General features: G+C 63.3%; 42 protein-coding genes and 1 pseudogene (1 of these 43 running past the window's edge). 34 read left to right on the top strand and 9 right to left on the bottom strand.

Annotation, left to right across the window (positions count from 1 at the left end):
* Window positions 1–646, bottom strand: partial view of a pirin family protein gene (locus IEV38_RS12430; protein WP_188396552.1) — the 5' portion only. Its footprint begins 53 nt before the window's first position; only the first 646 of its 699 coding nucleotides appear in the window; its start codon is at window positions 644–646; its stop codon lies off the left edge, out of view.
* A gap of 122 nt (window positions 647–768) precedes the next feature.
* On the opposite strand from IEV38_RS12430, the gene IEV38_RS12425 reads away from it, so the two are divergent.
* The 15 genes from IEV38_RS12425 (at window position 769) to IEV38_RS12355 (ending at window position 17276) form a co-directional block, all read left to right on the top strand.
* Complete coding sequence (locus IEV38_RS12425; protein ID WP_188396550.1) at window positions 769–1683, top strand: LysR family transcriptional regulator; 915 nt, start codon at window positions 769–771, stop codon at window positions 1681–1683.
* Between the two features lie 6 nt (window positions 1684–1689).
* Window positions 1690–2580 (top strand): tRNA glutamyl-Q(34) synthetase GluQRS, encoded by an 891-nt coding sequence (gene gluQRS / locus IEV38_RS12420; RefSeq protein WP_188396548.1) that lies wholly within the window; start codon window positions 1690–1692, stop codon window positions 2578–2580.
* Between the two features lie 324 nt (window positions 2581–2904).
* On the top strand, window positions 2905–4083 hold the full coding sequence (locus IEV38_RS12415; RefSeq protein WP_188396546.1) for a DegT/DnrJ/EryC1/StrS family aminotransferase: 1179 nt from the start codon (window positions 2905–2907) through the stop codon (window positions 4081–4083).
* Window positions 4076–4300: an acyl carrier protein gene (locus IEV38_RS12410; RefSeq protein WP_188396544.1), complete on the top strand. Its 225-nt coding sequence runs from the start codon at window positions 4076–4078 to the stop codon at window positions 4298–4300. The genes IEV38_RS12415 and IEV38_RS12410 overlap by 8 nt, the downstream gene beginning before the upstream one ends.
* A 7-nt stretch (window positions 4301–4307) precedes the next feature.
* Window positions 4308–5348 (top strand): ketoacyl-ACP synthase III, encoded by a 1041-nt coding sequence (locus IEV38_RS12405; protein WP_188396542.1) that lies wholly within the window; start codon window positions 4308–4310, stop codon window positions 5346–5348.
* Window positions 5349–5375: 27 nt separating this feature from the next.
* Window positions 5376–6149, top strand: a complete 774-nt coding sequence (locus IEV38_RS12400; protein WP_188396540.1) for an SDR family NAD(P)-dependent oxidoreductase — start codon at window positions 5376–5378, stop codon at window positions 6147–6149.
* 18 nt (window positions 6150–6167) lie between these two features.
* Complete coding sequence (locus IEV38_RS12395) at window positions 6168–6800, top strand: acetyltransferase (protein ID WP_188396539.1); 633 nt, start codon at window positions 6168–6170, stop codon at window positions 6798–6800.
* Window positions 6801–6831: 31 nt separating this feature from the next.
* Complete coding sequence (locus IEV38_RS12390; RefSeq protein WP_188396538.1) at window positions 6832–7965, top strand: aromatic ring-hydroxylating oxygenase subunit alpha; 1134 nt, start codon at window positions 6832–6834, stop codon at window positions 7963–7965.
* Window positions 7962–8579, top strand: coding sequence for an LbetaH domain-containing protein (locus IEV38_RS12385; RefSeq protein ID WP_188396537.1), 618 nt, complete (start codon window positions 7962–7964; stop codon window positions 8577–8579). The genes IEV38_RS12390 and IEV38_RS12385 overlap by 4 nt, the downstream gene beginning before the upstream one ends.
* A gap of 48 nt (window positions 8580–8627) precedes the next feature.
* A complete protein-coding gene (locus IEV38_RS12380; RefSeq protein ID WP_188396536.1) occupies window positions 8628–9899 on the top strand; it encodes a hypothetical protein in 1272 nt (423 codons plus the stop codon).
* 37 nt (window positions 9900–9936) lie between these two features.
* Window positions 9937–10623, top strand: coding sequence for an acylneuraminate cytidylyltransferase family protein (locus IEV38_RS12375; RefSeq protein ID WP_188396535.1), 687 nt, complete (start codon window positions 9937–9939; stop codon window positions 10621–10623).
* A complete protein-coding gene (locus IEV38_RS15445; RefSeq protein ID WP_188396533.1) occupies window positions 10620–11486 on the top strand; it encodes a CatB-related O-acetyltransferase in 867 nt (288 codons plus the stop codon). Before IEV38_RS12375 ends, IEV38_RS15445 begins: the two co-directional genes overlap by 4 nt.
* A gap of 2 nt (window positions 11487–11488) precedes the next feature.
* On the top strand, window positions 11489–12187 hold the full coding sequence (locus IEV38_RS12365) for an inositol monophosphatase family protein (protein WP_229729035.1): 699 nt from the start codon (window positions 11489–11491) through the stop codon (window positions 12185–12187).
* Window positions 12187–13743, top strand: coding sequence for an N-acetylneuraminate synthase family protein (locus IEV38_RS12360; protein WP_188397021.1), 1557 nt, complete (start codon window positions 12187–12189; stop codon window positions 13741–13743). The genes IEV38_RS12365 and IEV38_RS12360 overlap by 1 nt, the downstream gene beginning before the upstream one ends.
* Before the next feature lie 14 nt (window positions 13744–13757).
* Window positions 13758–17276: a glycosyltransferase gene (locus IEV38_RS12355; RefSeq protein ID WP_229729034.1), complete on the top strand. Its 3519-nt coding sequence runs from the start codon at window positions 13758–13760 to the stop codon at window positions 17274–17276.
* Between the two features lie 56 nt (window positions 17277–17332).
* On the opposite strand, the gene IEV38_RS12350 is transcribed toward IEV38_RS12355, so the two are convergent.
* The 4 genes from IEV38_RS12350 to IEV38_RS12335 all read right to left on the bottom strand — a co-directional run bounded on the left by IEV38_RS12350 (window position 17333) and on the right by IEV38_RS12335 (window position 22045).
* The gene (locus IEV38_RS12350) at window positions 17333–18820 is read right to left on the bottom strand and encodes a DEAD/DEAH box helicase (RefSeq protein ID WP_188396530.1); all 1488 of its coding nucleotides are present in this window, start codon (window positions 18818–18820) and stop codon (window positions 17333–17335) included.
* 264 nt (window positions 18821–19084) lie between these two features.
* The gene (locus tag IEV38_RS12345) at window positions 19085–19369 is read right to left on the bottom strand and encodes a hypothetical protein (protein ID WP_188396528.1); all 285 of its coding nucleotides are present in this window, start codon (window positions 19367–19369) and stop codon (window positions 19085–19087) included.
* 194 nt (window positions 19370–19563) lie between these two features.
* Window positions 19564–19734 (bottom strand): CsbD family protein, encoded by a 171-nt coding sequence (locus IEV38_RS12340; protein WP_188396526.1) that lies wholly within the window; start codon window positions 19732–19734, stop codon window positions 19564–19566.
* 172 nt (window positions 19735–19906) lie between these two features.
* On the bottom strand, window positions 19907–22045 hold the full coding sequence (locus IEV38_RS12335; RefSeq protein ID WP_229729033.1) for a TonB-dependent receptor family protein: 2139 nt from the start codon (window positions 22043–22045) through the stop codon (window positions 19907–19909).
* A 238-nt stretch (window positions 22046–22283) separates the two neighbouring features.
* On the opposite strand from IEV38_RS12335, the gene IEV38_RS15400 reads away from it, so the two are divergent.
* The 11 genes from IEV38_RS15400 (at window position 22284) to IEV38_RS12285 (ending at window position 44237) form a co-directional block, all read left to right on the top strand.
* A complete protein-coding gene (locus tag IEV38_RS15400) occupies window positions 22284–22412 on the top strand; it encodes a hypothetical protein (RefSeq protein ID WP_268234728.1) in 129 nt (42 codons plus the stop codon).
* A 337-nt stretch (window positions 22413–22749) separates the two neighbouring features.
* Window positions 22750–24291: a glycogen synthase GlgA gene (glgA, locus tag IEV38_RS12330; protein ID WP_188396525.1), complete on the top strand. Its 1542-nt coding sequence runs from the start codon at window positions 22750–22752 to the stop codon at window positions 24289–24291.
* A gap of 166 nt (window positions 24292–24457) precedes the next feature.
* Window positions 24458–27718: a maltotransferase domain-containing protein gene (locus IEV38_RS12325; RefSeq protein ID WP_188396524.1), complete on the top strand. Its 3261-nt coding sequence runs from the start codon at window positions 24458–24460 to the stop codon at window positions 27716–27718.
* A 23-nt stretch (window positions 27719–27741) separates the two neighbouring features.
* A complete protein-coding gene (treS, locus tag IEV38_RS12320; protein WP_188396523.1) occupies window positions 27742–31083 on the top strand; it encodes a maltose alpha-D-glucosyltransferase in 3342 nt (1113 codons plus the stop codon).
* 2 nt (window positions 31084–31085) lie between these two features.
* Window positions 31086–33320 carry a 1,4-alpha-glucan branching protein GlgB gene (glgB, locus tag IEV38_RS12315; protein WP_188396522.1) on the top strand — a complete coding sequence of 745 codons (2235 nt, stop codon included), beginning with the start codon at window positions 31086–31088 and terminating at the stop codon, window positions 33318–33320.
* Window position 33321: 1 nt separating this feature from the next.
* Window positions 33322–35454: a glycogen debranching protein GlgX gene (gene glgX, locus IEV38_RS12310; protein WP_188396521.1), complete on the top strand. Its 2133-nt coding sequence runs from the start codon at window positions 33322–33324 to the stop codon at window positions 35452–35454.
* A complete protein-coding gene (treZ, locus tag IEV38_RS12305) occupies window positions 35438–37249 on the top strand; it encodes a malto-oligosyltrehalose trehalohydrolase (RefSeq protein ID WP_371869880.1) in 1812 nt (603 codons plus the stop codon). The genes glgX and treZ overlap by 17 nt, the downstream gene beginning before the upstream one ends.
* Window positions 37246–39420: a 4-alpha-glucanotransferase gene (gene malQ / locus IEV38_RS12300; protein WP_188396520.1), complete on the top strand. Its 2175-nt coding sequence runs from the start codon at window positions 37246–37248 to the stop codon at window positions 39418–39420. Before treZ ends, malQ begins: the two co-directional genes overlap by 4 nt.
* Complete coding sequence (treY, locus tag IEV38_RS12295; protein ID WP_188396519.1) at window positions 39417–42233, top strand: malto-oligosyltrehalose synthase; 2817 nt, start codon at window positions 39417–39419, stop codon at window positions 42231–42233. The genes malQ and treY overlap by 4 nt, the downstream gene beginning before the upstream one ends.
* A 228-nt stretch (window positions 42234–42461) precedes the next feature.
* On the top strand, window positions 42462–43097 hold the full coding sequence (locus IEV38_RS12290) for a response regulator (protein WP_188396518.1): 636 nt from the start codon (window positions 42462–42464) through the stop codon (window positions 43095–43097).
* Window positions 43098–43247: 150 nt separating this feature from the next.
* Window positions 43248–44237, top strand: coding sequence for an ROK family protein (locus tag IEV38_RS12285; RefSeq protein ID WP_188396517.1), 990 nt, complete (start codon window positions 43248–43250; stop codon window positions 44235–44237).
* A gap of 74 nt (window positions 44238–44311) precedes the next feature.
* Here IEV38_RS12285 and IEV38_RS12280 read toward each other — a convergent pair whose 3' ends face one another.
* Window positions 44312–45979, bottom strand: coding sequence for a methyl-accepting chemotaxis protein (locus tag IEV38_RS12280; protein WP_188396516.1), 1668 nt, complete (start codon window positions 45977–45979; stop codon window positions 44312–44314).
* A gap of 249 nt (window positions 45980–46228) precedes the next feature.
* Entirely contained in the window at window positions 46229–46801 is a 573-nt protein-coding gene (locus IEV38_RS12275) for a cysteine dioxygenase family protein (protein WP_188396515.1), read from the bottom strand.
* Between the two features lie 158 nt (window positions 46802–46959).
* Here IEV38_RS12275 and IEV38_RS12270 point away from each other — a divergent pair, with 158 nt between their 5' ends.
* Entirely contained in the window at window positions 46960–47781 is an 822-nt protein-coding gene (locus IEV38_RS12270; protein ID WP_188396514.1) for a sterol desaturase family protein, read from the top strand.
* Window positions 47782–47825: 44 nt separating this feature from the next.
* Here the strand turns inward: IEV38_RS12270 and IEV38_RS12265 are convergent, their stop codons facing one another.
* A complete protein-coding gene (locus tag IEV38_RS12265; RefSeq protein WP_188396513.1) occupies window positions 47826–48575 on the bottom strand; it encodes a GntR family transcriptional regulator in 750 nt (249 codons plus the stop codon).
* A 136-nt stretch (window positions 48576–48711) separates the two neighbouring features.
* On the opposite strand from IEV38_RS12265, the gene IEV38_RS12260 reads away from it, so the two are divergent.
* The 3 genes from IEV38_RS12260 (at window position 48712) to IEV38_RS12250 (ending at window position 52245) form a co-directional block, all read left to right on the top strand.
* Window positions 48712–49452 (top strand): alpha/beta fold hydrolase, encoded by a 741-nt coding sequence (locus IEV38_RS12260; protein ID WP_229729032.1) that lies wholly within the window; start codon window positions 48712–48714, stop codon window positions 49450–49452.
* Window positions 49449–50759, top strand: a complete 1311-nt coding sequence (locus IEV38_RS12255; RefSeq protein ID WP_188396512.1) for an iron-containing alcohol dehydrogenase — start codon at window positions 49449–49451, stop codon at window positions 50757–50759. The genes IEV38_RS12260 and IEV38_RS12255 overlap by 4 nt, the downstream gene beginning before the upstream one ends.
* 106 nt (window positions 50760–50865) lie before the next feature.
* Window positions 50866–52245 carry an MFS transporter gene (locus tag IEV38_RS12250; protein ID WP_229729031.1) on the top strand — a complete coding sequence of 460 codons (1380 nt, stop codon included), beginning with the start codon at window positions 50866–50868 and terminating at the stop codon, window positions 52243–52245.
* Between the two features lie 50 nt (window positions 52246–52295).
* Here IEV38_RS12250 and IEV38_RS12245 read toward each other — a convergent pair.
* Window positions 52296–53128: pseudogene (locus tag IEV38_RS12245) on the bottom strand (heterodisulfide reductase-related iron-sulfur binding cluster); the annotation flags it as partial.
* Between the two features lie 98 nt (window positions 53129–53226).
* Between IEV38_RS12245 and IEV38_RS12240 the strand changes: the two are divergent.
* The 4 genes from IEV38_RS12240 (at window position 53227) to IEV38_RS12225 (ending at window position 56719) form a co-directional block, all read left to right on the top strand.
* On the top strand, window positions 53227–54090 hold the full coding sequence (locus IEV38_RS12240; RefSeq protein ID WP_188396511.1) for a mechanosensitive ion channel family protein: 864 nt from the start codon (window positions 53227–53229) through the stop codon (window positions 54088–54090).
* Between the two features lie 103 nt (window positions 54091–54193).
* Window positions 54194–54574, top strand: coding sequence for a hypothetical protein (locus IEV38_RS12235; RefSeq protein WP_188396510.1), 381 nt, complete (start codon window positions 54194–54196; stop codon window positions 54572–54574).
* Between the two features lie 74 nt (window positions 54575–54648).
* On the top strand, window positions 54649–56214 hold the full coding sequence (locus IEV38_RS12230; RefSeq protein ID WP_188396509.1) for a TerC family protein: 1566 nt from the start codon (window positions 54649–54651) through the stop codon (window positions 56212–56214).
* 97 nt (window positions 56215–56311) lie between these two features.
* Window positions 56312–56719 (top strand): hypothetical protein, encoded by a 408-nt coding sequence (locus tag IEV38_RS12225; RefSeq protein WP_188396508.1) that lies wholly within the window; start codon window positions 56312–56314, stop codon window positions 56717–56719.
* The last annotated feature ends 952 nt before the right edge of the window (window positions 56720–57671 follow it).

Genomic DNA, 57671 nt, shown 5'->3' with positions numbered 1-57671 from the left:
TGGCATCCACCTCGGCGATCTTCAGCGCATCGCCTGCCTTGAGCGCCACGCCGTTGACTTCGACCGCGCCGCGCGCGACGTACACGTAGGCGCGCCGGCCCGCTGCCAGCGGCAGGGTTGCGTGTTCCTCGCCGTCGAACAGACCAACGTGGACGCGCGCATCCTGGTGGATCAGCACCGAGCCGTCGGAACCGTCCGCGCTCGCGATCAGGCGCAGACGGCCACGTTTTTCCGCCTCGGAAAAGTTCTTTTCCTCGTAGCCGGGTGGAATGCCAGTCACGTTCGGCTGAATCCAGATTTGCAGAAAATGCGTCTGCCCGCTTTTCGAATGATTGAACTCCGAATGCCGCACGCCGCTGCCGGCGCTCATGCGCTGCACGTCACCGGGGCGGATCACGCTGCCGTTGCCCATGCTGTCCTGGTGCGCGAGTTCGCCTTCCAGCACGTAACTGATGATCTCCATGTCGCGGTGTCCGTGCGTGCCGAAACCGGCACCGGCGGCAACGCGGTCTTCGTTGATCACGCGCAAGGGGCCGAATCCCATGTGGGCCGGATCGTAGTAGTCGGCGAACGAGAACGAGTGATGGGAATCGAGCCAGCCGTGATTGGCGTGGCCGCGGTCTTCGGCTTTGCGGATTTCCAGCATGATGTGCTCCTTTCGAATGCGTTGGGTGCTGCAATGGATCTCACTATAGACGGTCGCTGCAGCCGGAATAAGGGCATAATCCCGTACAAGTCATTCAAATATTTTGAATATCCAGAACCGCGATGAACCTGACGCTGGAAGCCATCCGCATCCTCGACACCATAGACCGCAAGGGCGGCTTCGGCGCCGCCGCGGTGGCGCTCGACCGCGTGCCTTCGGCGCTGACCTACAGCGTGCGCAAGCTGGAGGACGATCTCGACGTGCTGCTGTTTGACCGTCGCGGCCATCGTGCCAAGTTGACCGCGGCCGGACGCGAACTGCTCGAGGAAGGCCGCCACCTGCTGCGCGCCGCCGACGAACTCGAACAACGCGTCAAGCGCACCGCCACCGGCTGGGAAGTCGAATTGCGCATCGTGCTCGACGCGCTGATTCCGTTCGAGCGCATGCTGCCGCTGATCGCGGAATACGATGCGCAGGCGGCGGGCACGCAGCTGCGCTTTGCGACCGAAGTGCTGTCAGGCACCTGGGACCGGCTCGTCAGCGGCGAAGCCGATCTGGCGATCGGCGTGGCCTACGACGGTCCCGACCTGGTGCGCGGCTCGGGCGGCTTCCGCGTCAGGCCACTGGGCGAGATCGACTGGGTGTTCGCGGTCGCGCCCGGCCATCCGCTGGCCGCGCTCGACGAACCGCTGCCGGCCGCCGTGGTACGACAGCACCGCGCCATCGCCACCGGCGACACCGGCCGCATGCTGCCAACCGTCACCTCGGGCCTGCTGACCGGACAACCGACGCTGACCGTGCCCGGCATGCACGACAAGCTGCAGGCGCAGCTCGCGGGACTCGGCTGCGGCCACCTGCCGCGCAGCTGGGTGCAACCGTATCTGGATGACGGCACGCTGATCGAGAAGCGTACCGACGAGACCAAGCCTGACGGCACGCTGCGTTATGCCTGGCGCAACGATGCACGCGGCAAGTGCCTCAAATGGTTTCTCAACAAGCTCGCCGATCCCGGCGTACAGCACAGCCTGCTGGGTTGATCGACGATGCATCAGACCCCGCCCTATATCGGAAGATTCGCACCCTCTCCCAGCGGGCCGCTGCATGCCGGCTCGCTGGTGGCCGCGCTCGCCAGTTATCTCGACGCGCGCGTGCATGGCGGGCAATGGCTGGTGCGCATCGAGGACATCGACGAAACGCGCACCGTGCCCGGCGCCGCGGAGGCCATCCTGCATGCGCTGCAGGCATTCGGCATGCAGCACGACGGCGAGATCGTCGTGCAAAGCCGGCGCAAACCCTTGTACGAAGCCGCCGCCGTGCGGCTCGGCGCGCTGCTCTACCCATGCGGCTGCACGCGCAAGGAAATCGCCGACTCGCGCCTCGGCATCGCGGCCGATGGCGCGGCGATCTATCCGGGCACCTGCCGCCACGGTCTGGCACCCGGCAAGCAGGCGCGTACGCTGCGCCTGCGCGTGCCGGATGCCGGCGCGCCCGACGAGGCCATCACCTTCAACGACCGCTGGCTGGGACCGCTGACGCAGCATCTGGCGAGCGAGGTCGGCGACTTCGTGCTCAAACGCGCTGATGGTTTCTGGGCCTATCAGCTGGCGGTGGTGGTGGACGACGCCGACCAGGACGTGACCCACGTCGTGCGCGGTACCGACCTGCTGGAATCGACGCAGCGCCAGATCTATCTGCAGCGGCTGCTCGGCTATCCGACGCCGTCGTACATGCATGTGCCGGTGGTGCGCAATGCGCAGGGCGAGAAGTTATCGAAACAGACCGGCGCGCAGGCGCTGGACCTGGCGCGGCCGCTCGATGAACTGCTGCGCGCCGCGCGCTTCCTCGAATTGTCAATTGAATCGGCATCTTCCATGACGCAATTCTGGGAACAGGCGATGGCCGCGTGGCAGGCAAGATTCACCCTCGACCGGTGATCCGGATTGGTGCACCACCCTTCACTTTCCGCATTTGCGTCCGATAGCAAGAACAGGGGGCAAGAAGTGCCCCTCCTCTCGCTTGACGCGTCCGGGGCCGCATATTAGGCTTGTTCGAACAAAAAGCGGCGATATTACGAGACAAAACAGGGCAGCGAACGTGGCAGAGACATACGCAGATTCCGGAGCATCATTCGACGCCTGTCCTGCCGGCAGGCAAGCGTGCAATCCGGCCAATGCGCTGAAGGCCCGCACACGTTCGCGCAAGGCAGAGAAGACGGCCGGGTCCGACCACGCATCAATCCCCGCCACTTCCTGCGCACCATGACCGATCCGCGTCCGATTCCCCTGCTGGTACCCCACTTGCCCGACCGGCATGCGCTGGCGCCCTATCTCGAACAGATCGACCGCAACCGCCACTATTCCAACTTCGGCCCGCTCAACCACGCGCTTGAAGCAAGACTGACAAGCCTGTTCGCAGAACATGCCGCGCATCCGGTCCACGTCGCCACCACCAGCAGCGCCACCCTGGGACTGGAACTCACGCTGCACAGCCTGGGCCTGCCGCCCGGCAGCGGCGTGGTGGTGCCGGCGCTAACCTTCGTCGCCTCGCTGACCGCCATCCTGCGCGCGGGCCATGTGCCCGTGATCGCCGACATCGACGCCGACAGCTGGCTCATCACGCCGGAGATCGCCGCCGAAGCCGCAGCCAGGACCGGCGCCCGGGCGGTGCTCACGGTCGCCGCCTTCGGGCAGCCGCAGGATACGCAGCGCTGGAGCGCCTTCCGGCAGCAGACCGGACTGGCCGTGGTGATCGATGCCGCCGGCGCATTCGGCAGCCAGTGGGCAGAAGCGGCCGATGTGCCGGTGGTCTATAGCATGCATGCAACCAAGTCGCTGGCGGCCGGCGAAGGCGGCTTCGTCGCCAGCGGCGACCGCGATCTCGTGGCCGAGGTGCGCCAGCTCAGTAATTTCGGCATCAACCTCGACACGCATGCGGGACTCCCGGTCGGCCACCTGTCGCAGGTCGGCAGCAATGCCAAGCTTTCCGAATACCATGCCGCCGTCGCGCATGCGAGCCTCGACCACTGGCCGGCGCAGGCCGCGCTGCGGCAACAGATCCATCGCGCCTACCGGCAGACGCTGGATGCCAGCTGCGGCGAACACCTGCAATGGCAGGCCGGCGTCACACTCGCCGCGCCGACCATCTTCTGCGTGCGCATGGCGCAGGAGGCGCGCGCGCAGCTGGAACAACTTTGCCATGCCAGTAACATCGCCACGCGCCGCTGGTATCAGCCCCTGCTGCATCAGCACGCGGCCAAGGTGGCGCCAACGATCAAGATGCCCGTGCCCGTGGCGGAATCGGTGGCGTCCGGCATGATCGGCCTGCCGTTTTCGAGCTTCATGACGCAGGACGACATCAACCGTGTCGCAGAGGCCGTCGGCCTGGCGACCGCACACAGCAATCAACCATCACTCACCCTGGATAGCCATCATGGATAACGTAGAAACATTCATCGAGAAATTCAACGAAGCAGTAGACTTCCAGGAGCCGGTCGCCGTGACGGCCGAAACCAGGCTCGAGAGCCTGCCGGAATGGGATTCGCTGGCAGCGCTTGGCGTCATCGTCATGTTCGACATGGAATACGGCAAGACCATCACCGGCGAACACCTGGCGAAGGCCGAGACCATCCAGGACCTCTATCAACTGCTGGGCTGAACCCGACATGGCCACTTCCACGCTGAAAAACGTGCGCTTCGCCGGCATGGCGAGCTGCGTTCCCAAACGCATCGTCTCCAACCTGACCGACTGCAAGCCGCAGATTCGTGCCGAACGCGAACGGCTGGTACGCAACATCGGCATCGAAACGCGGCGCATGGCACCGGAGTGGCAATGCTTTTCCGATCTCGCCCTCGAGGCGACGGAAAAACTGCTCGACAGCCTGCAATGGCAAAAGGACGAGATCGACGCGCTGATCGTCGTCACGCAGTCGCCCGACTATCCGATTCCGGCCACCGCCATCATCCTGCAGGACCGGCTCGGTCTGTCCCATGCCACGGTCGCCTTCGACGTCAACCTCGGTTGCTCGGCCTATCCGTTCGGCATCCACCTGCTGGGTTCGATGATTTCGGCCGGTGGCATCAAAAAAGGACTACTGCTCGTTGGTGATCGCAGCGCCTCATTGGACAATCCGATTTTCTCGGATGCAGGCACGGCAACAGCCCTGGAATTCGACGAGAACGCGCCACCGATGTACTTCGATCTCAACAGTGACGGCAGCGGCTACAAGGCCATCATGTTGCCGGTCGGCGGTCATCGCGAACCTGTCGGCATGCAGCATCTGGTGCCGTTCCGCGAAGATGAGAACGATCACTGGCACCGTGGCACCGACCTCGTGCTCGACGGCCCGGCCGTGTTGAGCTTTTCGACACAGCGTGTGCCACCTGCCGTTGAAAAATTGCTTGCCTATGCCAACATCGGCAAGGATGAAGTCGATTACTTCATCTTCCATCAGGCCAACCGCATGATCAACGAAACAATCCGCAAAAAACTTGCCCTGCCGGTAGAGAAGGTACCTTCGACATTGCGTGACTTCGGCAATACCAGTGGTGCCTCCCTGCCTATCACCATCACGGCACGTATCAACAAGGAACTGGAATCGAACAGAAAACGCGTGCTGCTGTCCGGCTTTGGTATCGGCCTGTCGTGGGGTACCCTGCTGATCGACATTGAGGGCGCTGTTTTTCCCGACCTGATCGAATCCTGACACCGCCTTTCGAAAACACCAGATTCAATGAACGATCAATCGTCTTTCAACCCTTTTAGCCTGTCCGGAAAACGTATTCTGGTTACCGGTGCGACGTCAGGACTGGGGCTGGAAATCGCGCAGAGTTGCGCGAAGATGGGCGCTGAACTCATCATTACCGGCCGTGACACAGAGCGCCTGGCAGGCAGTCTGGATGCATTGCGCACGATCTCCGATCTGCCGCACACCGCATTTCAGGCAGATTTGACCGACAGCGCACAACGCGCTGCGCTGGTGGCATCTCTCGATCAACAAATGCATGGGCTGGTACACAGCGCTGGCATTTCCCGGCTGTGCCCGGTACGGATGATGAGCGAAGCGCACCTGCGCGAAGTGCAATCCATCAACGTGGACAGCCCGATGCTGCTGACCCAGGCATTGCTCAAGCGCAATCTGATTGCCGCCGATGGCTCGATTTTGTTCATTGCCTCCATCGCCGCACATATCGGCGTAGCCGGTGTCGGTGCCTATTCCGGCACCAAGGCGGCGCTGCTTGCCATTGCACGCTGCCTAGCGGTGGAAGTGGCAAAACGGGGCATCCGGGTCAATTGTCTGTCACCCTCGTTGGTACAGACGCCGCTATTCGATGCGGCAATGCTTGCAGCCGGTTCGGATTCAATGGAAGCGCAACGCGCCAATCATCCTCTGGGCTTCGGCACCCCTGCCGACGTAGCCAATGCAGCGATATTCATGCTTTCCGGCGCCAGCCGATGGATCACCGGTACCACGCTGGTGATGGACGGCGGCTTAACCATCAATTGAAGCAAGGAACACGAGCCAATGAAAAAAATTGTGATCGTGGGAGCCGGCGGACTGGGACGTCAGGCGCTGGCTCAGTTGCAGATAGACTTTTCTCATGGCGTGGACTGGGTGATAGACGGCTTTCTCGACGAACGAGGCGCCGATGTCGTCCCCGAATCCTTGTATTACCCATGGTTAGGGTATCCGGAAACGTTCGTCCCGGAATCCAATCAGTTATTCGTAGCTGCAATCGGCGATCCTGCCAGTCGCCAAAAGCAGCTTGCTCCTTTGCTTGCAAAGAATGCCGAGTTCATTTCTGTGCGCACCCGCTGCATCCTGGGAGCGCGCACCCAGTACGGCCCTACTTTTTTTGGCTATAACGTCAGTTGCGGCGTGGATTGCCGGATCGGCGCATACAGCTTTATCGACCAGGAAGCACTGCTCGGCCACGATGTCGTAATCGGTGATTTCGTCCACATTGGCCCGCGCTGTACCTTGGCCGGGCATGTCCATGTTGAAGACGGCGCGCAGATCCACAGCGGTGCATTGATTGCGCGAGGAGTGCGCATCGGTGCCGGAGCCGTGGTCGGCATGGGCGCGGTGGTGTTCAAGGATGTTGCTGCCGGTGCCACCGTGGCCGGGAACCCCGCCCGCGTGGTGTTCCAGAAGTGAGCCCGGCCTGTTTCTTACATGATGGATGTCCATGTCACGTCACGCCCTGAATATCGAGCATTACACTAGCCCCGCCACACTGGAGCTGGAGCGGCAGAACCTGTTCGGCAAATTGTGGACATTCGTTGGCTTCGCCTCGATGGTGGCTGAGAAAAACCGCTTCTTTACCCGCAACGTGGCAGGGGTTCCGGTATTGGTGCAGCGTACCGATGCCGGCATTCGTGCCTTCGTGAATCAATGCCCGCATCGACTCTCGGCCATTCAATTGGACAGCCACGGCAAGCGTCCGATGGTCTGCCCCTATCACGCCTGGTCATTTGGCCCGGAGGGGGAATTGCATGGCTTGCCCAACCCCGGCCTGTATCAGTTCACCGCCGCCGAACGCGAACATATCTGTCTGAAAAAGCTGCATCTGCATGAATTGGGTACGCTGTTGTTCGTCAACCTGTCCGATACGCCGCTGCCGCTGGAGGAACAGTTCTCCCCGGAAATGCTGCGCGAGTTGGAACAGGTGTCGGCGCACCTTGATAGCCAGGTAATCTACAGCTGTCATCGTGCGCATTACAACTGGAAGCTCAACATGGAGAACGTCAAGGACTACAATCATGTCCCGTTCGTTCATCCGCGCAGCTTTTCCCCGGAAATGGCAACGCCAATTCGGGCCCTTGCCGGGGAGCCCGATACGCCTTCACAGGTCAAGCCGATGATCCGCGGGGAAACTCCCCTGCCATCTCTGGCATCACTCAGTTACGCGACGCGAGCAGCCCTCAAGCCACATCAAAGCTGGTTCCGGCCGCTGTGTGACCTGTACCGGGACGAGCACGTTTATTACAACTGGTTCCTTTACCCGAACGTCAACTTCTGCAGCGTGCGTGGCGAGCATTTTCTGTTGCAGCAGTACGATCCAGTAGCACCGGGGATCACCGACTACCATCTGTGGATGATGACGGCACGGCGCAAGGATGCGCGCACCGATTTCGTGCCCTTGCTGTCGGCGTTGATTCGGGCAGAGCGCAGCGTGATTGCCGAGGACACCGTGATACTCGAGCGCTTGCAAGAGAACATGGGGAGCCACTCGCCCCGCTTCACTCATGGGGAATACGAGATGCCATTGGTGCACCAGCATATGTGGTACCGCTCGCAGGTGCTGGGGGATGCGGCATGAAACGGCCACTTATCGTCGGGCAGGGCCTTGTCTTTGAGCGAGCGATGCTGACTGCCAAGGATGCCGGCATGGATTTCCTGCATGTCGAGTTGGTCACAAGCGATGGCTTCAATTTTGACCTTGATGAAATTTTCCAGAATTACCCTTGCACCGATTTTGATGTGTTCGTCGCCCTGGATGAACGAGCAGTCAATCAGACCCGACATAAATTGATTGCGGATGTGCGACTTGCCGGCTATGCATTGCTGAATATTGTCTCGCCATACGCAATCGTTGCTTCCGACATCAAGTTGCTGGGTAATGTGCATGTTGGCGCCGGCTGCAATCTGGGACTTGGCTGTCGCTTGGGAACAGGTACTTGGCTGGACCCGCAGGTTCTCATTAGCGCAAATACAAAAGTCGGGAGCTGCGCGACCTTACAGGCGGGTGCGCAATTAGGAGTTGGTGTCGAAATTGGAAGAGGCACTACGCTCGGCCCGGCCAGCATTATCCCGAATCATGCAAGGATCGGACGTCACTGTGAATGGCTACTGCCTGGGACTCTTCCAGCAGCCCTTCCTGACTACTCTTTCCATGACTCACTGATGCCCGAAGGCGCCAGGATTCTGAACTGATTCAAATTTTTCGAGTAACAACCTATTTCAATTGGAGTGTATTCACCAATGGCAATCGTTACAGGCTCCATCGAGCGCGCACGGCTCAAGTACCCAGACCTGGATACATCAAACCTACGCGTCATCGGATGGGGGGCTGGACAGCATTTTCGTGATTATTACCCTCTGCTTGGCCAGAGCCTCAAACTCGAATATACAATCTGTCCCAACCCGGAAAACCAGGGGAAGCATCTGTATGGAGTAGAGGTAAAACCCCCGGATTCTTTACTGAAGGAATCCCCAGAGAATGTACTGATAGTCATATTCTCCAATCACCACTCTGAGGTCATCCATCAAATCGTTGACCAATACAGCGATTTTCGCGCCGTAGTGGCAATGGACTTCAATTACGACAACGCTACTGTTATCCGTGAATACCAATCCGTGGCGGAGATGGTCCCTCGAATGTCATTTCAACGGAAACTCGGCCACACTCCCAAATTCGGTATTTTTGTTCAAGGATTGGCATTTCCATGTACTCCTGCCGTTCTGGCCTGGAACCGGTTGCGTTTCCCCGATGCCTATCAATGCATGACGACCTGGGATCATTTGCCTGACGAATTACTTGATCGCTGCCGCCCCTGGTTGGATGAGTTGATTCTAGTTCCGCAGCCCGAGCATCGAGGGCCGAAGGATCATCGCAACTATGTATTTCGCTCGGCACGCATCAGTCTGGAACATCTTGCCGAGAAAAATATAGAATTTGCCATACGCTGTCGTAGCGACAACTTTTTGACGGGATCCATTCAATCCGTCGTCGACAAGTTCTTTGTGAAAGGAAGAAATAAGGGGAAAATAGCTCTCTCTCTGAGAGGGGCTTGGCAATACATTCCTTTTCATTTTAGCGAAAAGGCCATGGTCGCCAGAACCAAGGACATGCTGGATCTGTGGTCTGTCCCTGAGGACCCTAGGCACCGTATCGAAGTGGATACTCCACGTCTGACCCAGTCGGGTAAAAACCATTTCCAGGAACTCCGCCATCATGCAGGTGAGTGTTACCTGTGGTCGCACTATGCTCATCAGCTCGGCTTCCCTGCTGATACGCTGCAAGATTCCTATCGATTTGCCCAGTCGCGCTTGCTTGCATTGGAGCCACAGATGGGGTGGTACTCTTTGCGCGATGTTCCGTTATTCAATGTTCAGCGTGACACAAGCTATGGATGGTCATCGCAAAACTGGAACAGGCTATTTTCTGATGGCGAGGATGCATTATCGCGAGCCTCCGAAATTAGCAGTATGGATGTGAGCATTGATGATTTCTGGCAACGTAAGGTCGGGTGACACGCTTAGATTACATTTTAAAAAAAATCAAAGTCACATGAGAACCATTGCCATCATCCCCACAAAAGGTAACTCCAGACGTGTTCCGGAAAAGAATTTTCGTCTCTTTGAGGGAGGAATGTCTTTGCTGGAAATCAAGGTTCGACAGTGTCTTGCATCAAACGTGTTTGATGCAGTCTACGTTTCAAGCGACTCTGAAAAAGGCCGCCTTATCGCGGAAAAATTCGGTGCCAACTTCCTGCATCGCCCTACCCGCCTATGCTTGGATGAGACGCCATGGAGTGAGGTTCTAACCGGCGTTTTGCAGCAACTTCCCGAAGATGATGAGACGCTGGTGGCATGGTGCCCGCCCACATCTCCGTTGTTCAGTCGTTATGATGAGGCAGTGCAGCAACTTTCCGATCAGAGTGAACATGATTCGCTGATGACCGTAACCCGGTTCCAGCACTATTTTCTCGGGCCCGACATGCTGCCATTGAATTTTCAATTTGGGGTATGGGCAAGCTTTTCGCAGAAGCTGCGACCGCTGTACCAGATGAATTGTGCATTGTGGTTGGCCAGCAAGAAGTCGATGCTGATCAATCGGTTTCAAACAGGTGACAATCCGTATTTCATGGAAACTTCGATGATCGAAGGTACCGATATCGATACCATGGAGGAGTTCGAATTGGCACAGTTGCTGTATACCGCACGAAACTCCCCCGTTGCGAAAAAAGGCATATGAAGCCCGCAGTAATCGCATCTTCGAAATTGCCATTTCCGCTGACTGTTGCGGTTACTCCGGCTTGGCTTGAAAAGCTGCGAGAGGTGGGCATCTCCACCGATAGCTCGATAGAAAACCATGATGGAAATGGCGGTTGGCTTTCCAAGCTTAGTGAATATACCTTTGGTCGCCGAATCGTAGTTGAGGGTCCCTGTGCATTCCATGGGGGGCTGTATGGTCCCAACCCATGGACTGCGGAGGGGGGCTTCTGCACGATGGGGGCTGCATCCTATTCACATTCGTCGTTACCGGAGGGCTTGAGCGTTGGGCGTTATTGTTCTATCGGCAAAGGCCTGCGCTTCCTCGACTTTGCTCACCCGACTGATTGGGTGTCTACCTCAGTTGCATTCTTCCAGCCAAGTGGGGTCAAGGCAACCACAAGCATTCATTCACTCATCGAGAGGGAGCTTGCGGCCAACGCTGCACCATCTCGCCGTGTGTTCGATCCCCGTTTGGGAAAAACATATCCAACAATAGGTCATGACGTGTGGATTGGTGAAAATGTAGTGTTAAGTATGGGCATTTCAGTGGGAACCGGGGCAATACTTGCTTCCAATGCAGTGGTTACTCGCGATGTACCACCATACACAATCGTCGCAGGAGTGCCTGCCAAGGTACAGCGCATGCGCTTCAGTGAAAAGGTGATACAGCGCTTGTTGAAGAGTCATTGGTGGGAATATTCATTCGCTGATTTGCAAGCGATGAACATGCAGGCCCCAATCGAATTTTTGGGCCAGTTGGAGGCCACCATTGCCAACCATGAAATTGACGTATGGCAGCCTCGCACCCTGACTTTCCCTGATGATCTGATTGGAAAAGATTGAAAATGAGAACCCACATTCTCGCCATGTTTGCCAAGATCGAGAACATGCTGGCTTCAATACTGGCATTACGTGACCAGTTCGAACAAAAAGAAGACGAAAGCCCGGTCAGTAAAGGCGACTTGCTGGTGCAGGAGCTTGTTCTTGGTTATCTTCAGCAAAATTTGCCGGGATTCTTATTACTCTCCGAAGAATTGGCCCCGTTTAATGCGGATATGCTTGATCCGTTGGGTAGTTATGTAATTCTTGATCCGATAGACGGAACCGAGAACTTCGTTTCCGGGTTGAAGGAATGGGGAGTGGGAGTATCCATTTTCCAAAAAGGGCAGCATTTGGCTTCCGGCATCTATCTGCCTGAATTGAATGACCGGCTTGTAACCGGTGATTCATTGCGGACCTTTCGTTCACGCATCATGGGGTTGTCGTCTTCCTTGAGCAAGGATGATCTGGCACGCCAGCCGGGTGGTTATGAATATCGGGTAATAGGCTGCTCCATGTACAACATGCTGGCTGCCGTACGCGGTAGTTTCTCTCGTTTCGAAAACATTCGGGGTGCCAACGCCTGGGATGTTTTGCCGGGCCTGAATCTGGCACTTGAACACGGATGCTCTGCACAAGTGGACGGACAGCCTTACCGTGGCCAGTTGCTTTTACCTGTGCGTAAATACCATGTCTGTCTCTCACGTCACGGGAAGATCTCTTGATGAACTGGAAAAAAGCTCTGGCCGACTCTTTGCATGACAAGCAAGAGCAGGACATCGTTATCCTCGGCAAGGGACCCAGTGCCGACTTGATGGACCTGTCAGTGCTGGATGATTTCATTGTCATTAATGTCAACGATTCGGAGATCATCCATGCGGGTGACGTAGCGGTTTTCCACCATGGTTGGGTGCTGGATTCGCTTGAGCAGTATGGACCACAGTGCCGGCTATACGTGACTGATCGTCTCATTGCCAAGGCTCGGGCCAGCATCCATGCCGAGTATGTGCCATATACGCCACATACTGCCGACTTTCTGTTGGATCGTTTCTTTTCCGAAGATTTCCACATAGAGCATGCAATCGTCATTAGTGCACTCAAGCTTGCTGATCAGATCGGTCGGCAGGCTGGCCGACGCAAAAAAGTGTTTTTGGTTGGTTTCGACTTCACTACCCGTCACGGTTGGTCGCAACACATCACCAATATTTCACGGCGTGAAGAGCCAGAACTGCTAGAACATGCTGTCAGAGCCCAGGAAGAGCTTCTTGAGCACATTCTTCAGGAACGAGAACGACTAGCAGTGGATGTAATCCACGTTGGCGAGAAGTCTTACAGCTTTTATTCCGTTGAGGCTTTCAACCATCTGCTGCGCGAAAAGGTGACAGGAAGCAAACAATCGATTTTGCAGTCGGACGAGGATCAAAAATATAAAGTACAGATCGTCGCCGAATTGACCACTAATCACTTCGGCGACATGGAACGACTTGAGTCAATGATCCTTGCGGCTAAGCATGCCGGCGCAAATTGCATCAAGTTGCAAAAGCGCGATGTTGAAACTTTTTATTCTGCGGAGGAGTTGGAAAAGCCATACGCCTCACCTTTCGGAAAGACTTTTCGCGATTACAGACTGGGACTGGAGCTCACCAAAGAGCAATTTCAATGGGTAGATTCTTTCTGCAAACGCATAGGAATACGTTGGTTCGCATCAGTTCTGGATTATCAATCATTCAGGTACATGCTGGATTTGGGAGCCGACATGATCAAGCTGCCGTCAACCATATCCGAGCATCGTCATTTTTTGGACGCGGTTAGTCGCGAATTCTCCGGTGATCTTGTGATTTCAACCGGATATACAGACGAGTCCTATGAAGCATACATCCTGAGCCAGTTTTCAAAGGCCCGGCGCATCTATCTTCTGCAGTGCACGTCAACTTATCCATCGCGTAGAGAAGACACCCAAATCGGTGTGGTTCGCCACTATTACAATGCTAGCCGGCGCGACTCCCGCATAATTCCAGGATTTTCCAGTCATGATATAGGCAGCTTGTGTTCGCAAATGGCTGTGGCTGCAGGCGCACAAATGATTGAAAAGCATGTCAAATATGGGACAGTATCATGGGCGCACTTTGACGAAGTAGCTATGGATTTGGTTAATGATGATTTCGCCAATTTCGTCAAGGATATTCGCCTTGCCGAGCGAATCGTTGGAGATGAGCAGAAACGCATAAAGCCAAGCGAACATCATAAATATCGTGTTGCAGCAAGAGGCTTGAGTTCATGACCTGCATGCCGTTGGTGAGCATTGTCATCCCAGCGTACAAGTTCCGCTATCTGGAACAGGCGTTGGACAGCGCGCTCGCACAGACCTATCCGAACCTGGAACTGGTCATCAGCGATGACAGCCCGGATGATCGGATAGCCACTCTGGTGGAGAGCAAGCAGGCAGCCACTTCCACGCCGATCCGCTACGCCAGAAACGAGAGTCCGTTGCGCGAGCGCCGGAATACGATTCGTGCCATCAGCCTGGCCCAAGGCAAATACGTCAAGTTTCTGCATGACGATGACGTGCTGGAACCAAGTTGCGTTGCTGCCTTGGTCGCTGCGATGGAAGGCAATATCAACGTGCGCCTGGCCTCTGCCCGGCGGCAGCGGATTGATGAAGATGGGCAGGCATTGCCGGATATCCTGGCGACCTGTTCCCCGTTCAGCGGGGATGTACTCGTCAACGGCCCCGAGCTGGTGTCGCTGCTCGCCGACTACACGCTCAACTTCATTGGTGAGCCCAGTTGTGTATTGTGTCGGCGAGATGACCTGCTCGCTATTGGCGAGCAATTGATGTTCCTCAACGGGAAGCCGATTTCATGGGTTGGGGACTTGGCCATATATGTGAAGTTACTGCAACTCGGGGACTTGGCTTTTCTTTCCGATCGTCTTACCCGTTTTCGGGTATCACGCGAACAGTTCAGCCAAGCCGGCCGCGACAAGCCGGGCATTGGCGAAAAAGGACATGCTGATTTCTGTCAGGCGATCCGCGATCTCGGCTGGTACCGCACGAGCGGCGACAACCGGTTGGTCCAGGTCGCGCCGATCACGCGGCTCAAGGCGCGCCTGTTCAAGCCGGTGGACCTGCTGGCCGCGCTGCATCGCGCGTCCGGCCTCGGCAGCGTGCCGCTGTTCAGCTGGCTAGGCGCACGCTATCCGATTCCGGCCCAGCAACAACTGATCGAGCAGCGGCTTGCCGCCTTGAATGGCGGACCGCGCATTGCCGTAGCGGTGCTCGACCGCAGCGGCGCAGCGGAGGCGATCACACGTACGCTAGACAACCTGGAGCAGGTCAATCTCTATCGCAACGTGGAAGCATGGGTATGCTCGCCGTCCGCGCTGCCAGCGCTCGAAGGACGTGCGAAGATCGTTCGCCTCAACGCGGACCATGCGTGCGCGGAGACCGTCAACCGCATCGTTGCCGAAACGGCGGCGGACTGGGTATTGCTGGCGCAGGCCGGCAGCGAGTTCCTGCCGAGCGGCCTGCTGATGGCGGCGCTCGATCTGCCCACCCTGCCCGATACCTGTCACGCCGCATATGCGGACGAACTGGCCCGCCATCGCGACGATGAACTCGGCGTGCTGCTGCGGCCGGACATGAATCTCGACCTGCTGTTGAGTTCCCCGGCCGGGATGTCGGCGCACTGGCTGTTCCGCCGCGCGACGCTGCACGAACAGGGCGGCTTCGCGGCCGACTGCGGACAGGCCTTCGAACTCGACTGGCAGTTGCGCCTGATCGAACAGTTCGGGCTGGGCAGCGTCGCGCACATCGCCGAACCGCTGTTGACGGCGAGCCCGGCAGAGGCAGCCGGCGAACCGCAACATTCCGAACACCGACAGGCCGTCATCCAGCGTCACCTGCAGCGGCGCGGCTACGAACATGCGGTCGTCGGCAGTCACCTGTCCGGCTGCCACCAGATCGACTACGGCCATGACGTAGAGCCCGCGGTCAGCATCCTGATCGCGGTGCGCGACCGGCTGCCGCAAATCCAGCGTTGCCTGGAGACGCTGCTGGAAAACACCGGTCACGCCAACTACGAAGTGCTGCTGCTCGATCACGGCAATCAGGAGTCTTCCATCCGCAACTGGCTCGATGGCATCGCGGCGCTCAACAGCGAACAGCTGCGCGTGCTGCGCTTCGATGCGAACCGCTCACGCTCCGGCATCCGCAACGAGGCGGCACAGCAGGCGCGCGGCGATTTCCTGCTGTGGCTGGAAGACGGCGCCGGCGTACTGCACAAAGACTGGCTGCAGCAGCTTCTCAATCATGCGCTGCGGCCCGAGGTCGGCGCGGTCGGCGCCAAGCTGCTATCGGCCGACGGCAAGATCCGCCATGCCGGACTGCTGCTCGGCCTCCACGGCCCGATAGGCCGCGCCTTCGAGGGCCTGGCGCACGACGACCACGGCTACATGCATCGCCTGCAGCTGGACCAGAACTACGCGGCACTCAGCGGCGAATGCCTGATGCTGCGGCGCGAACTGTTCCTGCAGGCCGGCGGTTTCGACGAAGACGCGCTGCTGGCGCGCTGGGCCGACGCCGACCTGTGCCTGAAGCTGCAGCAGGCCGGTTATCTGAACGTCTGGACGCCGCGCGCCACGCTGCTGATGGACATGCCGCTCGACACCGCCGCCGGCACGGCAGAGGAAGACGCGATGTACGCGCGCTGGCTGCCCGTGCTGGCGCGCGATCCGTCCTATCATCCGGGCTTCTCGCTGCAGGAGGAACAGGCATTCCGGCTGGCCGAACCGCAACTGGCGTGGCGGCCGCTGCAGAGCTGGCATCCGCTGCCGACCGTGCTCGCGCATCATGCCGACGTGTATGGCTGCGGCCATTACCGCGTCATCCAGCCGGCGCTGGCAATGGGCGAAGCCGGCCTGATCGACGTCGCCATCACCGCCAACCTGCTGCTGCCGGCCGCGCTCGAACGTCATGCGCCCGATGCCATCGTGCTGCAACGGCAAACCGCGCCGGAACGCATCGAGGCCATGCGCCGGATCAAGGCCTTCTCGCAAGCGTTCAAGGTCTATGAGCTCGACGATTACCTGCCCAACCTGCCGATGAAGAACAGGTACCGGCAGGACATGTCGCGTGACGTTCTCAAGCTGCTGCGTCAGGGTCTGGCAACGGTGGACCGCTTCGTGGTCTCGACCGAAGCGTTGAAGGAAGCCTTCGCCGGCCTGCATCCGGACATCCGCGTGATCGAGAACCACCTGCCCGTAAACTGGTGGGGCGACCTGCAGAGCCGCCGCCGCACGTCCGCCAAGCCGCGCGTCGGCTGGGCCGGCAGCGCCAGCCATGGCGGCGACCTGGAGATGATCGCCGACGTGGTGCGGGAACTGGCAAACGAGGTTGACTGGGTGTTCTTCGGCATGTGCCCGCCCAAACTGCGGCCCTATGTCCATGAATACCATGCGGGCGTGCCGATCGCGCAGTACCCGCAGAAACTTGCCAGCCTCGACCTCGATCTCGCGCTGGCGCCGGTGGAAGACAATCTCTTCAACCAGTGCAAGAGCAATCTGCGCCTGCTCGAATACGGCGCCTGCGGCTTCCCCGTCGTCTGCAGCGACGTGCGCTGCTACCACGACGCCAGCCTGCCGGCGACGCGCGTGAAGAATCGCTTCCACGACTGGGTGGAGGCGATCCGCATGCATCTTGCCGATCTCGATGCGACGGCGCGTATGGGGGACGACTTACGGCGCGTGGTCAGGCAGGACTGGATGCTGGAAGGCGAGCACCTGATCGCCTGGCGCAAGGCCTGGCTGCCGGACTGACGAAAATGAAAAGGGCGCCGACGGCGCCCTTTCTTCATGGATTGCGCAGACGAAGATCAGCGCTTCGGCGTGCCGCCCAGCAGGGCCGCGACCTTGGTCTTCTGCGGCTTGATGGACGACTTGCCATCGGCCGGCGTTTCCTGCGCAGCAGGCGATTGCGACGGTTCGTAAGGCTGGGTGAAGAAAGGGTCAACCGCCTGCTTGCGCGGCGCTGCATACGGGCTGCGCGCGCCCGGCGTGTAGCTGTGACCGGCATGCGCATCGCGCGCACTGCCGTTGCGCTCGCTGCGGCCGCGGCCTTCGTCGCGGCGACCGCGATCCGACGAGAAACGCTCGCGCGAACCGCGCACCACCATGCCCTGCAGCTCGGCCGGCACGAACTTCTGCTTGGTCAGCTTTTCGATGTCCTGCAGCAGGCGCGCATCCTTCTCGGCATAGAACGAGATCGCATCGCCCTTGGCGCCGGCGCGGCCGGTGCGGCCGATGCGGTGCACGTAGTCCTCGGCGTTGTACGGCAGGTCGTAGTTGATGACGCACGGCAGTTCGGCGATGTCGAGGCCGCGCGCGGCGACGTCGGTCGCGACCAGCACTTCCACCTCGCCGTTCTTGAACTGTTCGAGCGCCTGCATGCGCTCGCCCTGCGACTTGTCGCCATGGATCGCGGATGCCTTGACGCCTTCGCTGATCAGCTGGCGCGCCACGCGCGAAGCGCCGATCTTGGTGTTGGAGAAGACGATGACCTGCTTCAGGCCACGCTCGCGGATGATGTGCGAGACCGCATCGCTCTTGGCGTTTTCCTCGACCTTGTAGATGATCTGCGTGACGTTCTCGTTGGTGGCGTTGCTGCGCGCGACTTCGATGGTGACCGGGTTCTTGAGGAAGCTGCCGGCGAGTTTCTTGATCTCCGGCGAAAAGGTGGCCGAGAACATCAGGTTCTGACGCTGCTTGGGCAGCAGGTTGATGATGCGCTGCAGGTCCGGCAGGAAGCCCATGTCAAGCATGCGGTCGGCTTCGTCCATGACCAGCATCTGCACTTGGCCGAGGTTGATGTTTTTCTGTTCCACGTGGTCCAGCAGGCGGCCTGGCGTGGCGATGACGATTTCAACGCCACCTTTCAGGATCACAGTCTGCGGCTTCATGTCCATGCCGCCAAACACCACCGTCGAACGCAGCGGCGTATGCTGGGCATAGGCCTTCACGTTCTCGGCCACCTGGTCGGCCAGCTCGCGCGTGGGCGTCAGGATCAGCGCGCGCACCGGATGGCGCGCCGGCGACATGCTGGTGTTGGCGTGCGCCAGCAGCAACTGGATGATGGGCAGCGAAAAGCCGGCCGTCTTGCCGGTGCCGGTCTGCGCCGCACCCATCACGTCGCGTCCCTTGAGGACGACGGGAATCGCCTCGGCCTGGATCGGCGTCGGGTGCACGTAACCCTGGTCGCCGAGCGCCCGCAGGATCTGCGGCGCCAGGCCGAAATCCTCGAAGCGGATGGCGGCAGGCGCAGCCTCGGACGCGGTGGAGGGAGTGGCAGTCTGGATATCGGACATGTTTGCTGGCAGGTCGGGATACGGCCATGGAAGCACGCGCATGTGTCGGCTTCATGACGAATCCCGCAAAACCTGACTCTTTCGACAATGGTGAATGAGCTGGAAAATCGGACGGATGCGACGAGGCGGATGTGCGGACGGCCGCCGCATGGGAGGGGAGATTTCTCGGCCGCGCTGTCACACAAAACTACGCACTCGACAGAACAGCCGACATTATACGCCGGACGCCAATATCACGTGAAATATCAATGGCTTGGCGGAATTTCAATGACGCGCCAGAAACTCCAGCGCGGATGGCGTGGCGGACCGCAGGTGACGGCTTTCGGCATCGATGATGGACTTGGCGATGCGCAGCGTCTTGCGGCGCGCGTCGTCCGGGTGCGGCTCGGGGCGGCTGATGGTGCCCGTGAACGGTTCCGAGCCGTCGTCCTTCCAGAAACCGAAGCGGCCGCGCCAGCCGCGCGTGGCGACGCCCGGCGCGTGCTCTCTGGTCTCCCTGACCACGGTGACGACAACCTTGAATCCGTTGTATTCGATGGGCGCGGACACTGCCTGACTCCTCTGCTGGTGAAGCCGCACAGGGCGGCCGATGAACGAGAAGGGCGCAGTGTAAAACCGGCTGGCTGCCTTGGAAAGGCAGGCGTTTCTATCGATTGATAAACCACATTTATCATCGGCAACAACGATGCAGCAAACACAAAAAAGGCCCTCCGATGGAGGGCCTTCTGCCGTCATGGAACAGCTTATTTCTTCATCTGTTCCTTGGCATTGCCAAAGGACTTCTGCGCCTTGCCTTCGGCCTGGCGGGCAGCGCCCTTGACTTGCTGCTCCTTGCTGCCGGTGATCTTGCCGGCTTCGCGCTGCACCTTGCCGGCCGCGTCCTTGATGGAACCTTTGACTTGATCCTTGTTCATGTCGCTTCTCCTTTCAGAATGCGGGCATCGTCGATGCCGGCGGCCGCGTCTCGAATGATCGCGATGCGGCCTTTACGCTCGTCCACTATCGCCGCGCAGGCGTCATGCATCGGTGCGCTAGCCCACATTCCATGCGAATCCGCGCGGTTCGGCACGATTCCGGGGCAGCGTCTCAGAACGCCGTGCGCAGGCCGACGAACAGCCGCCGTCCCGGCGCCGGTTCGTAGAAGCGCCCGTTGCCGTCGTTGACGATGACCGAGCCCGCGTATGCGCGGTCGAAGACGTTGTCGATGCGACCGAACAGCATCATCTTCGCCGGCCCGGCATCGAAGCGGTAGCCACCGCGCAGGTTGACGACCGCATAGCCGGGCGCCGCCTCGCTGTTGACGTCGTTGACCCAGGTCCGGCTGCTGGCGCTCATCTCGAGCGCGCTCGACAGCTTCTCGTTCCAGCGGTATTGCAGCTCGCCGTACAGGCTGTGTTCGGCCGCGCCCGGCAGGCGGTTGCCGGCCGCCACCGTGCCGCCGGCATTGCCGAAGGCGCGGCGGAACTGTGCGTCGAGCCAGGTATAGGAAAGCTGCGACGACCAGCGCGCATCCCACTCGGCGCGCCATGCCGCTTCCACGCCGCGCCGGCGCACGCCATCGACGTTCTGGAAGATCGAGCGGCCGCCCACGGTCTGCTGCGGCACGATCTCGTTCTTGCTGCGCGACTGGAACAGCGCCAGGTCGAGCGCATGCCGCTCGCCCTTGATGCGCGCGCCGATCTCGCCCTGCACGCTGGTCGAAGCTTCCAGGTCGAGGTTGGGTCCGGTGCCGCCGGCGCGGTAGGCGGCCTCGGCCAGCGTCGGCGTCTCGAAGCCCTTGCCGACGTTGGCGTACAGGTTCACGCGCTCGCTCACGTTCCACAGCAGGCCGGCGACCGGGCTGGTGGCGCGGTATTTGACGCGGCCGCTGTCGTCGGGATTGCCGGGCGCGATGAAGTCGTCATCGACTTCCAGCCGCACCTCGCTGCTGCGCACGCCGCCGATCAGGCGCCACTGTGGCGCGAAGGTCCAGTCAACCTGCGCATAGAGATCGCGGTTGCGCGCGCGGCCGCGCTCGTCGCGGCGCAGCGTGGTCGGCGTGCCGAAGGCATTGTCAAAACCCTGGCGCCGCTCGCTCTGGGTATCGAAGTCGGCGCCCAGCGTCCATTGCAGCGGCAAGCCGTTGACCGTCTGCCGGTGCGTCCAGCTCGCGCCGGCGCCGCCGTAGCCGCGGTCGAGATCGATCACGCCACCGGCCGAGGTCGGCCCGCCGGCGAAGCCCAGCGTCTGGAACACCTGCCGCTCGCCGCCATAGATGCGCGCGTTCAGCGTGTCCTGCGCACCGAGCCGATGCTCGACCACCACGCCGAGTTGCGACTGGCTGATGGTCTTGCGCGTATCGAAGGTCAGCGCATTCGGCGCCACGCCGCGCGGGTCGTTCATGAAGGCCGCACGCGTCAGGCCCAGCGGGTCCTGCGACAGCGGCTGGTCGAAGCTGCTGAAGATGCCGGTGATGGTGGTGTCGGCGGACGGCCGCGCCACCACCTTGCCGTTGACGGTGGTGCGGCGCGCCGCGCTGTGGTCGCGGTAGCCGTCGGTCGCATACTGCGAGACGTCGAGCACCGCGCCCAGCGTCTCGCTGCCGCCACCCAGCGAAAACCCGTACTGACGCTGACCATCGGAACCGGCGCCCAGCGACAGCTCGCCCTGCGGCTGCAACGGCGGGTCCTTGCTGAACACCTGCACCACGCCGCCGGCGGCATTGCCGTAGAGCTGCGCCAGCGGACCGCGCAGCACCTCGATGCGGCTGGCCGAGGCGAGGCTGGCGGTGGCCGCCTGCCCCTGCCCGTCGGGCATGGTGGCCGGGATGCCGTCGATCAGGATGCGCACGCCGCGCACGCCGAAGGTCGAGCGCGTGCCGAAGCCGCGCACCGAAATCTGCAGGTCCTGCGCGTAGTTCTGGCGCTCGCGCACCTGCAGCCCCGGCACGCCCGACAGCAGTTCCGACATGTTCACCAGCGGCGACTGCTGCGCGAACGGGTCAACCTGCACCACATCGACCGCGGCCGGCGCATCGAAGCGTTCCTGCTCGGCGCGGCTGGCGCTGACCACCACCTCCTGCAACTGCTGCTCGGACTGTTGCGCGTGCGCCTCGAAGGCGAAAGCAGCCAGCACCGCGCCGCCGAGCGCGCTGCGCGACAGCACGGCCATCGCGGAAACGGAAGGAAAAACAGAGGGAAAATCGGCGGAACGGCAGGCACGCGCATCGCGGAGAAAGGGCTTCATCGGCAGCTTCCGGCAGGGTTCGGGGTGCCAATGTGACAGGGCCGCGCGCGCTTAAGTTCGGCAGGAAGAGACAACAAGGGGAACACGCGCTCTGTTAATGCGCGTACAGACAGCAGGCGCGCGCATTGCGACGCAATACTGCGGCGGACCACCGGCGACAACCTGCAGAGACTGACGGCGCTGGCCGACACGCACGGCCCGTGGAATCCTGTTCTTCGGCGACTTCCGGCCCCGCTTCGTGATCGGTCCGCACGGCATGGCGCTGCCGTCGTTCGGCGCGTTCACCGGCGGCTTTTCCATCTCGCCGCAGGCAGGAGAGCGCATCTTCGTGGCAGCGGAAGATGCAGTATGGCAAGTGCCGCTCTGAGCGGCGCACCGCATTGGCACCCCGACGCACTAGCTGCGTGCAAATCCCGGGCACAGGCCTTGCTATCTTCCTACTTGGATGCCAATGCGCAATGACCCGGCAACATGTATTCCAGTAATAACCGCATGAGGAAATATCATGTTGCGCAAGCGACTTCTCGCAGGCAATGTGCTATCACTAAGTAAAGCCTCTCCAAATGTTACGTCGGTAACGTTTTCTTACAAATAGTCGAGGCGGTGTCTGATTCGATATTTCGTCAGGATTCGGTAAGGTACTCAGCAACCAAACGACCGCATGCAGCACGCCAAAAGCCGCCGCATTTACCTAGGAGAAGTAAATGTCACAACCACGTGTTCTTCTCGTCACCTCCGAAGCCGTTCCCCTTGTCAAGACCGGCGGCCTGGCCGACGTCATCGGCGCGCTGGCCGCGAGCCTGTCGGCGCTGCGGGTGGATGCCACCATCATGATGCCCGGCTATCCGGCCGCCATCGCCGGTGCCACCAAGCTGACGAAAATCGCCGACCTGCCGGGCCTGCCCGGCGGCGACGCCGAGCTGCTGCAAGGCAGCATGCCGGATTCCGGCGTGAAGCTGCTGCTGGTACGTTCGCCGCTGTTCGACAGCCGTACCGCCAATCCCTACGTGGATCGCAACGGCCAGGAACTCGACGACAACGCGATTGCCTTCGCCTCGCTCGCGCATGCGGCGGTACGCGTGTGCGCCGGCAAGACGCCGTATCCGGTACCGCACGTGGTGCAGGCCAACGACTGGCACGCGGGCCTGATCCCGGCGCTGCTGAAACGGGAGAACATCACCAACGTCGGCAGCGTGCTGACCATCCACAACCTCGCCTTCCAGGGTAATTTCCCGCTCGACAAGGCTGAACAGATCGGCATCCCGGCCGACATGATCACGGCCGACGGCATGGAATTCTGGGGCAAGATGAGTTACCTGAAAGCCGGCATCGCCTGGTCTGACGCGATCACCACCGTCAGCAAGACCTACGCGCAGGAAATCCTCGGCGAACTCGGCTATGGCATGCAGGACATCCTGAATCGCCGCAAGCACATGCTGAGCGCGATTCCCAACGGCGTCGACCTCGACACCTGGAACCCGGCCACCGACCGCCGCATCAAGCGCAACTTCAACCTCGACAACATGGGTGGCAAGGCTGCCTGCAAGCGCGAGCTGCAGCGCCTGTTCAACCTGCCGGTACAGCAGTTCACGCCGCTGCTGGCGGTGGGCAGCCGCATCACGCACCAGAAGATGGCCGACGTGATCCTCGACGCGCTGCCGCAACTGCTCGAACAGCATCCGCATCTGCAGATTGCCATCCACGGCTGCGGCGAACCGCAGTACGAGGAGCGCTTCCTGCAATTCGCCGCCGCGCATCCGGATCGCGTCGGCGTGCACATCGGCTACGACGAGCAGCGCGCGCATGCGCTGCACGCAGGCGCCGACATCCTGCTGCATCCGACCCGCTTCGAGCCGTTCGGCCTGACGCCGATCTATGCCATGCTGTACGGCACGATCCCGGTCGCATCCGGCGTCGGCGGCCTGTGCGACACCGTCATCGATGCCGGCGAAGGTGCCGACATCGCGGCCGGTGCCAACGGCATCCTGTTCACCGGCGAAGCGCCGGCCGATCTCGAACACGCCGTGGCACGCGCGCTGGCGCTGTACGCCAGGCCAACCGCCTGGCAGGCCATGCAGCGCAACGCGATGGCCGGCGACTACTCGTGGAACGGTCCGGCCGCGGCCTATGTGCGTCTCTATGCGCAGATCGCGCCGGCGAGTGCGCGGGTGCTGTTTCGAGACCTGCTCAAGCCCCGCACTACCACCCCGCTGGTGAATCCGTCGCTGCTGCAGATGACGGCATGAGGGGAACGCATGGCGTTTCCACCGCATGCCTTGCCGTACCGGGTGATTGTTGGAGACGGGTCAGCCCGTCTCTTTTCGTTCGGCCGGCTCCATTCCGGATCGACGGCGCCGCATCCCGCTGCGGTCGCCCCGACTGCGGTCACTCCAATCGTCACGTGTCCTGACCATGCCTAGCCACACCGCCGCGCGCGCCCGTGCGCCGCGCCTCTATTGCATTGCCGCCGCCTCCCTCGCCCGTGCCGACGGCTGGCCGCACCTTCTCGCGCACGTCGCCGGCCTCGGCTTCGATTCGCTGCTGCTGACCGATTGCGCCGCCATTGTGCTGCCGGTCGCGGGCACCGACTGCGACGACACCGTTGGCCGCCTCGCCAAGGCCTGCCGGGATGCCGGCCTGCGCCTGCTGTTCGACCTCGAACTCGACCGCCTGCCGCGCACCCATCCGTTGCATGCGCAACAGGCGGCGCAGTTCTATTCCACCGCGCACGATCCGCAGGAGCTGCCCGATCCGCGCTTTCAGCACGCACCCGACAGGTCCGACCATGCGCTGCTGCGGCTCGACGCCGCCGGCCTCGAGCTTGCGCACCGCTACTGGAAACAGCAGCTCGCGCAATGGCTGGAAGCAGGCGTGGCCGGCTTTCGCTGCCTCTCGCTGGCACGTGTCGCGCCATGGCTATGGCAAACCCTGATTGCCGATACGCGTGCGGTCCATCCGCAGAGCGTGTTTCTCGCATGGACACCCGGCGTGCCCGGCGATCGTCTTCACGACCTGCGCGACTGCGGCTTCGACGGCGCGTTCGCCTCGGACGCTTGGTGGGACTGCCGCGCCGGCTGGTACGTCGAGGAACACCAGCGGCTGGCGGCGATTGCACCGGTGCTCGTCGCTCCGGAAGACCCGGCCGGTCCGCGCCTGCTGCATCGCCTGCATCTGGACGACGCAGCAAGCGCCCGGCGTGCCTATCGCCGCGCGCTGTTGAGCGCGGCCGCCACCGGCGACGGCATCCTGCTGTGCGCCGGCTTCGAACACGCCAGCGGTACCGTGCTGACCGAGCTGCCTCGCGATCTGCAATGGATGCAGCAGCCATACTGCGACCTCTCGCAGGAAGTCCGCGCAGTCAATCGCGAACTTGCCGCTCGCAAGATGCCGCATGGCATGCTGCAGCTCGCCTCCGCGCCGCATGCCGATCTCGCCCTGCTGTTGCGGGCCGAACCCGGCGCGCGCGAAGCGGAACTGATCGTCATCAATGCCGATCTGCATCATCCGCATGCGCTGACGGCGCCGCTGCTGCGCGAGTGCACCAGCGGCTGGGCCTGCGCCGACGAACCCGTCCCTACGCTGGCTGCGGGTGAGGTGCAGACACTGCGTCTGCATACGCTGCGGCCGATCCTGCTGCCGGCCGGCGGCAAGGCAGCCGCCACGCGCGCCGCCAGGAATCCGCGCATTGCCATCGAACAGGTCACACCGGTCGTCGACGACGGCCGCTTTCCGGCCAAGCGCATCGCCGGCAGCCTGATCGAGGTCGAGGCCGACATCTTCAGCGACGGCCACGACAAGCTGGCAGCCGCCGTGCTGTGGCGCGCCGCCGACGACAAGCAATGGCGGCGCGTGCCCATGCAGCACACCGTCAACGACCGCTGGCACGCGGTGCTGCCGCTGCAGCGCATCGGCCGCCATCTGTTCGCGGTCGAGGCATGGCGCGACGACTTTGCCAGCTATCGCGACGAACTCGACAAGAAGGTGCGCGCCGGGCTCGACGTGTCGCTCGAACTGCAGGAAGGCCGGCTGCTGGTCGAGAAGACACTTGCCAACCAGGAAGAAGAAGGCAGGCAGACCGCCGCGCTGAAAAAATTGCTCAAGCAGCTGCCAAAGGCGGCGAAGAAAAAGAACATGGCCGACGAGGATCGCGTCGCCGCGATCGCGCTGCTGCTGTCCGAGGACACCGCGCAGCTGATGCGCGACGCCGATCTGCGCGCATTCATCGCCCGCAGCGACGAGTACCGCATCGACGTCGAACGCCGCGCCGCCGAATTCTCGAGCTGGTACGAACTGTTTCCGCGCTCGCAGAGCGGCGACGTCAACCGCCACGGCACCTTCGACGACGTCATCGCGCGCATTCCGGCGGTGCGCGACATGGGCTTCGACACGCTCTACTTTCCGCCCATCCATCCGATCGGCAGCAAGAACAAGAAGGGCAAGAACAATACGCTGACGCCGACACCCGACGATCCGGGCAGTCCGTACGCGATCGGTTCGGCCGACGGCGGCCACGATGCCGTGCATCCGCAGCTCGGCACGCTGGCCGATTTCCGTCGCATGCAGGAAGTCGCGCATGCGCATGGACTCGAGATCGCGCTCGACTTCGCGATCCAGTGCTCGCCCGACCACCCGTGGCTGGCCGAGCATCCCGAATGGTTCGCGTGGCGGCCCGACGGCTCGATCCGCTACGCGGAAAACCCGCCGAAGAAATACGAGGACATCGTCAACGTCGATTTCTATGCGGCGGATGCGGTGCCGGACCTGTGGCTCGCGCTGCGCGACGTGGTGCTGATGTGGGTGCGCGAAGGCGTGCGCGTGTTCCGTGTCGATAATCCGCACACCAAGCCGCTGCCGTTCTGGGAATGGATGATCGGCGACGTGCGCGCGCGCCATCCGGACGTGATCTTCCTGTCGGAAGCCTTCACGCGGCCCAAGCCGATGTACCGGCTCGCCAAGGTCGGCTTTTCGCAGTCGTACACGTATTTCACGTGGCGCCATAACAAGCAGGAATTCATCGATTACCTGACCGAACTGACGCAGGGTCCGCCGCGCGACTTCTTCCGCCCGCACTTCTTCGTCAACACGCCGGACATCAATCCCTTCTTCCTGCAGCGCTCGGGCCGCCCGGGCTTCCTGATCCGCGCCGCGCTGGCCGCCACGCTGTCGGGCCTGTGGGGCGTCTACAGCGGTTTCGAACTGTGCGAGGCGCAGGCTGTCACAGGAAAGGAGGAATATCTGGATTCGGAGAAATACGAGATCCGCGCCTGGGACTGGCAGCGGCCCGGCAACATCGTGCACGAGGTCGGCCAGCTCAACCGCATCCGCAGCGGCAATCCGGCGCTGCACACGCATCTGAACGTGCGTTTCCACGATGCATCCGACGAACACATCCTGTATTTCTCCAAGTCGGTGCGCGGCGCGGCGGCCGACCGCTTCGGCGACAACACGCTGCTGGTGGCGATCAATCTCGATCCGTTCGCCGCGCACGAAGCGACGATCGACCTGCCGCTGTGGCGCTTCGGCCTGCACGACGATGCCGAAGTACAGGTGGAGGAACTGATGAGCGAAAGCCGGTTTGCCTGGCGCGGCAGGCAGCAGCGGATTCACCTCGATCCGCAGCAATTGCCGTTTGCCATCTGGCGCGTGCGCCCAGCCGGCCAGGCAATCGCTTGAACAAAAGGAGATGAAGGCAGCCCATGACCAATCCGTTGACCGCGCAGATTGCAGAACACGACATCGCCAAGCCCTCGGCCAGCTTCAGCGAGGACCCGCTGTGGTACAAGGATGCGGTCATCTATCAGCTGCACGTCAAATCCTTCTTTGACGCCAACAACGACGGCGTCGGCGATTTCGCCGGCCTGATCGAAAAGCTCGACTACATCGCCACGCTCGGCGTCAACACGATCTGGCTGCTGCCCTTCTATCCGTCGCCGCGCCGCGACGACGGCTACGACATCGCGGCCTATATCGGCGTGCATCCCGACTACGGCACCATGGACGATGCGCGCCGCTTCATCGAGGAGGCGCATGCGCGCGGCCTGCGCGTGATCACCGAGCTGGTCGTCAACCACACGTCGGACCAGCATCCTTGGTTCCAGCGCGCGCGCAATGCGCCCAAGGGCTCGCCCGAGCGCGACTTCTACGTCTGGTCCGATTCGGACGAAGGCTATGCCGGCACGCGCATCATCTTCCTCGATACCGAGAAATCGAACTGGACCTGGGACCCGGTCGCCGAACAGTATTTCTGGCACCGCTTCTATTCGCACCAGCCCGACCTCAATTTCGACAATCCGGCGGTGCTCGATGCCGTGCTCGAAGTCATGGGCTACTGGCTCGATCTCGGCGTCGATGGCCTGCGGCTGGATGCCGTGCCCTACCTGATCGAACGCGACGGAACCAGCAACGAAAACCTGCCGGAGACGCACGCGATCCTGAAGAAGATCCGCGCCCGGCTCGATGCCGATTTCCCCGACCGCATGCTGCTGGCCGAAGCCAACATGTGGCCGGAGGACGTGCAGCAATACTTCGGCGACGAGGACGAATGCCACATGGCCTTCCACTTCCCGCTGATGCCGCGCATGTACATGGCGCTGGCGCAGGAAGACCGCTTTCCGATCACCGACATCCTGCGCCAGACACCCGACATTCCGCCGAGCTGCCAGTGGGCGATCTTCCTGCGCAACCACGACGAACTGACGCTCGAGATGGTGACCGAGCGCGAGCGCGACTACCTGTGGAACCACTATGCGTCGGACAAGCGCGCACGCATCAACCTCGGCATCCGCCGTCGCCTGGCGCCGCTGCTCGAACGCGACCGCCGCCGCGTCGAACTGCTCAACAGCTTCCTGCTCTCCATGCCCGGCACACCCGTCATCTATTACGGCGACGAAATCGGCATGGGCGACAACATCCACCTCGGCGACCGCGACGGCGTGCGCACGCCGATGCAATGGACGCCGGACCGCAACGGCGGCTTTTCGCGAGCCAATCCGGCCAGCCTGGTGCTGCCGGCGATCCAGGACCCGCTGTACGGCTACCAGGCGATCAACGTCGAGGCGCAGCACGAAGACCCGTATTCGCCGCTGAACTGGATGCGCCGCCTGCTGCAGGTGCGCAGCAAGCACCACGCCTTCGGCCGCGGCAGCCTCAAGCTCATCTATCCCGACAACCGCCGCATCCTCGCCTATCTGCGCGAGTACACGGATGCCGAAGGCAACAGCGAGACCATCCTATGCGTGGCCAACGTCTCGCATGCCTCGCAGGCGGTCGAGATCGACCTCTCGCAGTTCGCCGGCCGCATCCCGGTCGAGATGCTGGGCGGCGTCGCCTTCCCGCCGATCGGTCAACTGACCTACCTGCTGACGCTGCCGCCGTTCGGCTTTTACTGGTTCATGCTGGTGACCGAAACCAGCATGCCGGCCTGGTACGTGCAGCCGTCGGCGCCGCTGCCCGACTACCAGACGCTGGTGCTGCCCAACGGCGCGCCCGACCTGCTGCGCGGCGCCGCGCGCGAGACGCTCGAGAAAGTCACGCTGCCGCAATACCTGCAACTGCGCCGCTGGTACGCCGGCAAGCAGCAGAAGCTGGACTCGGTGCAGATCGCGCTCGCCACCTCGTTCCCGCTCAAACCCGGCATGCTGCCGATGATGCTGACCGAACTCGTGACCACCGACACCGGCGGCGAAGAGCGCTACTTCCTGCCGCTCGGCGTGCTGGCCGAGGAAGAAGGCGGCTCCAGCCTGCCGCAGCAACTGGCACTGGCGCGCGTCCGGCGCGAACGCCATGTCGGCATGCTGACCGATGCCTTCGCGCTCGACAATTTCGCCAAACGCGTGTTCGAACTGATCGCCGAGGAAGCCAGTATCGAGACCGCCGACGGCATCATCCGCTGCAGCAAGACCGATGCGCTGGCCGACATCGAACTGCCGGAAGACGCCGATATCCGCCGCATGACCGTCGAGCAGTCGAACAGCTCGCTGACCATCGCCGATACCGTGGTCGTCAAGGTGATCCGCCACCTGACGGCCGGCATCCATCCCGAACTCGAGGTCGGCCGCGTGCTGACCGCGCGCGGCTACCGCAACGCGCCGATGATGCTGGGCGACATGACGCGCATCGCTGCCGACGGCACGCCGCACACGCTGATCGTGCTGCAGCGCTTCATCCACAGCCAGGGCGACGCCTGGCGCTGGACGCTCGACACGCTGGCACGCGCCGCGCAGCAGTCGGACGACACCGGTACCGATGCGCCGGCCATGGCCGACATGGCCGATCCCATCCTCGACCTGCTGCACTTCGCCGACAAGCTCGGCACGCGGCTGGCCGAACTGCATGCGGTGCTGGCGCAGCCGTCGGACGATCCGGCCTTTGCACCCGAACGTGCGAGCGAGGCCGACTGCGCGCATCTGGCGGAACAGGTCAAGGCACAGCTCGACAAGGCGTTTTCCGTGCTGCAGCACAACGACAGCGACAACAGCGAGATTCGCGAGATGGCGGCGCGCCTGCAACTGCAGAAAGGCGGGCTCGAGGCGCTGATCGACCGTCTGGCAGCCGGCGCGGTCGGCGCGCTGCGCACACGCATCCACGGCGACCTGCATCTGGGTCAGGTGCTGGTGGCGTCCGGCGACGTCTATCTGGTCGACTTCGAGGGCGAACCGGCGCGCACGCTGGAAGAACGGCGCGAAAAGAACAGCCCGTGGCGCGACGTCGCCGGCCTGATCCGCTCCTACGACTACGCCGCCTACTTCTCCGCCAACAGCGGACCGTCCGATCTCAGCGAACAGGCGATCGCGCATCGCCAGCGGCTGCTCGAACGCTATGTGCCCGAATCACGCGAGGCCTTCCTGCGCGCCTATCGCGCACTGGCGCCCGACAGCACGGCAGCCGATGCCCTGCTCGACCTCTTCACGCTCGAGAAGGCCACCTATGAAATCTGCTACGAAGCCGCCAACCGCCCGGCATGGCTGGTGGTGCCGCTGCGCGGCCTGAACGCGCTGGCGGCACGGCTGCTGACACCCGCACAACAACAAAAAGGCTGACGATGTCCGAAGTATCCGTTTCATCCGCAAGTTCGCTCCCGGCGCAGCAGGATGCCCTGCTGAAGGGTCGGCTCGGCGATCCGTTCGCCTTTCTCGGCCCGCATGCCGACGGCCGCCACACCGTGGTGCGCACCTTCCAGCCTGGCGCACGCGCAGTCCACGCGCGCTGCGGCAAGGAATCGGTCGAACTGGCGCAGCACGAACACAGCGGCCTGTTCATTGGCCATCTGCCTATAGGCCATCTGCCGGCGAAACAGGCGGCCAGTGGCTACACGCTGGACATCGCGTGGCCCGGCGCCGACGGCGACACCGTGCAGGAAACCGAGGACCCCTATGCCTTCGGCCTGCTGTTGGGCGAACTCGACCTGCACCTGATCGCCGAAGGCCGGCACCGCGAACTCGGCCGCTGCCTCGGTGCGATCCCGATGAACATCGACGGCGTCGAAGGGACGCGCTTCGCGGTCTGGGCGCCCAATGCGCGGCGCGTCTCGGTGGTCGGCGACTTCAACGGCTGGGACGGCCGCCGCCATCCGATGCGCCTGCGTCAGCAGGCCGGCGTGTGGGAACTGTTCATCCCGCGCCTGGGCGCCGGCGAGCGCTACAAGTACGAACTGCTGGACCTCGACGGCCGCCTGCTGCCGCTGAAGGCCGACCCGGTGGCGCGCGCCACCGAACTGCCGCCGGCGACCGGCTCGGTGGTGGCCCCTGCCACGCCGTTCCGCTGGAGCGACGAAACGTGGATGAAGACGCGCAACGAACTGCGCCCGTGCGCCGCGCCGATGGCCGTCTATGAAGTCCATGCCGGCTCGTGGCTGCGCGTGCTCGAGGACGGCAACCGCAATCTCGACTGGCACGAACTCGGCGACCGCCTGATTCCGTATGCGCTCGGCATGGGTTTCACGCACCTGGAATTCCTGCCGATCATGGAGCATCCGTTCGCCGGCTCGTGGGGCTACCAGCCGCTGTCGCAGTTCGCGCCGAGCGCGCGCTTCGGCACGCCGGCCGCCTTCGCCAGCTTCGTCGACCGCTGCCACAACGCCGGGCTCGGCGTCATCCTCGACTGGGTGCCCGCGCACTTCCCGTCGGATGCGCACGGCCTCGCCCAGTTCGACGGCACGCATCTCTACGAACACGCCGATCCCCGCGAAGGCTTCCACCAGGACTGGAACACGCTGATCTACAACTTCGGCCGCAACGAGGTGCGCGGCTTCCTGATCGCTTCCGCGCTCGAATGGCTCGAACATTTCCACGTCGACGGCCTGCGCGTCGATGCGGTGGCTTCCATGCTCTATCGCGACTACAGCCGCAAGGAAGGCGAGTGGGTGCCCAACATCCACGGCGGACGCGAGAACCTCGAAGCCGTCGCCTTCCTCAAGGAACTCAACGAAGCGGTGGCCGAGCGCTGCCCGGGCGCACTGGTGATCGCGGAAGAGTCAACGGCCTGGCCCGGCGTGACCGGCGCCGTCAAGGACAACGGCCTCGGCTTTGCATACAAGTGGAACATGGGCTGGATGCACGACACGTTGCGCTACATGGCGCACGACCCGGTGCACCGCCGCCATCACCACAACGACATGACCTTCGGCATGGTCTATGCGTATTCCGAACACTTCGTGCTGCCGATCTCACACGACGAAGTGGTGCACGGCAAGGGCTCGCTGCTCGGCAAAATGCCGGGCGACGACTGGCAGAAGCTCGCCAACCTGCGCGCCTACCTCGGCTTCATGTGGACGCATCCGGGCAAGAAACTGCTGTTCATGGGTTGCGAGTTCGGCCAGCTCGGCGAGTGGAACCACGACGCCTCGCCCGAATGGCATCTGCTCGACGATCCGCGCCATCGCGGCATCCAGCGCCTGGTGCGCGACCTCAACCATTTCTACGTGGCCGAACCGGCGCTGCACGAAAGCGACTGCCAGCCGTCCGGCTTCCGCTGGGTGGTCGGCGACGACAGCGCGAACAGCGTGTTCGCCTTCGTGCGCATGAGTCCCAACGCGCCCGACGTGCTGGCCGTCTGCAACATGACGCCGGTGCCGCGCCACGACTACCGCATCGGCGTGGCCGAAGGCGGCACCTGGGAAGAAGCCCTCAACACCGACGCCGCGGCCTATGGCGGCAGCAACCTCGGCAATGCCGGCCAGGTCAGCGCCGACCCCGTGCCGGCGCACGGCCAGGCGCAGTCGCTGGCCCTGACGCTGCCGCCGCTGTCGACCGTCATTTTCATCAGGAAGCAGGGATAGCATGCCTCACAGACCCAACAACCAAGTCCGCATGCAGGCCGGCCTGCCTTATCCGCTCGGCGTCACCGTCGACGGTTTCGGCGCCAACTTCGCGGTGTTTTCGGCACACGCGGAAAAGGTCGAGCTCTGCCTGTTCGATCCCAGCGGCCGGCGCGAGATCGCGCGCCACGCGCTGCCCGAATGTACCGACGAAGTCTGGCACGGCTACCTGCCCGACGTGCAGCCGGGACAGCTCTACGGCTATCGCGCCTACGGCCCCTACCAGCCCGAGCACGGACACCGCTTCAACCCGCACAAGCTGCTGCTCGATCCGTACGCACGCCGCCTGCACGGCGCGCTGCGCTGGAGCGACGCGCTGTACGGCTACAAGGTCGGCTCGGCGCGCACCGATCTCTCCTTCGACCGCCGCGACAGCGCGCAGTACATGCCCAAGGGCGTCATCACCGACGATGCCTTCCACTGGGGCCACGACCAGTCGCCCGGCATTTCGTGGGACCAGACCGTGATCTACGAGGCGCACCTGCGCGGCCTGACCATGAAGGCCGACGGTGTTGCCGCGCACGAACGCGGCACCTTCGCCGCGCTGGCCGATCCCTACGTGATCGATCATCTGGTCAAGCTCGGCATCACCTCGCTCGAACTGCTGCCGGTGCACGCGATCCTGCAGGACCGCCGCCTGGCCGAAAAGGGCCTGCGCAACTACTGGGGCTACAACACGCTGTCGTACTTCGCGCCCGAACCGTCCTACCTGTCGGACGGCTCGCTCAACGAGATGCGGCGTGCGATCCGCCAGCTGCACCTGGCCGGCATCGAAGTCATCCTCGACGTCGTCTACAACCACACCTGCGAGGAAGGCGAGCTCGGTCCCACGCTGTCGTTCCGCGGCCTCGACCATGCGAGCTACTACCGCCTGCTGCCGGACAATCAGCGCCACTGCATCAACGACACCGGCTGCGGCAACACGGTCAACATGTCGCACCCGCGCGTGATCCAGCTGGTCATGGATTCGCTGCGCTACTGGGTGCAGGAATTCCACATCGACGGCTTCCGCTTCGACCTCGGCGTCACGCTCGGCCGTGAAGCCAGCGGCTTCGATCCGGGCTGCGGCTTCTTCGACGCGCTGCGCCAGGACCCGGTTCTGGCGCAGGTGAAGCTGATCGCCGAGCCGTGGGACATCGGTCCCGGCGGCTACCAGATCGGCAACCATCCGGCCGGCTTTGCCGAATGGAACGGCCGCTTCCGCGACGACGTGCGCCGCTTCTGGAAGGGCGATGCCGACATGCGCGGCGCGATCGCGGCGCGCCTGCTCGGCTCGGCCGACCTGTTCGCCCACCATCGCCGCCGCCCATGGGCCTCGGTCAACTTCGTCACCGCGCACGACGGCTTCACGCTCAACGACCTCGTCAGCTACAACGACAAGCACAACGAGGCCAACGGCGAAGACAACCGTGACGGCGCCAACGACAACGAAAGCTACAACTGGGGCGCCGAAGGCCCGACCGACGACCCCGGCATCATCGCCACGCGCGAGAAGCTGCGCCGCTCGATGCTGATGACGCTGTTCTTTTCCAACGGCACGCCGATGCTGCTCGGCGGCGACGAGTTCGGCCGCAGCCAGGACGGCAACAACAACGCCTATTGCCAGGACGACGAACTGTCGTGGATGGCCTGGGGCCTGGCCGAGACCGATCCCGGCAAGTCGCTCATCGATTTCACGCGACGCTGCATCGCCGCGCGCCGCGCGCGACCGACGCTGCACGCCTCGCGCTTCTATACGGGCGATCTCGAGGTGCTGCCCGACCTGTACGACACGTCGTGGTTCGACGAATACGGCCAGCCGATGACGGAAGAAAGCTGGCACTACAGCGAAGGCCGCCTGCTGATGCTGCGGCGCGTGGCGCGTATCGAAGGCCGGCGCAACGCGCAATCCGAAGTCACCGCTTCGCTGCTGCTGCTCAACGCGCACTGGGAAGATCGCGAATTCGTCTTGCCCGAGCCGGTGCTCGACTGGCAGGTGCTGATCGACGCCGCGCAAAAGGACGATGCGCCGCCAGCCCACGTGCCCGGCCACAATCGCATCACCGTCAGCGCGCACAGTGCCGTTCTCCTGGTAGCCGATGATGTCGTCCTTTGATCGCTTCACCTATTCGTTCGGCGCGCAAGTGCAGGGCGCGGGACGCGTGCTGTTCCGCCTGTGGGCGCCGGGCGCCGAGCAGGTCGCGCTGATTCTCGACGGCGACACCCTGCATCGCATGGGGCCGGTACAGCACGGCTGGTTCGAAACGCGCATCGGCTGCGCGCCCGGCACACGCTACCAGTTCGAGATCACGCGCAAGGATGGTCATACCCTGCGCGTGGCCGATCCGGCCTCGCGCGCGCAGGATGGCGACGTGCACGGCGCCAGCATCGTGACCGACCTCAACGACTACCACTGGCAGTATCCGCTGTGGCAGGGACGGCCATGGCACGAAACCGTGCTCTACGAACTGCATGTCGGTGCCTGTGGCGGCTTCGAAGGCGTGACGCGGCAATTGCCGGCGCTGGCCGCGCTCGGCATCACCGCCATCGAGCTGATGCCGGTCGCCGACTTTCCGGGCCCGCGCAACTGGGGCTACGACGGCGTGCTGCCGTACGCGCCGGACGCCGCCTACGGCTCGCCGGCCCAGTTGAAGGCGCTGATCGATACCGCGCACGGACTCGGCATGATGGTGTTTCTCGACGTGGTTTACAACCACTTCGGACCGGAGGGCAATTACCTGGGCGCCTACGCGCAGGACTTCTTTCGCGGCGACGTCCATACGCCGTGGGGCGAGGCCATCGATTTCCGGCGCCGCGAGGTGCGCGACTTCTTCACCGAGAATGCGCTGTACTGGCTGCGCGAGTACCGCTTCGACGGCCTGCGCTTCGATGCCGTGCACGCCATCGGCGAGCAGGACTGGCTGCAGGAAATGGGACAGCGCGTGCGCAGCGAGTTCGGCCATGAACGCCATGTCCACCTGGTGCTCGAACATGACGACAACGCCGCCCGACTGCTCGGCCGCAGCGCCGAAGGACCGTTCGATGCGCAATGGAACGACGACGGACATCACGTGCTGCACGCGCTGCTGACCGGCGAATCGGACCACTACTACCGCGACTACAGCGAACAGCCGGCCGACAAGCTCGCGCGCTGCCTGGCCGAGGGCTTCGTCTATCAGGGCGAGCCTTCGCCGTTCCGCAACGGCACGCCGCGCGGCGAACCCAGCGGCCATTTGCCGCCATCGGCCTTCGTGCTGTTCCTGCAGAACCACGACCAGATCGGCAACCGTGCCTTCGGCGACCGCCTGACCACGCTCGCGCGGCCTTCGGCGCTGCGCGCGGCGATGGCATTGCTGCTGCTGTCGCCGCAAATCCCGCTGCTGTTCGTGGGAGAGGAATTCGGCTCGCGCACGCCCTTCCTCTACTTCACCAGCTACGACGACGAAGGGCTGGCCACGGCGGTGCGCGATGGCCGGCGCCAGGAATTCGCCGGGTTCGCGGCCTTCGCCGACGAGGCGCAGCGGCAGAAAATTCCCGATCCCAATGCGCTGCAGACGTTCGAGGATTCGATTCCCCGCCATGCCGACGACGCCGGTCAGTGGCACGCCTGGCTGCATGCGCTGCTTGCCATACGCATGACGCAGCTGGTGCCGCATCTGCCGGGTTGCCGCACGCTCGGCGCGCAGGCGATCGGCGATGCCGCCGTCGCCGCCCGCTGGCGCCTCGGCAACGGCGCCGTGCTGGCAGTCGCCGTCAATCTGGCCGATACGCCGGTCAGGGTCGCCGCGGACACCATCGCGCGCACCGGCGGTGCCGACCTGTTATTCGAAACCGAAGGTGCGCTGGCGGCGCTCGGACGCGACACCCTGCCGCCCGATTCCTTCATCGCCCTGCTGGAGCCCGCTGCATGAATGCGCAACTGAACCCGGACACCGAGCACAAGAGCGAAGCCCTGCTGCGGCTGGCCCATGCCGCCGGCCTCTCGTCCGAATGGACCGATGCCTTCGGCAAGCCGCAACAGGTCGCCGCCGGCACCCTGCGCGCGATTCTCGCCGCGCTGCAACTCGACGCCCATGACGATGCCGCCTGCGAAGCCTCGCTGGCGACGCTGGCCGAGGACGAACGACGGCTCGCGCTGCCGCCGCTGATCACGGCGCAGGTCGGCCGCGAGATCACGTTCCCGCCGCTGGCGCAGGTGCATGGACATACGTATCGCCTGATGCTCGAAAGCGGCGAGGAACGCAGCGGCTGGCTGCATGGTGGCGATGGCAGCGACGAGGGCCCGGCGCGGCTCGAAGCGATCAACGAGGTCGGCTATCACCTGCTGACCATCGGCGAGCGCCATCCTGTGACGGTTGCGGTGGCGCCGGCGCGCTGCTTCAGCGTGGCCGATGCCGCACATGATGTGACAACCGGGCGCCACCCGCACCTGTGGGCGCTGGCCGCGCAGCTCTATTCGCTGCGCCGCGCCGATGAGGATGCGCGTCTCGGCGACGCCGGCATCGGCGACTTCACGGCATTGGCCGACCTCGCGCGCGCGGCCGCGCAGCGCGGCGCGTCGGGCATCGCGATCAGTCCGGTGCACGCGATGTTCAGCGCCAATCCCTGGCATTTCAGTCCCTACGGTCCGTCCAGCCGGCTGCTGTTCAACGTGCTGCACATCGATCCGGCCGCCGTCAGCGGCGAACAGGCTCTGGCCGAGGCGATCCGCCATCTCGACGGCGAGGACGAACGCAAGCGCCTGCAGGCCGAGGAACTGATCGACTGGCCGGCCGCCACGCGCTGGCGGCTCGCCGTGCTGCGTCATCTGTTCGACCATTACGACATCCGCAACGACGACTGGAAGGAATTCGAAGCCTTCCGCAACGAGGGCGGCACCGCACTCGAGGATCACGCGCGCTTCGAGGCGTTGCACGCGACCATGCGCGCGCAGGGCATCGAAGGCAGCTGGCGCGACTGGCCCGAGGAACTGCGCGATCCGCGCGGCGACGCGGTGGCGCGCTTCGCCGAAGTCAATGACAACGAAATCTGCTTCCACGCCTTCCTGCAATGGCAGGCGGCACGCGGCCTGCAGCAGGCGCAGCGCGCGGCACGCGCGGCCGGCATGCCGATCGGCCTGATCACCGATCTCGCGGTCGGTGCCGAAAGCGGCGGCAGCCAGGCATGGAGCCGTCAGAGCCAGATGCTGGACGGCCTGTCGGTCGGCGCGCCGCCCGACCTGCTCGGTCCGCAGGGACAGAACTGGGGACTCGGCGCGTTCTCGCCGCGCGCGCTGCGCGAGTCGGGCTTCCAGGCCTACATCGAGATGCTGCGCGCCGCCTTCCGCCATGCGGGCGGCGTGCGCATCGACCACATTTTGGGCCTGGCGCGCCTGTGGCTGGTGCCGCAGGGACAACAGGGTACCGACGGCGCCTACCTGCGCTATCCGTTCGAGGACCTGATGCGCCTGATCGCGCTCGAAAGCCATCGCCATCGTGCGGTGGTGATCGGCGAGGACCTCGGCACCGTGCCCGACGGCTTCGACCGCGCGCTGGCCGAGGCGGGCCTGATGGGCATCCGCGTGCTGTGGTTCGAGCAGGAGCACGGCATGTTCCGCGCGCCATCGCAATGGTCGTCCAGCGCGATCGCCACCACCGCCACGCACGACCTGCCGACCGTGCGCGGCTGGTGGCAGGGCCGCGATCTCGAATGGCGCGAACAGCTCGACCTGTTTGCGCCCGGCGTGCAGGCCGCCGACGAACGCAGCGCGCGCCGCTACGATCGGCGCCGCCTGTGCGACGCGCTGCGCCACCATCATCGGGATCGTCACATCGATTACGAAGACAGCGACGACGGCGCACCGCCGCCGATCACGGAGCTCATCGAATTCGTCGGCGCCACGCCGGCGCCGCTGGTCATCATTCCGCTCGAAGACGTGCTCGGCCTGGCCGAACAGCCCAACCTGCCCAACACCATAGACAGCCATCCGAACTGGCGGCACCGCCTGCCCGGCAGCGCCGGCAGCATGCTGGAGCGATCCGACGCCGCCGAACGGCTGGCGGCGCTGGACCGTTCCCGCAGACAACAAGGACAACATCGATGAGCATTCCCCGCGCCACCGCGCGACTGCAGCTGCACAAGGACTTCACGCTCGACGATGCCGTCGGCGTGGTGGACTATTACGCCCGCCTCGGCATCAGCCATCTCTACGTCTCGCCCATCCTGACCGCGCGCCCCGGCTCCACGCACGGCTACGACATCGTCGATCCGACCCACATCAATCCCGAGCTCGGCGGCGAACCGGCCCTGCGACGACTCGTGGCAAAGCTGCACGCGGCCGGCATGGGTCTCGTCATCGACATCGTGCCCAACCACATGGGTGTCGGCGGCGCCGACAATCCGTGGTGGCTACACGTGCTCGAATGGGGACGCCACAGCCGCTACGCGCGCTGGTTCGATATCGACTGGAACTCGCCCGACCCCACGCTCAACGGCAAGATCCTGCTGCCCTTCCTCGGCGACCAGTACGCGCAGACGCTGCGCTCGGGCGACCTGCGGCTGCGCTTCGACGAACAGAACGGGCATTTCTACTTCGGCTACTTCGGACATCGCTTTCCGCTCGCGCCGGCCAGCGTGGTGCGCGTGCTGCGGCATGGCGGCGCCGCGCTCAAGAACGTCGCCAGCAGCTTTCCCGAGGTGCATCCGGACGAGGCCGATGCCTTCGATCTGCACCAGACGCGTGCCGACATGCTGCGCGAACTGGCGCAGACCGAGGAAGGACGCGCCGGCATCGCGCTGGCGCTGGCCTCGGTGGACCCCGATCTCAACGGCGGCGTCGGCCGCCTGCACCGCCTGCTCGAACGGCAGAACTACAAGCTGACCTGGTGGCGCAACGCGGCCGAGGAAATCAACTGGCGCCGCTTCTTCGAGGTCAGCGACCTGGCCGGCGTGCGCGTCGAGCTCGACGACGTGTTCGATGCCACGCACGCGGTGATCTTCCAGCTCTATGCCGAAGGCCTGATCGACGGCGTGCGCGTCGATCACGTCGACGGCCTGGCCGATCCGACCGCCTACTGCAACGAACTGCGGCGCCGTCTGACCGCGCTGTCGGCGCAACGGCCGGCGCAGCGGCAGGACCCGCATCCGTGGATCGTGGTCGAGAAGATCCTGACGCACGGCGAGGCGTTGCGCACCGACTGGGGCATAGACGGCACCACCGGCTACGAATTCATGGCCGAACTCGGCGCGCTGCTGCATTGCGAGAACGGACTGGCCGCGCTCAACAAGCTGTGGGTGGAACTGTCGGACGGCAACGACAGCTTTCCGACGCACGTGCTCAACGCGCGCCGCCAGCTGCTGCGCGAAAACTTCGTCGGCGAATTCGCGGCGCTGACGCGCGCCGTGCACGCGGTGGCCCGCACCGAGCTCGATACGCGCGACATCTCGCAGGCCGCGATCCACCGTGTGCTGACCGAGATCCTGGTCACCTTCCCCGTCTATCGCACCTACACGACTAAGGATGGCCGCAGCGAAGCCGACCTTGCGATCCTCGAACGCACCGTGGCCGACGCGCGCCGCAACCTGTCGCCGCCGGACCAGCCGCTGCTCGACACGCTGGTCACGCTATTCGACACCGACAACATCGATCCCGATGCCAGCGCCGACGCGCTGCCGCTGCGCCAGCTCGCGGTGCGCCGCTTCGAGCAGCTCACGCCGCCGCTGGCGGCCAAGGCGGTGGAGGACACCGCCTTCTACCGCTACGGCCGGCTGCTCTCGCGCAACGAGGTCGGCGCCGATCCCGACCGCTTTTCGGCGACGGTTGCCGAATTCCACGCCTTCAATCTCGACCGCGCGCAGCACTTCCCGCACGCCATGCTGGCGACCGCGACCCACGACCACAAGCGCGGCGAGGACGTGCGTGCACGGCTCGCCGTCCTGAGCGAAGCGGCCGAGGACTGGGCCGAGGCGGTACGCCGCTGGAAGCGCCTGCATACGGATTTCCGCATCCGCCTTGCGACCGAGGACGATGCGCCGGAACTGGTCGCGCCCTCGCTCGACGACGAACTGATGCTGTACCAGATGATCCTCGGCGCCTGGCCGTTCGAACTGCAGGCCGACGACCGCGACGGCCTGCAGGCCTATGCCGAACGGCTCGCGGCCTGGCAGGAAAAGGCGCTGCGCGAAGCCAAGCGCTATTCGAGCTGGGCCATGCCCAACGGCGAATACGAACACGCGTGCCGCGAATTTCTGATGGCGCTGCTCGATCCCGAACGCAGCGCCGGCTTCCTGCAGGAGATCGTCGACTGGGTCGCGCGCATCGCGCCGGCCGGCATCGCCAACAGCCTGACGCAAACCCTGCTGCGCCTGACCTCGCCCGGCGTGCCCGACCTGTACCAGGGCACCGAATTCTGGGATTTCAGCCTCGTCGATCCCGACAACCGGCGCCCCGTCAATTACGCCGCACGCAGCCTGCTGCTGGCGCAGGAAGATCATGCGCACGAGCGCATCTGCCAGCATCGCGGCTGGCACCAGTGCCAGTTGAAGCAGCCGCTGATCCACGCCGCGCTGCAACTGCGCAAGCGCGACCCGGCGCTGTTCGCGGAGGGCGAATACGTGCCGCTGACGGTCGAAGGGCCGCTGGCGGAGCACGTGATCGCCTTCCTGCGCCGTCACAAGGAACGGCAGGTCCTGGTGGTGGCGCTGCGCATGAGCCTGTCCCTGCTGAACGCCAATCTCTCGCTGCGCCACGCGGCCGGCGACGTGCCCGCGCATACCTTCCTGGAACTGCCGCAACCGCTGCCGGGAGAGCATATCGACCTGCTCGGCGGCCGGCCGGTTGACCTGCACGCCAACCACATCGATATCGCCAACCTGCTTGGCGAATATCCGGTCGCACTGATCGCGGCGCCGCACTGAACGCATCGCAACGGCGCATGAGGACGGTGCCGGCAGTCAGGCATTGCCGCCTTGCGTTGTCAGGAAAAAAGTCATTTGCGCCGTCGCGATTTCCGGCAAAGAATATTCCTCGCAACGGCATGTAAGACTCCACTCCGATTGCATGATTATGTGCGTCGGCTCACAGACCCCGGCAGATGCAGACCTTAAGTTATAGCCTGGATCACCTAGAGAGCCGTCTCCATTTCCATGCAAGTTTCGATTCTTATCGTCGAGCATTTTCCGGTGGTGCGCGCAGGCATACGTCGCTGGCTGTCGGCTTTCCCCGATTTCGACATCGTGGGAGAGACGTCGTCAGCCGAGGAAGGACTGCAGATGACGGCCGCGCTGCAACCGGATCTGCTGCTGCTCGATCTGGTCGCACTGCGGCGCTACGGCTACGAACAGCTGCCGGCCTTTCGCTCGCGCAAGCCGCTGCTGCCGGTGATCATCCTGCACGGCGGTCCCGATCATTTCCATACGCTCGAAATGATGGGCAGCAATGCCAGCGGACATTTCCCTTCCGATGGCACCGCGGACGAACTGGTGTCGGCCATCCGCACCGTCTGCAACGGCCAGCGCTACCCGGAGCGCGCGATGCCGGCTGCACGCGGCGAGGATCGCCAGTCCGCAGCGCGGCATCAGTCGCTGACGGCGCGCGAACTGCAGGTGTTTCACAGCATGTGCCGCGGTGAACGACCGACCGAAACCGCGCATCGCCTGTCGCTGAGCCTTTCAACCGTCAACCGCTACCGCAAGCTCGTGTTCCGCAAGATGGAAGTCGATGGCATGCCCGGCCTGATCCGCTATGCGGTGGACCAGGGCATCGAAGTGTTTCCCGAATAACTCCCGCCCTGCACCGCCGCCGCGCACGCGTGCGCATGCTTCATTCCTGCGGCAAAATGCCCTATGCTCTGAATAAACTTTACGGCGCCGGCAAGGTCAGTCGATAGAGAGCCGCATTCCGGCAAGATCAACGCACTTCAGGGAAGCGTCATGCAATACATCGCAGGCATAGACATCGGCGGCACCAAGATGGCGGTATCGATCGCCGACCGCAACGGACCGCTGGTCCGCATCGCCGAAGCGACGGTCAAGCTCGGCACCCCGCGCGCGCCGGCCGAACAGGCGGTTTCCATGCTGCGCTCGGCATGCGAACGCATCGGCATCTCCCTCAGCGAACTGGGCGCGGTCGGCGTCAGTTCCTGCGGCCCCTTCGTCAAGCATGGCGGTCTGATCCATCTGGTCGCGCCCAACATCTGCGGCGGCATCGGCAATCGTGGCGACCTGCTCAACGACTGGGAATCGGTACCGCTCGAACAGGTGCTGCGCGAACATTTCACGCACGTTGCCATCCAGAATGATTGCGTGGCGGCACTGGCTGCCGAGCGTGCCTTCGGCGCGCTGCACAACGAGGACAACTGCGCCTACGTCACGTGGAGCACCGGCATCGGCTTCGGCCTATGCGTTGACGGCAGGCTGCTGCACGGCAAGAACGGCAACGCCGGCCATGCCGGCCACATGCTGCTGACCGACCAGTCGCAGGCGCAGTGCGGCTGCGGCAATTACGGCGATACCGAAGCGCTGGCCTCGGGCCGCAACCTCGAAGTGCAATATGGACGTTCGCCCGAGGAACTGTTCAACGCCGTCAAGGAAGGCGACGTCCATGCGCACGCCGCCGTGGTGCATGCGGCCAAGTGGTTCGGCCGCGCCCTGTACAACGTCACCGCCACGCTCGACCTGCGCGTGTTCGCCATCGGCGGCAGCATCTGGCACCACCATGGCGACTGGCTGGAGCCCATCGTGCGCGAAGAGATTTGCAGCCATCTGCCGGCACTGACGCAGGGGGTGCAGCTGATCCGTCCGGCGCTCGACGCCCATGTGGCAGACGCCGGCGCGCTTTACCTCGTCATGCCGGACGACTGGGTGGCGGACTGGCGACAACTGTCGCTGTGGGACCGCATTGCGGAGACCGAAATGGAGTGATGCCTGTGCATGCACCCAAATGAAAAGCGGCAGCGCCGGAATCGGGGCTGCCGCTTTTTTTCATGCCTGCCGCATCAATCCGCCGCGATTCTTTCCACCCGCGCTTCCGCCCCCGGCAGTGCCGGATGCGTCTTCTTCGGTGGCCTGACGGCCAGCATGTCCAGCGATTCACCCTGCGCCATCTTGAACACCGAGATCGAGCGCATCAGGTGCATGGTCTGCTCCTCGAGGCTGGCCGCCGCGGCAGCGGCCTGCTCGACCAGCGCCGCATTCTGCTGCGTCACTTCGTCCATCTGCGTGACCGCCTGATTGACCTGCAGGATGCCGTTGCTCTGCTCGCGGCTGGCGACGGCGATCTCGCTCATGATGTCGTTGACGTGCCTGACCGAATTGACGATCTCCTGCATGGTCGAGGTCGCCTCGCCGACCAGGCGGCTGCCTGCGTCAACCTTGGACACCGATTCGTCGATCAGCTGCTTGATTTCCTTGGCTGCCGCCGCCGAGCGCTGCGCCAGGCTGCGCACCTCGCCCGCCACCACCGCGAAGCCCTTGCCCTGTTCGCCGGCGCGCGCCGCTTCCACCGCCGCATTCAGGGCCAGGATATTGGTCTGGAAGGCGATGCCGTCGATGAGGCCGATGATATCGACGATGCGGCGCGCCGAATGGTTGATCTGGTCCATGGTGGCGCCGACCTGCCCCACCACCTGGCCGCCGCGCGTGGCGACCTCGGAAGCGGACAGCGCCAGCTGGTTGGCCTGGATCGCATTGTCGGCATTCTGCTTCACGGTCGAGGCGAATTCCTCCATGCTCGACGCGGTCTGCTCGAGGCTGGACGCCTGCGCTTCGGTGCGCCCCGACAGATCCATGTTGCCGCTGGCGATCTCGCGCGTGGCCACCATGATGGAATCGACATTGCTGCGCACGTCACCCATCACCGAACGCAGATTGACGTTCATCTGCTGCAACGCCTGCTGCAGTTGCCCCATGTCGTCCTGCCGGTCGACGCGTACCGTCACGCTCAGATCGCCGCCCGCCACCGCATTGGCATCGCCGATCAGCGAACGGATCGGCCGCACCACCGATCCATGCAGATTGCGCCAGGTCAGCAGGCCCAGCAGCACCGCAACCAGCGTCGCCACGCCGTAGCCGTACGCCATCGACTCGCTGTCGGCGCCGTGGATGGCTGCCGCGCCGAGTCCGACGATCAGCAGCAACAGGATGCTCATCACGATCCCGATGCGTTTGCCCAGTCCCAGCCCGCGCAACGCCGCCAGCCGGCCGAAGATGCCGGTCGATACCACCGCGCCGCGCCGGATCGCCACGCCACGCGCCTGCCCGGACTTGAAGCGGCGGTAGAGTTGCGCAGCTTCCTCGATCTGCTGGCGTGTCGCCTTGTTGCGCACCGACATGTAACCGACGATGCGATCGCCCTCGCGCACCGGTGTCGCGTTGGCGGCCACCCAGTAAAAGTCGCCGTTCTTGCGGCGGTTCTTGATGATGCCGTTCCATGGAATGCCCTGCTTGAGCGTATCCCACAGATCTTCAAAGGCTTCTTCCGGCATGTCCGGATGACGCACCAGATTGTGCGGCGCCCCCATCAGTTCATGTTCGTCGTAGCCGCTGGCCTCGACGAATGCGGGATTGAAATAGGTGATGCGTCCCTTGGTATCGGTTTTCGAAACCAGTGAAATACCGTCTTTCAGTACATATTCCGTATCCGTTACAGGCAGATTCGTCCGCATATATCCAGTCTCCTTCTTGTGGGCGTCCTGCGCACCGCTGATGTCCATTTCCCTGATCGTTGCCCGGCGGTCGGGCCTGGGCAGCCACGGAAGCGGCCGCCCGTTCACAAACATGGCAAATATACCTGTGAAAACATGTCAAAAAATTTCCAAAAGGAAATTTAGCATGCATCAATCGCCAGAATACATATATCCCATGAATATGGTACTTACAAAAATTCGCGCGGATTCTCGCAAAAATGCACTGTTTCAGGCCGAATCGCGCTCCGGATTGGCGTAACCCGAGACGAACTCGCGCTTGGTCCCGGTCGCCGCGTCATAGACGTGGCGACGTATGCGGCCGATATTGCCGCCATACACATGGATGCTGATCGAGACGCGATCGTCATGCGCATTTGAAACACGATGGATGTCGCCCTGCGACGGCGACAGCATATCGACCGTGCCCGGCTGCAGAATATCCGTGCCGAGGCTGCGCATGGCCTGTCCTGCCGCCGGCAGCGCGAAGCGTTCGCTGCGCTCGGCCCCGCGCAACATGCCGATCAGCGCCCATACCGTGTGGTCGTGCACGGGCGTGGCCTGCCCCGGCCCCCAGACGAAGCTCACCACCGTGAACCGCTGCGCCGGATCGCAATGCAGCAGGTATTGCTGGTAATACTGCGGATGCGGCTGCGCAAACTCCTGCGGCAGCCAGTCGTCATGCGCCACCAGTTCGCGCAGCAGCGCACTGCCCTCGCTCAATATGCGCCGCTCGTCCGCACCACGCTCATCCAGCATGCGGCCCAGCGCCGCCACCATCCCGTCCAGTCTGTCGATTGCCATTCCAGGCCTCCTTTCCCGCAGGGAAACGTCTGTGAAAACTGCGCAACAGCGCGCGGCAACAACGCCATGCGGTGCCGCATGCCGTCCTTGACAGCACACCGCAATCCAACTAATATATTAGTCATACACAACACCTTGCCATCAACCAGGAGACTATCATGATGAGCGAACGTCAGCGGAAATTCCGCGAACAGTACAAGGCTGACATCAGCCCTCTTTACAACGGCATCCTGCACATCACCGTCATGTACGGCGTCGGCATCGCGGCCATCTGGTATTGCGCGACCCAGCTCGACAATGCCGGCTGGGAATGGCTGATCGCGCTGCCGGTCTTCATCGCCGGCAACTTCGTCGAATGGGCCATGCACCGTTACGTCATGCACCGCCGCATCGACGTCTTCGCGCTGCGCGCGATCTACGACCGCCATACGCGCCAGCATCACCAGTACTTCACCGACAACGAAGCGACCATCGACACCTCGCGCGAATTCCGCATCGTGTTCTTTCCGTGGCGCGTGCTGATCACGCTCGGCGTCGGCGGCCTCACGCTCGGCTACCTTGCCTCCGTGATCTTCAACCCGAACGCCGGCTACATCCTGTTCATGACGATGGTGGCGCAGTACCTGATCTACGAGACCTTCCACTACTGCTGCCACGTGCATGACAACTGGTTCGTGCGCAACATTCCCTTCATCAACACGATCCGCCGCCACCATACGGCGCATCACAACCTCGGCATCATGATGAAGTACAACATGAACCTGACCTTCCCGATCGCCGACTGGGCAATGGGCACCACCGATCTGAACCGCGGCCTGCTCGGCCACCTGTTCAACGGCTACAGCGAAAAGCATGTGAAGGAAGAATTGAAGCCGATCATCCAGCGCTTCCGCGTCGATGATTCGCGTGTGTCGCTGGATGGGCCGGAACTGACGCAGGACGAGGACGAGGCCCTCAATCGCGGCCTGGTCCTGAAATAAGAAAACCGCCCTGGCCGCCTGCGCATCTGCGCCGGCGGCTTTTTTTACATGTCGGAAGTGAGCGTGGCCTTGGCGAAGGATTCGATGTTGTCGAGCAGACGATCGAGCGCCTCGCCGGCAGCATCGATCTCGCCCTTGGCGATTGCGCCCGCGACCTTGGCATGCAGGCGCGCCATCTCGGGCAGATCGGCTGCCTGCTTGTAGTGGATGTACCAGAAGCGGCGCGACAGGCCGTGCATCAGCCGCATCGCGCCTTCCGCGAACTCGTTGCGCGCGGATACCAGCGTCATCTCATTGAACTCGCGATCGGAACGCATGAACATCACATCGTCGTTGGTCTTCGAAGCGAGCATGAACTCATCGTGCAGGCGCGCGAAGACTTCCCTTTCCTCCGGCGTGGCGCGGCGCGCCGCGCTGCGGCAGATCAGGCGCTCGACCTCGCGCCGCGTCTCCAGCAGCTTCAACTGCTTCTTCAGATCGATCTCCGGCACCAGCAGGCCGCGCTGCGGCAGCACCAGCAGCAGATGTTCGCGCGCCAGCCGCTGGATCGCCTCGCGGATCGGCGTGCGGCCGATGTTGAGCATCTCGCTCAGAGTCAGTTCGGAAATGACGGAACCGGGCGGAATGCGCAACGTGATGATGGCTTCCTCGAGCTGCTCGTACGCGAGGTCGGTCAGCTTGGGACGTGCCAGCGTGGAACGCGCTGCGCCCGTGGATTTCGTTTCTTTTGCGGATGGCTTTGGAGAGGTTTTCTGCGCGGCTTTCCTTGCGGTGGGTTTTCTTGCTGTGGCCATGAGGGAAATGGATTTTTTGTCGTTGGAATACGGCTTGCGAGCCGCATGAACAGAGGATCATACATGCGGGCGAATTGTTGAATTTTAAATGTATATCTCAGATATGGCGCATCTTTTTTATCAGGGGAACACGAACATGAAGCACGACGTCATCCACGCCGGAAACGAAAGCGGCGATCTCACCATCGTCGCCGTCCACGGCATACAGGGCACGCGCGCAAGCTGGCAGCAGGTGCAGCCGCTGGTCGGCGACGCGCACTGGATTCTGCCCAACCTGCGCGGCCGTGCCGACGCATGGCGCGGCCACGGTCCGCAGGACTACACGCTGGATGCCTTCGGCGGCGAAGTGTGCGACGTGATCGACACGCATGTGAATCGCGCCCCGTACGTTCTCGCCGGCTGGAGCATGGGCACCTCGGTCTCGCTGGCCGCCTTCGACCTGCTGCGACGGGCCGGCCACGCGCTGCCCGCCGCCCTGATCCTGATGTCGGGCAGCCCGTTGCTGCGCGAGGTGCAGTGGTTCGGACGCGGCGACCACGACACGCTGCTGGCGGAGATCGCCGCGCGCGAACAGCGGCTGGGGCTACGCGATGCGGCCGACCGCGACGCGGTGGCCTGGACCTGGCAGTCCATTTCCGGCACCGACCAGCGCGCCCTGCTTGCAAGCATCGACGTGCCGGTACTCGTGCTGCACGGCAGCGACGACGAAGACTCGCCTTATGAACACGCTCAGCTGCTGGCCGACGGCCTGCCGGACGCAACGCCGGTGCGCATAGCCGGCGGCCGCCACGCGATCCTGACCCAGCACGCCGAACGCATCGCCAGCGAGATCCGCCACTTTCTTTCGCAACACCACCTGACAGGAGTCACACAATGAGAATGAACGACCAGATCCACTTCTGTCCACCGGCGCGCGTCGTCATCGGCTGCGGCAGCCGCCACCAGTTGCCGGCCCTGCTGGCGCGGCTCGGCTATCGCAGCGGCGTGCTCGTCACCGATACCTATTTCAGCGGCAGCACGCCGTGGGTGCGCGAGTACATCGACGCCGCCGCCGCGCTCGGCATCAAGACCATCGTCTTCGACGGCGGCCTGCCCGATCCGACCACCACGCTGTGCGACGACGCCACGCGCATCGTGCGCGCGCATCTGGGCGGCAACACGCCGGACCATGTGATCGCGCTCGGCGGCGGCAGCAACATCGACCTTGCCAAGGCAATGTGCGTGACGCTGCCCGAAGGCCGCCCGGTCGATGACTTCAAGAGCGCCATGCCGGCCGCGCCGCACGCGCTGCCGCTGATCGCGCTGCCGACCACCGCCGGCACCGGCTCCGAAGCCACCCCGGGCGCGATCCTGATCGATCCCGAGAACGCCACCAAGATCGCCGTGATGGACAACGTGCTGCGTCCCGTCATCGCGCTCATCGATCCCGAATACACCTACACCTGCCCGCCGCGCGTGACGGCCGATTCCGGCATCGATGCGCTGACGCACGCGGTCGAGTCCTACCTGACGCTGGACTCCTTCGACTTCTCACGCGACGGTCACCCCGATCCCGGCTACAGCGGCCGTTCCGCGCTGACCATGCTGTTCGCGCGCGAGGCGATCGACCTCTGCGCGCGCCATCTGCTGCGCTGCTATCACGACGGCAGCGACCAGGAAGCGCGCGTCGGCATGGCCTACGCCAGCCACTACGCGGCACTGTCCTACGGCAGCGCCGGCCTCAACGCCGTGCACGGTACCGCCTACGCGGTGGCCGGCCTCACGCACAAGACGCACGGTAGCACTAACGCCGTGATGCTGCCGTACGTGCTCGATGCCTTGCGCGAGACGCGCGCCGAAGAAATGGTGACGCTGGCACGCCTGTTCGGCATCGCCGACGCCGACGAGGCACGCGCCGCGCGCCGGTTGCCGGCCGTGATCCGCGCGCTGGTGGCCGAGCTCGGCATTCCGGCCAATCTGCGCGAATTCGGCATCGCCGAGGAGGAACTGCCACGCCTGACCGAGGACGCGCTGGCCGTGACGCGCCTGGCGCGCGCCTTCCCGGTGGCGGACGTGCCCGCCGCGTATGCGCGCATCGTGCGGCGCGCTTGGGATGGCGTACTTGATGCAGATACTGAGGCAGATACCGAGGCAGACGTTGTGGCAGACGTTGAAGCAGATTCGGAGGATCGAACAGGAAGATGAAAAATCTTCACGAATACATTTTGTACTCATGTAATATATTAGTTAGAGACGGATAACCGTCCGACAAAACAAGCCGGCAACGACCGGCTTCCTAAAGGAGACAAGGATGACAACCAACCTCATGGCCGCCGGCCATGCCAACGTTGCTGCGCGGCTGGAACGACTGCCGATGACAAGCTACCAGCGCTGGCTCTTTTCCATCATCGCCACCGCCTGGTTCTTCGACTCGATGGACCTCGGCATCATGACCTTCGTGCTCGGCTCGATCAAGACCGAGTTCGGCCTCTCCAGCGCGCAGGCCGGCCTGCTGGCTTCCTCCAGCTTCCTCGGCATGTTCTTCGGCGCTGCCATTGCCGGCATGCTGGCCGACAAGTTCGGCCGCAAGCCGGTGTTCCAGTGGAGCATGGTGTTCTGGGGCGTCGGCAGCCTGCTGTGCGGCTTTGCGCAGAACGTCGAACAGCTCATGATCTTTCGCGTGCTGCTCGGCTTCGGCATGGGCATGGAATTCCCGATCGGACTGTCGATGGTGTCGGAGATCGTGCCGACCAAGAGCCGCGGCCGCTATGTCGCCATCCTCGAAGGCTTCTGGCCGCTGGGCTTCATCGCCGCCGGCATCGTGGCATGGCTGACGCTGCCGCTGATCGGCTGGCGCGGCATCTTCATCGCGCTGTCGGTACCGGCCGTGTTCGTCTTCATCGTGCGCCGCTACGTGCCCGAATCGCCGCGCTGGCTGGAAGACATCGGCCGCACCGAGGAAGCCGACCGCGTCACCAGCAAGATGGAACATCACGTGATGAAGGCCAGTGGCGGCAAGCCGCTGGCGGAACCCGCCACCTCGCATGACACCATCAACAGGAAGGATCGCCGCGCCCTGTTCGCCGAACTCTGGCAAGGCCCCTACGCCAAGCGCACCGCCATGCTGTGGGCGCTGTGGTTCTTCGCGCTGCTCGGCTACTACGGCCTGACCACGTGGCTGGGCGCGCTGCTGCAGCAGGCCGGCTACGAAGTTACCAAGTCGGTGACCTACACCATTTACATCTCGCTGGCGGGCATCCCGGGCTTCATCTTCTCGGCCTGGCTGCTCGAGGTCTGGGGCCGCAAGGGTACCTGCGTGCTGATGCTGATCGGCAGCGCGGTCTCCGCCTACGTCTATGGTCAGGTCGCCACCGCGCAGGCACCGGTCGAACAGCTGATCGGCGCCGGCCTGTGCATGCAGTTCTTCATGTTCGGCATGTGGTCGGTGCTGTATGCCTATACGCCCGAGCTGTACCCGACGCGCTCGCGCGCCACCGGTGCCGGCTTCGCCTCCTCGGTCGGCCGCTTCGGCTCGCTGCTGGGTCCGTTCGCGGTCGGCCTGATCCTGCCCGTCACCGGTCACACCGGCGTCTTCACGCTGGGTGCGCTGTCGTTCGCGGCGGCCGCGCTAATCGTGATCGTGATGGGTGTCGAAACCAAGGGCAAGTCGCTCGAGGAAGTCTCCGCCTGAACGGCATTGGGCACCCGCGTTCTGCGGGTGCCCTTTTTCCTTCCCTTCCCTTATGCTGCCGGCAGCGCCTGGTCGATCAGTTCGATCCAGTGCCTGACCGGCACTTTCGTTCCAGCCTGCGGATGCGTGAGGCAGCCGATGTTGGTGGAGGCAATGACTTCCGACCCTGCCGCTTCCAGCCGCGCCACCTTGGCGTCGCGCAATCGTTTGGACAGCACCGGCTGCAGCAGCGAATAGGTGCCGGCCGAACCGCAGCACAGGTGGCTGTCGGCGCACAGCTTCACGTCGGCGCCGGCCTCGCGCAGAATCGCCTCGACCTTGCCGCGTATCTTCTGCCCGTGCTGCAGCGTGCACGGCGGATGCCAGGTGACACGACGATCGAGTCGGCCGCGCGTCATGGCGGTCAGTTCCCCTGCAAATGGTTCGATCACTTCCGACAGGTCGCGCGCCAGCTCCGACACGATGCGCGCCTTGTCCGCATAGGCCGGATCGCCGGCCAGCAGGTGACCGTAATCCTTGACCGTGACGCCGCAGCCGGCCTTGGGCGCGGCGATCAACTGCACGCCCAGCGCATCGAGCACGCGTGCGGTAGCCGCGTTGATGTTGGGCGACATCACCGGCTGCACGCAGCCTTCGAGAAGCAACATGCGCCGCGCATGCGTGCGCGCCGGCCTGCGTCCCGGTTTCACGTAAGGGCGCGCAGCGCGGCCGGCAGCAGCGAACCCACCGCGCGCCCCAGCCGCAATGCAGGACCGAACAGCGCGCCGCGCGTCAGCGTCTCCTTGAGCATGTAGCGCAGGATGCGCTGACCCGGCGTGCGCGGCACGCGCTGTTCAACCACGTGGCGTCCGATGTCCACCAGGCGGCCGTACTGCACGCCGGACGCTTCCGCCCCACACGCATCCGCAGTCACAAACCATTTGCGGCGCAAAGTGTCGTACCATTCAGGCGCCCCGCCCATCGACAAGGAACATCTTCCAATTGCCTTACACCACCGCAGAAATCCTCGGCATGCTCAATCTGTTCGCCAAGACCGAGCTTGGCCGCATCCTGGTGACGCTAACGACCATCGTGCTGACCGTGCTGGTCGTCAAATTCCTGCAGAAGCGCGCGCGCATGCAGGGCGCGACCGACATCGCGCGCCAGCGGCGCAATCTGGTGCTGGCCAAGAACCTGGTGCTGCTGACGGCGGTGATCCTGATCGGCGCCACCTGGGCGTCCAAGATCGCCGGCGCCGCGCTGTCGCTGGCGGCAGTGGCCGGCGCGATCCTGATCGTCAGCAAGGAATTCCTGCTCAATCTGCTCGGCACCGCGATGCTGGCGATCTCGCGCCCCTATCGCATTGGCGACTTCGTCGAGGTCGAGAGCATCTCGGGCCGCGTGCTCGATACCGACCTGATCGCCACCACGCTGGCCGAGACCATGGAGGGCAACCAGTTGACCGGGCATACGGTCAGCATTCCGCACTCGATCCTGCTGGTGAAGCCGGTGCGCAACCTGACCGCGACCGGGCGCTTCACGATCAACATGCTGCCGGTCGCCGTGCACCCAAACGAGGACATGCATGCGCAGGAACAGGCGCTGCTGCAGGCCGCCATCGATATCTGCGGCAGCTGGATAGAGGAAGCCAACCGCCACTTCGAGCGGCTGGAATCGCGCGAGCTCGTGACGCTGCCGTCGGCCGAACCGCGCGTGCTGATCGAACTCAAGACCGTCAAGGAATACACGTTCTCACTGCGCTACTGCTGCCGGCCGAACGAACGCGTGAAGGTGGAACAGGCCATCATCCGCCAGTACCTGGCGACGCGAAACGCCGCGCCCGCGCCGGCCGCCGACGAGGAATAGCCGCCGCCATTGACTGCAGGCAACAGCGTGCCGTGCGGGATGGCGCACCAAGGCGGCGCGTGTTTGTTGTTATACTGATCGGCCCGTATTCTCTCTGGTCCGTATGAGACGATTCATCGTCATCTGTCTGATCCTGCTGTTCCCGTTACAGGTTTTTGCCGATTCTTCCGAAGACTATCCGCCTGCCTATGGCCTGACGGAAGCCGTGGTCGATGACATTGCCGATGCCGGCGCGTGCGCGTCGCCTGCGCAGGACGCGGCGTTCTGTCAGCCCGCTCCCGGCAAACAGCCTCCCGCCCATCTCGATTTCGCCGACGTACTGGTACCGGCGCCTGCCGCCGCCCTGTCCGCACCTGCCGGCTGCGCGCCACGCGCGACACCGCCCGCGTTCATCGCTACCGCGCTCCATCGTCCCGGACGCCCGCCGCCAGTGCTGGCACGTCCATTGCCTGCGCATCCCCGCATGACGCACGCATGGGCATGACCGCCGCATTTCCGACATTTCCCACCCGCCGCCTGCCGCGCGGGTGCAATCGACTTTTCTGACAAGGTATCAACATGGAATGGCTATTCGACCCGACCATCTGGCTGGGTTTGCTCACGCTCGTGATTCTCGAGATCGTGCTCGGCATCGACAATCTGATCTTCATCGCCATCCTGGCCGACAAGCTGCCGCCGCGCCAGCGCGACCGCGCGCGCATCGTCGGCCTGTCGCTGGCGCTCATCATGCGGCTCGGCCTGCTGTCGGCCGTCTCGTGGCTGGTGACCTGGACCACGCCGCTGTTCTCGATCGGCCCGTTCCCGTTCTCGGGACGCGACCTGGTGCTGCTGCTCGGCGGCCTGTTCCTGCTCTTCAAATCCACCACCGAACTGCATGACCGGCTCGAAGGCAAGACCCACACGCACAGCCAGTCCAAGGTCTATGCGAGCTTCGGCGTGGTGGTAGCGCAGATCGTGGTGCTCGATGCCGTGTTCTCGCTCGACGCGGTCATCACCGCAGTCGGCATGGTCAACGAGCTCGGCGTCATGATGGCGGCCGTCATCATCTCCATCATGATCATGATGTGGGCCTCCAAGCCGCTGACCGCCTTCGTCAACGCGCATCCGACCGTGGTCGTGCTGTGCCTGAGCTTCCTGCTGATGATCGGCCTGAGCCTGGTGTCGGAAGGTCTGGGCTTCGAGATTCCGAAAGGCTATCTGTACGGCGCCATCGGCTTCTCGATCATGATCGAGTTCTTCAACCAGCTCGCGCGCCGCAACTTCATGAAGCTGCAATCGGCGATCCCGCTGCGCGACCGTACCGCCGACGCCGTGCTGCGCCTGCTCGGCAGCCGCCAGCGCGCGAATGGCCAGGAAGAAGAAGCGCCGGCTGTGCCGCAACCGGAGGAGCACGCCTTCGGCATCGAGGAGCGCAACATGGTCAGCGGCGTGCTGTCGCTCGGCGAACGCTCGATCCGCTCGATCATGACGCCGCGCTCGGACATTTCATGGGTCGATCTCGACGACGATCCGGACAAGATCATCCTGCAGTTGCGCGAAACGCCGCACAGCCTGATGCCGGTGTGCCGCGGCGATCTCGACAACATCATCGGCCTGGCGCGCACCAAGGACCTGATCGGCGACCTCGCCGCCACCGGCGCCATCAACGAACAGGGCAGCCTGCGCCAGCCGATCATCCTGCCGCATTCGGCCGGCGTGCTGCATGCGATGGCGATCCTCAAGCGCTCGCCGGGCCAGCTGGTGCTGGCGGTCGACGAGTTCGGCAGCATCCATGGCCTGCTGACGCCGATCGACATCCTCGAAGCCATCGCCGGCGAATTCCCGGACGAAGACGAGCGGCCGACGGTGCAGGCCGATGGCGAGAACCGCTGGAAGATCGACGGCACTGCCGACCTGCATTATCTGGAGCAGGTGCTCGAGACGCACGGGCTGGTGACCGAGGACGCGAACTATACCTCGCTCGCCGGCCTGCTGCTGAACCGCTTCGAGAACTTTCCCGAACCCGGCGCCGCGCTGGAAATCAACGGCCTGCGCTATGAAGTCGCGGGTGTCGACGGCCGTCGCATCACGACCGTGATCGCAAGCCGCATTCCGGCCGATGCGGCAGACGAGACCGAGGCCTGAACGCCGCAGTCAGGGGAACATTTTTCGATTTGATCTCCCTAACCCGCATATCTGCCCGTTTATCCAAGGGCAGACGCACGGCAACAAGGAAGGAAACATGTTCAAGTACCTGATGGCAATACCGGCATCGCTGGCCCTGCTGGCAACGATGCCGGCACAAGCAAGCGACATCACGGTGATCTGCAACGTACAGCAGACCACCGACGGCAAACCCCAGGCCAGCTTCAAGCGCCGCTACGAAATCGATCTGGAGCCACGCTACTTCAAGACCTCGGTCGATACCGGCAAGGGCTTCCTCGGCGAGCAGGAAGGCTTCCCGCAGGACATCAACGCCTCGCGCATCGTGTTCGTCGATGACGGCGAGATCATGCAGTACTACGACAGAAGCAACGGCGAATACTTCTATCAGGACGTCTCCGCCAATATAGAAGCGACCGGCACATGCACGGAGAAGACCGCCGCGCCGAAACCGGATGCGGTCAAGCCGCTGCCTGCGCGTGAATGATTCCCTTGTTTATGGGATGGCAAGAAGAAAGACAAGAAGCGATACTGCATCAGCTTCTTTTCTCAGACTCGTTGAGCGCGGTCTTCCTCGTGAAGACCGTTTTTTTTGAGCGCTGCCGGTACATGCGACGATCGGCAAGACTTGAGTGAACGAGAAGCCGCCTCATGAGCATTTTCTTGTGTTTTTGCCGCTGGGCATTACGAAACAATCTAAAACATTTGGAAAACCGCGCCCCCTTCCCTGCACCCCGTTTTTAACAATCCACTCACCCTTTCAAACGCCTTTTTTCACAGGGAAAACGCCTTTTCTTCCCTGCTGCAGACCACCCCTTCCCGCCTCCGGAATTAAGTAGAAACAACTAACGTTTTAAGTGATAACACGTATATACATACGTGATAGTACGCATTGTTCGCATAGGGGGAAGTACTTAATCTCTCACGCAATCTTAACGTCATCGTGATATGCGCCCAAGGCACGGAGCCTCTCTCTCCAAGTCCCGGACATTCACATGTTCTTGAGAGTGCCGGGCAACCGGCAACCCAGGTTTCTTCCTCGGCAGCCGGACCGCGTAACGCAGATCCGGCGATGTCCGGACCACCCGTCCTGGCAGCAGTTTGCTTACCCAAGCAATGCAGAAACCGAACCATGTCTGTACGCGATCCCGACCGGATCGGCGACAGAAGGCGGAACGGCGCTCGACCGGTCCAGAAGCATTGGCCGCCTCCAACACCTTGCGGAAGTCTTCGCACTTACTTGCAGATGAAACCGATTACGTGTGTTTGCACGGCACACGCATCTAACTTGAGGAAACAAAATGAGAAAAGCAGCTAAAGGAGGTCGCAATGTCTGAACTCTCCGCATCGGCAATCCGTCCTGATCAACCGATCAAGGAAAGCACCCGCTGGCTCCAGCTGGTCGTTGGCGTCATCTGCATGGTGGCAACCGCCAACAT

This window comes from Oxalicibacterium flavum, from assembly GCF_014635065.1.
Taxonomy (GTDB): Bacteria; Pseudomonadota; Gammaproteobacteria; order Burkholderiales; family Burkholderiaceae_D; genus Oxalicibacterium; species Oxalicibacterium flavum.
This window is presented reverse-complemented; position numbering and strand designations above follow the sequence as displayed.

Bases quoted from the DNA above. Each gene is read 5' to 3' on its own strand.
- IEV38_RS12425 (WP_188396550.1), top strand. From the start codon at position 769: ATGAACCTGACGCTGGAAGCCATCCGCATCCTCGACACCATAGACCGC.
- gluQRS (WP_188396548.1), top strand. From the start codon at position 1,690: ATGCATCAGACCCCGCCCTATATCGGAAGATTCGCACCCTCTCCCAGC.
- IEV38_RS12415 (WP_188396546.1), top strand. From the start codon at position 2,905: ATGACCGATCCGCGTCCGATTCCCCTGCTGGTACCCCACTTGCCCGAC.
- IEV38_RS12410 (WP_188396544.1), top strand. From the start codon at position 4,076: ATGGATAACGTAGAAACATTCATCGAGAAATTCAACGAAGCAGTAGAC.
- IEV38_RS12405 (WP_188396542.1), top strand. From the start codon at position 4,308: ATGGCCACTTCCACGCTGAAAAACGTGCGCTTCGCCGGCATGGCGAGC.
- IEV38_RS12400 (WP_188396540.1), top strand. From the start codon at position 5,376: ATGAACGATCAATCGTCTTTCAACCCTTTTAGCCTGTCCGGAAAACGT.
- IEV38_RS12395 (WP_188396539.1), top strand. From the start codon at position 6,168: ATGAAAAAAATTGTGATCGTGGGAGCCGGCGGACTGGGACGTCAGGCG.
- IEV38_RS12390 (WP_188396538.1), top strand. From the start codon at position 6,832: ATGTCACGTCACGCCCTGAATATCGAGCATTACACTAGCCCCGCCACA.
- IEV38_RS12385 (WP_188396537.1), top strand. From the start codon at position 7,962: ATGAAACGGCCACTTATCGTCGGGCAGGGCCTTGTCTTTGAGCGAGCG.
- IEV38_RS12380 (WP_188396536.1), top strand. From the start codon at position 8,628: ATGGCAATCGTTACAGGCTCCATCGAGCGCGCACGGCTCAAGTACCCA.
- IEV38_RS12375 (WP_188396535.1), top strand. From the start codon at position 9,937: ATGAGAACCATTGCCATCATCCCCACAAAAGGTAACTCCAGACGTGTT.
- IEV38_RS15445 (WP_188396533.1), top strand. From the start codon at position 10,620: ATGAAGCCCGCAGTAATCGCATCTTCGAAATTGCCATTTCCGCTGACT.
- IEV38_RS12365 (WP_229729035.1), top strand. From the start codon at position 11,489: ATGAGAACCCACATTCTCGCCATGTTTGCCAAGATCGAGAACATGCTG.
- IEV38_RS12360 (WP_188397021.1), top strand. From the start codon at position 12,187: ATGAACTGGAAAAAAGCTCTGGCCGACTCTTTGCATGACAAGCAAGAG.
- IEV38_RS12350 (WP_188396530.1), bottom strand. From the start codon at position 18,820: ATGTCCGATATCCAGACTGCCACTCCCTCCACCGCGTCCGAGGCTGCG.
- IEV38_RS12340 (WP_188396526.1), bottom strand. From the start codon at position 19,734: ATGAACAAGGATCAAGTCAAAGGTTCCATCAAGGACGCGGCCGGCAAG.
- IEV38_RS12335 (WP_229729033.1), bottom strand. From the start codon at position 22,045: ATGAAGCCCTTTCTCCGCGATGCGCGTGCCTGCCGTTCCGCCGATTTT.
- glgA (WP_188396525.1), top strand. From the start codon at position 22,750: ATGTCACAACCACGTGTTCTTCTCGTCACCTCCGAAGCCGTTCCCCTT.
- IEV38_RS12325 (WP_188396524.1), top strand. From the start codon at position 24,458: ATGCCTAGCCACACCGCCGCGCGCGCCCGTGCGCCGCGCCTCTATTGC.
- treS (WP_188396523.1), top strand. From the start codon at position 27,742: ATGACCAATCCGTTGACCGCGCAGATTGCAGAACACGACATCGCCAAG.
- glgB (WP_188396522.1), top strand. From the start codon at position 31,086: ATGTCCGAAGTATCCGTTTCATCCGCAAGTTCGCTCCCGGCGCAGCAG.
- glgX (WP_188396521.1), top strand. From the start codon at position 33,322: ATGCCTCACAGACCCAACAACCAAGTCCGCATGCAGGCCGGCCTGCCT.
- treZ (WP_371869880.1), top strand. From the start codon at position 35,438: ATGATGTCGTCCTTTGATCGCTTCACCTATTCGTTCGGCGCGCAAGTG.
- malQ (WP_188396520.1), top strand. From the start codon at position 37,246: ATGAATGCGCAACTGAACCCGGACACCGAGCACAAGAGCGAAGCCCTG.
- treY (WP_188396519.1), top strand. From the start codon at position 39,417: ATGAGCATTCCCCGCGCCACCGCGCGACTGCAGCTGCACAAGGACTTC.
- IEV38_RS12290 (WP_188396518.1), top strand. From the start codon at position 42,462: ATGCAAGTTTCGATTCTTATCGTCGAGCATTTTCCGGTGGTGCGCGCA.
- IEV38_RS12285 (WP_188396517.1), top strand. From the start codon at position 43,248: ATGCAATACATCGCAGGCATAGACATCGGCGGCACCAAGATGGCGGTA.
- IEV38_RS12280 (WP_188396516.1), bottom strand. From the start codon at position 45,979: ATGCGGACGAATCTGCCTGTAACGGATACGGAATATGTACTGAAAGAC.
- IEV38_RS12275 (WP_188396515.1), bottom strand. From the start codon at position 46,801: ATGGCAATCGACAGACTGGACGGGATGGTGGCGGCGCTGGGCCGCATG.
- IEV38_RS12270 (WP_188396514.1), top strand. From the start codon at position 46,960: ATGATGAGCGAACGTCAGCGGAAATTCCGCGAACAGTACAAGGCTGAC.
- IEV38_RS12265 (WP_188396513.1), bottom strand. From the start codon at position 48,575: ATGGCCACAGCAAGAAAACCCACCGCAAGGAAAGCCGCGCAGAAAACC.
- IEV38_RS12260 (WP_229729032.1), top strand. From the start codon at position 48,712: ATGAAGCACGACGTCATCCACGCCGGAAACGAAAGCGGCGATCTCACC.
- IEV38_RS12255 (WP_188396512.1), top strand. From the start codon at position 49,449: ATGAGAATGAACGACCAGATCCACTTCTGTCCACCGGCGCGCGTCGTC.
- IEV38_RS12250 (WP_229729031.1), top strand. From the start codon at position 50,866: ATGACAACCAACCTCATGGCCGCCGGCCATGCCAACGTTGCTGCGCGG.
- IEV38_RS12235 (WP_188396510.1), top strand. From the start codon at position 54,194: ATGAGACGATTCATCGTCATCTGTCTGATCCTGCTGTTCCCGTTACAG.
- IEV38_RS12230 (WP_188396509.1), top strand. From the start codon at position 54,649: ATGGAATGGCTATTCGACCCGACCATCTGGCTGGGTTTGCTCACGCTC.
- IEV38_RS12225 (WP_188396508.1), top strand. From the start codon at position 56,312: ATGTTCAAGTACCTGATGGCAATACCGGCATCGCTGGCCCTGCTGGCA.